This window comes from Tenacibaculum piscium (assembly GCF_021390755.1).
Lineage (GTDB): Bacteria > Bacteroidota > Bacteroidia > Flavobacteriales > Flavobacteriaceae > Polaribacter > Polaribacter piscius.
Map to the genome: position 1 here is coordinate 1 of NZ_JAJGWR010000005.1, position 57,671 is coordinate 57,671.

Annotated in this window: 48 protein-coding genes (1 of these 48 running past the window's edge); 17 read left to right on the forward strand and 31 right to left on the reverse strand. The window is 30.7% G+C overall.

Translation table 11 applies throughout. From position 1 onward, the window contains the following. The 6 genes from L0U72_RS09430 to L0U72_RS09455 all read left to right on the forward strand — a co-directional run. Positions 1-361: RNA polymerase sigma factor (locus tag L0U72_RS09430; protein ID WP_233898975.1), on the forward strand; the 361-nt coding region annotated here is incomplete at its 5' end. A gap of 3 nt (positions 362-364) precedes the next feature. Continuing rightward, the gene (locus L0U72_RS09435) at positions 365-1,006 is read left to right on the forward strand and encodes a hypothetical protein (RefSeq protein WP_233861840.1); all 642 of its coding nucleotides are present in this window, start codon (positions 365-367) and stop codon (positions 1,004-1,006) included. A 39-nt stretch (positions 1,007-1,045) separates the two neighbouring features. Further along, positions 1,046-1,546: a hypothetical protein gene (locus L0U72_RS09440; protein WP_233861842.1), complete on the forward strand. Its 501-nt coding sequence runs from the start codon at positions 1,046-1,048 to the stop codon at positions 1,544-1,546. A 274-nt stretch (positions 1,547-1,820) separates the two neighbouring features. After that, the gene (gene prfB, locus L0U72_RS09445) at positions 1,821-2,912 is read left to right on the forward strand and encodes a peptide chain release factor 2 (RefSeq protein ID WP_233898976.1); all 1,092 of its coding nucleotides are present in this window, start codon (positions 1,821-1,823) and stop codon (positions 2,910-2,912) included. 40 nt (positions 2,913-2,952) lie between these two features. Further along, positions 2,953-3,312, forward strand: a complete 360-nt coding sequence (gene arsC, locus L0U72_RS09450; RefSeq protein WP_233861844.1) for an arsenate reductase (glutaredoxin) — start codon at positions 2,953-2,955, stop codon at positions 3,310-3,312. Positions 3,313-3,352: 40 nt separating this feature from the next. Next, positions 3,353-3,688: a hypothetical protein gene (locus L0U72_RS09455; RefSeq protein ID WP_101917093.1), complete on the forward strand. Its 336-nt coding sequence runs from the start codon at positions 3,353-3,355 to the stop codon at positions 3,686-3,688. A 63-nt stretch (positions 3,689-3,751) separates the two neighbouring features. On the opposite strand, the gene L0U72_RS09460 is transcribed toward L0U72_RS09455, so the two are convergent. The 16 genes from L0U72_RS09460 to pepE form a co-directional block, all read right to left on the reverse strand. Next, positions 3,752-4,753, reverse strand: coding sequence for a glycosyltransferase (locus L0U72_RS09460; protein ID WP_233897196.1), 1,002 nt, complete (start codon positions 4,751-4,753; stop codon positions 3,752-3,754). A gap of 44 nt (positions 4,754-4,797) precedes the next feature. Further along, a complete protein-coding gene (locus L0U72_RS09465; RefSeq protein WP_233898977.1) occupies positions 4,798-5,595 on the reverse strand; it encodes a DUF3050 domain-containing protein in 798 nt (265 codons plus the stop codon). A 74-nt stretch (positions 5,596-5,669) separates the two neighbouring features. Then, complete coding sequence (locus L0U72_RS09470; protein WP_101917095.1) at positions 5,670-6,482, reverse strand: enoyl-ACP reductase FabI; 813 nt, start codon at positions 6,480-6,482, stop codon at positions 5,670-5,672. 66 nt (positions 6,483-6,548) lie between these two features. Then, positions 6,549-8,201, reverse strand: a complete 1,653-nt coding sequence (gene recN / locus L0U72_RS09475; protein ID WP_233898978.1) for a DNA repair protein RecN — start codon at positions 8,199-8,201, stop codon at positions 6,549-6,551. 488 nt (positions 8,202-8,689) lie between these two features. Further along, positions 8,690-8,986: a Bor family protein gene (locus L0U72_RS09480; RefSeq protein ID WP_233861854.1), complete on the reverse strand. Its 297-nt coding sequence runs from the start codon at positions 8,984-8,986 to the stop codon at positions 8,690-8,692. Between the two features lie 180 nt (positions 8,987-9,166). Then, complete coding sequence (locus tag L0U72_RS09485; protein WP_193706499.1) at positions 9,167-9,916, reverse strand: VIT1/CCC1 transporter family protein; 750 nt, start codon at positions 9,914-9,916, stop codon at positions 9,167-9,169. 123 nt (positions 9,917-10,039) lie between these two features. After that, a complete protein-coding gene (porD, locus tag L0U72_RS09490) occupies positions 10,040-10,927 on the reverse strand; it encodes a type IX secretion system protein PorD (protein ID WP_233898979.1) in 888 nt (295 codons plus the stop codon). A 61-nt stretch (positions 10,928-10,988) separates the two neighbouring features. Next, the gene (coaBC, locus tag L0U72_RS09495) at positions 10,989-12,197 is read right to left on the reverse strand and encodes a bifunctional phosphopantothenoylcysteine decarboxylase/phosphopantothenate--cysteine ligase CoaBC (protein ID WP_233898980.1); all 1,209 of its coding nucleotides are present in this window, start codon (positions 12,195-12,197) and stop codon (positions 10,989-10,991) included. 1 nt (position 12,198) lies between these two features. Continuing rightward, positions 12,199-12,519: a DNA-directed RNA polymerase subunit omega gene (locus tag L0U72_RS09500; RefSeq protein WP_101917101.1), complete on the reverse strand. Its 321-nt coding sequence runs from the start codon at positions 12,517-12,519 to the stop codon at positions 12,199-12,201. A gap of 3 nt (positions 12,520-12,522) precedes the next feature. Then, positions 12,523-13,344, reverse strand: coding sequence for an outer membrane protein assembly factor BamD (locus L0U72_RS09505; protein WP_101917102.1), 822 nt, complete (start codon positions 13,342-13,344; stop codon positions 12,523-12,525). Positions 13,345-13,480: 136 nt separating this feature from the next. Next, entirely contained in the window at positions 13,481-13,996 is a 516-nt protein-coding gene (locus tag L0U72_RS09510) for a ferritin (RefSeq protein WP_101917103.1), read from the reverse strand. 183 nt (positions 13,997-14,179) lie between these two features. Next, complete coding sequence (dapA, locus tag L0U72_RS09515; protein WP_233861860.1) at positions 14,180-15,055, reverse strand: 4-hydroxy-tetrahydrodipicolinate synthase; 876 nt, start codon at positions 15,053-15,055, stop codon at positions 14,180-14,182. After that, positions 15,055-15,588: a DUF6913 domain-containing protein gene (locus L0U72_RS09520; RefSeq protein ID WP_233898981.1), complete on the reverse strand. Its 534-nt coding sequence runs from the start codon at positions 15,586-15,588 to the stop codon at positions 15,055-15,057. The genes dapA and L0U72_RS09520 overlap by 1 nt, the downstream gene beginning before the upstream one ends. Positions 15,589-15,595: 7 nt before the next feature. After that, on the reverse strand, positions 15,596-16,711 hold the full coding sequence (locus L0U72_RS09525) for an esterase-like activity of phytase family protein (protein ID WP_233898982.1): 1,116 nt from the start codon (positions 16,709-16,711) through the stop codon (positions 15,596-15,598). Positions 16,712-16,853: 142 nt separating this feature from the next. Then, positions 16,854-17,306, reverse strand: a complete 453-nt coding sequence (locus L0U72_RS09530) for a ferritin-like domain-containing protein (RefSeq protein WP_101917107.1) — start codon at positions 17,304-17,306, stop codon at positions 16,854-16,856. Between the two features lie 201 nt (positions 17,307-17,507). Further along, positions 17,508-18,218, reverse strand: coding sequence for a dipeptidase PepE (pepE, locus tag L0U72_RS09535; protein ID WP_233898983.1), 711 nt, complete (start codon positions 18,216-18,218; stop codon positions 17,508-17,510). Between the two features lie 129 nt (positions 18,219-18,347). Between pepE and L0U72_RS09540 the strand changes: the two genes are divergently transcribed. From L0U72_RS09540 to L0U72_RS09550, 3 genes are all read left to right on the forward strand, one after another. Beyond that, positions 18,348-19,154, forward strand: coding sequence for a carboxypeptidase-like regulatory domain-containing protein (locus L0U72_RS09540; RefSeq protein ID WP_233898984.1), 807 nt, complete (start codon positions 18,348-18,350; stop codon positions 19,152-19,154). A gap of 30 nt (positions 19,155-19,184) precedes the next feature. Beyond that, entirely contained in the window at positions 19,185-19,676 is a 492-nt protein-coding gene (locus L0U72_RS09545; RefSeq protein WP_233884958.1) for a DUF6702 family protein, read from the forward strand. Positions 19,677-19,884: 208 nt separating this feature from the next. Further along, on the forward strand, positions 19,885-22,098 hold the full coding sequence (locus L0U72_RS09550; protein ID WP_233898985.1) for a M1 family metallopeptidase: 2,214 nt from the start codon (positions 19,885-19,887) through the stop codon (positions 22,096-22,098). A 92-nt stretch (positions 22,099-22,190) separates the two neighbouring features. Here L0U72_RS09550 and L0U72_RS09555 read toward each other — a convergent pair whose 3' ends face one another. The 5 genes from L0U72_RS09555 to L0U72_RS09575 all read right to left on the reverse strand — a co-directional run bounded on the left by L0U72_RS09555 (position 22,191) and on the right by L0U72_RS09575 (position 26,367). After that, positions 22,191-22,652 (reverse strand): nuclear transport factor 2 family protein, encoded by a 462-nt coding sequence (locus L0U72_RS09555; protein ID WP_233898986.1) that lies wholly within the window; start codon positions 22,650-22,652, stop codon positions 22,191-22,193. A 30-nt stretch (positions 22,653-22,682) separates the two neighbouring features. Beyond that, positions 22,683-23,636 (reverse strand): AAA family ATPase, encoded by a 954-nt coding sequence (locus tag L0U72_RS09560; RefSeq protein ID WP_233861871.1) that lies wholly within the window; start codon positions 23,634-23,636, stop codon positions 22,683-22,685. 165 nt (positions 23,637-23,801) lie between these two features. Beyond that, positions 23,802-25,199, reverse strand: coding sequence for a peptidylprolyl isomerase (locus L0U72_RS09565; protein WP_233861873.1), 1,398 nt, complete (start codon positions 25,197-25,199; stop codon positions 23,802-23,804). Continuing rightward, complete coding sequence (locus tag L0U72_RS09570) at positions 25,162-26,037, reverse strand: hypothetical protein (RefSeq protein ID WP_233898987.1); 876 nt, start codon at positions 26,035-26,037, stop codon at positions 25,162-25,164. The genes L0U72_RS09565 and L0U72_RS09570 overlap by 38 nt, the downstream gene beginning before the upstream one ends. A gap of 48 nt (positions 26,038-26,085) precedes the next feature. After that, positions 26,086-26,367: a DUF493 family protein gene (locus L0U72_RS09575; RefSeq protein ID WP_233898988.1), complete on the reverse strand. Its 282-nt coding sequence runs from the start codon at positions 26,365-26,367 to the stop codon at positions 26,086-26,088. A 193-nt stretch (positions 26,368-26,560) separates the two neighbouring features. Between L0U72_RS09575 and L0U72_RS09580 the strand changes: the two genes are divergently transcribed. The 5 genes from L0U72_RS09580 (at position 26,561) to yiaA (ending at position 30,977) form a co-directional block, all read left to right on the forward strand. After that, complete coding sequence (locus L0U72_RS09580) at positions 26,561-27,091, forward strand: AAA family ATPase (protein ID WP_233884950.1); 531 nt, start codon at positions 26,561-26,563, stop codon at positions 27,089-27,091. 43 nt (positions 27,092-27,134) lie between these two features. Then, a complete protein-coding gene (locus L0U72_RS09585) occupies positions 27,135-29,027 on the forward strand; it encodes a RecQ family ATP-dependent DNA helicase (RefSeq protein ID WP_233898989.1) in 1,893 nt (630 codons plus the stop codon). A 68-nt stretch (positions 29,028-29,095) separates the two neighbouring features. Then, complete coding sequence (gene fmt, locus L0U72_RS09590; RefSeq protein ID WP_233861877.1) at positions 29,096-30,040, forward strand: methionyl-tRNA formyltransferase; 945 nt, start codon at positions 29,096-29,098, stop codon at positions 30,038-30,040. A gap of 183 nt (positions 30,041-30,223) precedes the next feature. Beyond that, the gene (locus tag L0U72_RS09595) at positions 30,224-30,499 is read left to right on the forward strand and encodes an HU family DNA-binding protein (RefSeq protein ID WP_101917119.1); all 276 of its coding nucleotides are present in this window, start codon (positions 30,224-30,226) and stop codon (positions 30,497-30,499) included. Positions 30,500-30,578: 79 nt separating this feature from the next. Next, positions 30,579-30,977 (forward strand): inner membrane protein YiaA, encoded by a 399-nt coding sequence (gene yiaA, locus L0U72_RS09600; RefSeq protein WP_233898990.1) that lies wholly within the window; start codon positions 30,579-30,581, stop codon positions 30,975-30,977. Between the two features lie 102 nt (positions 30,978-31,079). Here yiaA and L0U72_RS09605 read toward each other — a convergent pair whose 3' ends face one another. Next, positions 31,080-32,273 carry a THUMP domain-containing class I SAM-dependent RNA methyltransferase gene (locus tag L0U72_RS09605; RefSeq protein ID WP_233898991.1) on the reverse strand — a complete coding sequence of 398 codons (1,194 nt, stop codon included), beginning with the start codon at positions 32,271-32,273 and terminating at the stop codon, positions 31,080-31,082. Between the two features lie 112 nt (positions 32,274-32,385). Between L0U72_RS09605 and L0U72_RS09610 the strand changes: the two genes are divergently transcribed. Continuing rightward, positions 32,386-33,111 (forward strand): class I SAM-dependent methyltransferase, encoded by a 726-nt coding sequence (locus tag L0U72_RS09610; protein WP_101917121.1) that lies wholly within the window; start codon positions 32,386-32,388, stop codon positions 33,109-33,111. Between the two features lie 18 nt (positions 33,112-33,129). Continuing rightward, complete coding sequence (locus L0U72_RS09615) at positions 33,130-33,807, forward strand: ZIP family metal transporter (RefSeq protein WP_233898992.1); 678 nt, start codon at positions 33,130-33,132, stop codon at positions 33,805-33,807. A gap of 82 nt (positions 33,808-33,889) precedes the next feature. Here the strand turns inward: L0U72_RS09615 and L0U72_RS09620 are convergent, their stop codons facing one another. Together L0U72_RS09620 and L0U72_RS09625 are read right to left on the reverse strand one after the other, a co-directional pair. Then, positions 33,890-34,450 (reverse strand): hypothetical protein, encoded by a 561-nt coding sequence (locus tag L0U72_RS09620; RefSeq protein ID WP_233898993.1) that lies wholly within the window; start codon positions 34,448-34,450, stop codon positions 33,890-33,892. Positions 34,451-34,547: 97 nt separating this feature from the next. Beyond that, positions 34,548-36,065 carry a helicase HerA-like domain-containing protein gene (locus L0U72_RS09625; protein ID WP_101917124.1) on the reverse strand — a complete coding sequence of 506 codons (1,518 nt, stop codon included), beginning with the start codon at positions 36,063-36,065 and terminating at the stop codon, positions 34,548-34,550. 102 nt (positions 36,066-36,167) lie between these two features. Between L0U72_RS09625 and L0U72_RS09630 the strand changes: the two genes are divergently transcribed. Beyond that, a complete protein-coding gene (locus L0U72_RS09630; RefSeq protein WP_193700022.1) occupies positions 36,168-36,800 on the forward strand; it encodes a 7-carboxy-7-deazaguanine synthase QueE in 633 nt (210 codons plus the stop codon). 79 nt (positions 36,801-36,879) lie between these two features. Here the strand turns inward: L0U72_RS09630 and L0U72_RS09635 are convergent, their stop codons facing one another. The 7 genes from L0U72_RS09635 to L0U72_RS09665 all read right to left on the reverse strand — a co-directional run. After that, a complete protein-coding gene (locus L0U72_RS09635; protein WP_233897187.1) occupies positions 36,880-37,833 on the reverse strand; it encodes an acetyl-CoA carboxylase carboxyltransferase subunit alpha in 954 nt (317 codons plus the stop codon). 91 nt (positions 37,834-37,924) lie between these two features. Continuing rightward, positions 37,925-38,824: a DMT family transporter gene (locus tag L0U72_RS09640; RefSeq protein ID WP_233898994.1), complete on the reverse strand. Its 900-nt coding sequence runs from the start codon at positions 38,822-38,824 to the stop codon at positions 37,925-37,927. Further along, positions 38,811-39,896, reverse strand: a complete 1,086-nt coding sequence (locus L0U72_RS09645; protein WP_193706492.1) for an LptF/LptG family permease — start codon at positions 39,894-39,896, stop codon at positions 38,811-38,813. The genes L0U72_RS09640 and L0U72_RS09645 overlap by 14 nt, the downstream gene beginning before the upstream one ends. A gap of 20 nt (positions 39,897-39,916) precedes the next feature. Further along, the gene (gene tgt, locus L0U72_RS09650; RefSeq protein WP_101917127.1) at positions 39,917-41,047 is read right to left on the reverse strand and encodes a tRNA guanosine(34) transglycosylase Tgt; all 1,131 of its coding nucleotides are present in this window, start codon (positions 41,045-41,047) and stop codon (positions 39,917-39,919) included. 117 nt (positions 41,048-41,164) lie between these two features. Then, positions 41,165-42,154: a 23S rRNA pseudouridine(2604) synthase RluF gene (gene rluF / locus L0U72_RS09655; RefSeq protein WP_233898995.1), complete on the reverse strand. Its 990-nt coding sequence runs from the start codon at positions 42,152-42,154 to the stop codon at positions 41,165-41,167. 167 nt (positions 42,155-42,321) lie between these two features. Continuing rightward, entirely contained in the window at positions 42,322-43,272 is a 951-nt protein-coding gene (locus L0U72_RS09660; protein ID WP_233861885.1) for a PorP/SprF family type IX secretion system membrane protein, read from the reverse strand. An 89-nt stretch (positions 43,273-43,361) separates the two neighbouring features. Further along, positions 43,362-57,671 carry the 3' portion of a T9SS type B sorting domain-containing protein gene (locus tag L0U72_RS09665; protein ID WP_233898996.1) on the reverse strand. The gene runs 8,343 nt beyond the window's last position, so the window shows 14,310 of its 22,653 coding nt (coding positions 8,344-22,653); its start codon lies off the right edge, out of view; its stop codon occupies positions 43,362-43,364.

Consider the following 57,671-nt stretch of genomic DNA (forward strand, 5'->3'; position numbering starts at 1 on the left):
ATGGAAAAACTACAATACTTTTAGAGGAGATGCTAAATTTAGTACTTGGATGTATCGAGTTGCTTTAAATACTGCTATTTCTTTATATCGAAAATCTACAAGAACGGTTAAAACACAAAATATTGCCGACTATAATTTTAAAATCAAAGCGATAGATTATGACGATACCCAAGAATTACAATTAGAAAAATTATATAAAGCAATTCATCAATTAAATGATATTGATAAAGCGCTTATACTCTTGTATTTAGAAAACAAACCCTACAAAGAAATATCGATAACATTAGGAATTAGTGAGGTAAACGCGCGTGTAAAAATGAACAGAGCGAAAGATAAATTAAAAAAAGTATTAAACCCATAACAAATGGAGTTAGATAAATATAAAAAAGCGTGGAGGAATCAGTCGAAAGAAACAAATAACGTTTCTAAAACGGCTATTTATAAAATGGCACATGCTAGGTCGTCTTCTATTGTAAAATGGATTTTTATTATTGGAATTTTAGAGTTTTTATTTTGGCTGATTTTAAACCTTTTTACTGCCAATAGTAAATACCTGAAAATTTATCAAGAACTAGGTTTAACCACGATAATTGATATTACATATTATATTCATTACACCGTTATCGCTATTTTTTTATACGCTTTTTATAAAAATTATGCCTCTATTTCAATATCTGATACTACAAAAATTCTTATCAAGAAAATTTTAAACACCAGAAAAACAGTAAAATACTATGTATATTTTAATTTAATCTATATGATTTTAGTTTATATTGTACTCTTGTATTGTATTATTACAGATTTAGATGTCTTAATCGCTTACTATAAAAATCAAGGAATAACACCTCCGACCAATAAAAATCAGCTATCAATGACTTTAATACTAGGAGCAGTAACTTTATTAAGTGTTATGTTTGGGTTTTTATGGATTTTTTATCGAATAATTTACGGAACATTAATCCGAAAATTAAATAAAAATTATAAAGAATTAACTAAGTTTGAATAACTAAAATTGAAAATTTGAAAAATTAAAAAATTAAGTTTTATGAAAAAAATAATAACAATTGCTCTTTTTTTATTCGCAATGACTAGCTTTTCTCAAGAAGATAGCTTCTGGGATACGGTACGATTTGGAGGAAGCTTCGATTTAAGTTTAGGAGGTAATAATACTTCTGTTGGTGTTTCACCAAGTGCTGTGTACGATTTTAATGAAGAGTTTTCAATCGGTGGTAGCCTTGGATATTTACACAATAAAAGCAATAATTATACTGCAAATATGTATTCGGTAAGTATTATCGGTTTATACAGACCTATCAATTATATCGAATTTTCTTCGGAATTATCACAATCTTATATCAATAAAAATTTTAATAATAATACCATCAAAAATAATAATGATGAAAAATATAGCTATCCTGCTTTAAATTTAGGCGTTGCCTATATTCAAGGAAAAATTACCTTTGGCGTTCAATATAATGTGTTACACAAAGAAAATAAAAGTATTTACGCAAATGCATTTTCGCCATTTGTAAGAGTATTTTTCTAAATTTTCCTGAATTTTAAATATTTAATGAAAATCAAATACATTCAATTGTATTTGATTTTTTTTGTCATAAATATTCTTGATTAAAAATAATTTTATAGCTAAAAAAAAATACCGTAAAGAAGCTTAGCCCCGATTGAAGCAACTGTTTGAGCTCTTTTTTTTGATTTTTCTTCAAAAAAAAAGCGAGTGCGGAAAGCGGGAAATAGCTCCAAATCAAATTATTTATTACCTAATTACTGTTTTTAACTATCATTTTAAAATGTATTTTTGCCGTATGATTACACAAGAACAGCTTAAAAATATAACAACACGCATCAGCAAACTAAAAAAATATTTAGATATTGATAAAAAATTGATTGAAATTAATAACGAAGAAGAAAAAACAGCCAATCCTAATTTCTGGAGTAATCCAAAAGAAGCTGAAGAGGTAATGAAATCACTCCGTTTTAAAAAAAAATGGGTAAGTGATTATCAATCAGTTATTTCAATGAATGAAGACCTCGCTGTATTATACGATTTCTACAAAGAAGATGCCGTAGATGCCTCAGAAGTTATCGAACAATTTGATAAAACAAGTGCTTTCTTAGAAGATATCGAGTTTAAAAATATGCTATCTGATGAAGGTGATAATTTAAGTGCAACTATTCAAATTACCGCAGGTGCTGGCGGTACGGAAAGTTGCGATTGGGTAGCAATGCTGATGAGAATGTACTCGATGTGGGCTGAAAAACAAGGATTTACCTTAAAAACATTAAACTATCAGGCAGGCGATGTTGCTGGCATAAAAACAGTTACTTTTGAAGTTATTGGCGATTATGCCTTCGGATGGTTGAAAGGAGAAAATGGCGTACATCGTTTGGTACGAATTTCACCCTTCGATAGCAATGGAAAACGACATACCACTTTTGGCTCGGTGTACGTGTATCCTGTGGCTGATGACACTATTGAAATTGATATTAATCCTGCGGATATCGAAATTGTTACCGCACGTTCTAGCGGAGCTGGTGGACAAAATGTGAATAAAGTAGAAACAAAAGTACAATTGACTCACAAACCTAGCGGTATTCAAATTCAATGTTCCAATTCTCGCTCGCAACACGATAATAGAGCAACCGCTTTAAAAATGCTGAAATCACAATTATACGAAATCGAACTGCAAAAAAGATTAGCAACTAGAGAAAATATCGAAGCAGGAAAACTAAAAACCGAATGGGGAAGCCAAATTAGAAACTATGTAATGCATCCGTATAAATTAGTCAAAGACGTACGAACAGCACACGAAACAGGAAATGTTGATGCCGTTATGGATGGAAATATTAATCCGTTTTTAAAATCATATTTAATGCTAAACGGACAAAAAAAATAAATATAACTACACGAAACCTCTCAAAATCACTTTAAATAAAATGATTAAAATATACCACAATCCACGTTGTTCAAAATCGCGCCAAGGTGTTGAAATACTAGAAAATTCAAAAAAAGAATTCGAAATTATTAAATATTTGGAAAATATTCCTTCTGAAAAAGAATTATCAGAAATTATAGGACTTTTAAATATAAATCCGATTGAATTGGTTCGTAAAAATGAAAAAATCTGGAAAGAGAACTTCAAAAAACAATTTGAAAACAACGAATTATCAGACACACAACTTATCAAAATAATGGTAGAAAATCCAAAACTAATTGAACGTCCAATTGTTATCAATAAAGAAGAAAACAAGGCTGTAATCGGACGTCCAACAGAAAATATTTTGACAATAATTTAAATAAAAAAACAATACATTAACACGAGTAAAAATAAGTAAAATGATTAAAATATACCTACTTGCTCTTTTTTTCTTAGCTACAACCTTTAAATTAAGTGCTCAAAATAATGACAATAATGATTCGTATCTTGAATTTTCTGCCTCACAAATAACAACTGCTCTGAAAATCAGCAAAGAAAAAATTTCTAACGAAGAAATATCTAATTTTTCTTTTAATAAAGGCGTTGAATATCAAGGTCAAAATTTTTGGTCTGTGGCTACAAAAAATCAAGAAACTTATTATTTTAATAGTTCTAAAAACTTTGAAAAAGTAACCCACACAAAAGAAAATTATAATTCTCTAATGGAATATATTATTGAACAAAGTGATTTTTAAACTCAACATAAAAGCACTCAAAAGAAAATTTAACAAAGAATATTTCAAACTAAATTGAGTGCTTTATTTTTTTATAAATATTGACCTAAATGACCTAAATTCAGATTGTAAAAACCCCAATCCATAGCCTAGAAATTGTACAAATGTTGTTAATTTACTTAAACTAGCAATATATAAATTTTTATTTTTCAGATAAGCATCTATAAAAATAGCCGTAAAATAGCCTACATAAAAAACACAAAATTGCCAAAATCCGAAGAAAAGAAACAAAATACTCATCAGAAAACCGACCATAAACAAACTCGGAAACCAATACGTTATTTTGGCTGTTTCGGGATATTTTGCATTTAAAATAGGACGAGCTGTTCCAAAAGCAAAGGTTTGTTTAAAAAATTGACGAATCGTACTTCGGCGTTTATGATACACAAAAGCGTTTTCTAGAAACTGTGTTTCAAAACCATTTTCCCACAAACGAAAGGTCAAATCAATATCTTCACCTGCTTTCATTTTTGAAAATCCAGCAGTTTTTAGAAAGGCTTTTTTTGATATTCCAAAATTAAAACTCCGTGGCTGAAACTTTCCAATCCCTTTTTTTTTACCTCTAATTCCGCCTGTTGTCAGCACCGATGTCATCGAATAATTAATCGCTTTTTGCAAAGCTGTAAAATTTTCATGTGCGGTATCGGCACCTCCAAAAGCATCGGTATATTTTTTTGTTAAGCCTTTTTTTACTTCGGATAAATATTGTACGGGAAGAATTACATCGCTATCTAAAATGATAAAATAATTTCCTGAAGCCCGTTGCATTCCGTAATTTCGGCTTGCTCCTGCCCCACTATTTTCTTTGTAAAAATAGGCAATATTTAATATTGATTTATATTTCGCTACAATTTTTTCAGATGATTTTTCAGAGCCATCTTCAACAATAATAATTTCAAAATTTTCTTTTAGAGTCTCTTTTAAAGTATCCTCTAAAAACGTTTGTTTTGTCAGACTTTCTAATAATTCTTTAATTTCTTTTGGGCGATTATAAACAGGAACTATTATGGAAAATTTCAACGTCATTTGATATTTTAAACTTAATTTACATCTTAAATGTACTTAAAAAATTAATGCAACGAATTTTGATTGATTTGATTGATTTGTCTTGTAATTCCGTCCCAAAGATTTACACGTTTTTGTAATGATTCTTTAGCATAAAATAAAACATCTTGCCATTTTTGGGCATCATTTCCGCATAATTCTTCAATCATTTTTAAGGACAAAGGACCGTGTTCATCGCCATCTAATTCGATGTGTCTGTTTAAATAATAGCTTAATTTTGTATAATTTGAATTTTCATTTTCTTGAGTATTTTTAACAATTTCAAGAAACATATCAGGAATTACATCTTCTCGTCCGAAGGTAAAACTCGAGGCAATAATATGCGGTGCATTGGTTTGAATAACTTCAAAAGAAAATAAGACAAAATCTTTTACTTCTTGTAATATTGATGTTTTATCTAATGCTTTTTCTATGGATTTTCCTTCGATAATTTGGTCGATAAAAACAGCTATTTCTTGCGTACTTGCGCCTGCTTGATTCATGGCATCAATATACATTTCAAAATGACTTTTAGGTTCGCCGAGTTCATTTACATCGGTTTCTTCACCTAAAACTATTTCATTAATAAACCGTGCTGTTTTAGGATTTTCAACAGGAAGCCACGGCAAAGTTGTACACGTTAAGTTGCGTTGTAACGCTTTTAATAGCGACATAAAATCCCAAACTGCAAAAACGTGTGATTCCATAAATGTTTTTACATCATTGATATTTTTTAAGCAATGATATAAAGAATGTTCTTTTAATTGGGTTCTTAGAGTTGTTAATTCCTGTTCTATTTGTGCTATGTCTAAAATATGCTTCATATTAAAATATTAAAATGCAAATTTAACGATTTGCCTTTTAATCTTATTTTTAAGGATTGTTAAAGTTATTAGAATTATTCTTCTGTAAATTTTTCCATAACGGCAGTACTTACGCCCATGTTTGAGAATCCGCCATCATGAAATAGATTCTGTAACGTTACTTTTTTTGTTAGATCAGAAAATAATGATATGGTATAATCGGCACATTCTAAAGCGGTTGCATTTCCTAGTGGCGACATTTTGTCGGAATAGGCAATAAATCCATCGAAACCTTTTACACCTTGTCCTGCTCTAGTTGGCGTTGGCGATTGCGAAATCGTATTGACACGTACTTTATAATCTCGTCCAAAAAAGTAGCCAAAACTACGAGCAATCGATTCTAAATACGCTTTATTATCCGCCATATCGTTATAATCTGGAAACACACGTTGTGCCGCCATATAGCTTAACGCAACGATACTTCCCCACTGATTCATGGCTTTTTTATGATATAAAACATTCATTAATTTATGAAATGAAACCGCAGAAACATCAGCACCTTTTGCGGTAAAATCATAATTTGGATCGGTATAAGGACGCTTTTTACGCACGTTTACCGACATTCCTATGGAATGCAAAACGAAATCTATTTTTCCGCCTAAAATTTGGGTTGCTTTTTCAATTAAATGGGTTAAATCATCGATTGAAGTTGCATCAGCTGGAATAAGTGATGCACCTGTTTTTTCGGCTAATGCTTCAATATTTCCTAAACGTATTGCTGATGGAGAATTAGTTAATACAAATTCTGCTCCTTCTTCACAAGCACGTTCGGCAACTTTCCAAGCGATAGAATTTTCATCTAAAGCCCCAAAAATAATACCTTTTTTACCTTTTAATAAATTGTACATATTTATTTTATACTTTTATATGCTATTATTTTATGCTTTTATAATATTTTTCTTAAAATTGTTTTTCTAATTCAACAATTCTTTTGCGTGAATTAACGCACTTTCAGACACCTCTTTTCCACTTAACATTTCTGCAATTTCGATAATCCGTTCTTTATCAGAAAGTAATTTTAAATTAGAAGTTGTTACGCCATTTTCTTCACCTTTATACACTTTATAATGTTGCAATCCTTTACTGGCAATTTGCGGTAAATGCGTAATGGTTATTACTTGCATTTCTCGGCTCATATCTTGCATTATTTTGGCGATTTTATTGGAAACTTCACCAGAAACTCCTGTATCAATTTCATCAAAAATAATGGTTGGAAGTTGTATATTTTCTGATAAAATTTTCTTTACAGATAGCATAATTCTCGATAATTCTCCACCAGAAGCGACTTTTTTAAGTTCGCCAAAATTCCCACCTTTATTTGCTGAAAACAGAAAATCTAGGCTATCTTTTCCATTTGAAAAATACTGATTCGACTGATTTAATGTTATTGAAAAACGAGCATTTGGCATTCCTAATTCTGAAAGCAAACCTTCTAATTCTTTTTGTAATTTTGGAATTGCTTTATTTCTAGCTTTTGTGATTACAAGTGCAATTTCGTCTAATTTTTGAGCGATTTTATGTATTTCGGCATTTTTAGCGGCAATTAAAGTACCAGAATCTTCCACTTGAGCTACCTTTTTCGCCAATGCTTCATAAATAACGAGTAATTCTTCGATAGATGCTACCGAATGTTTTTTCTGAAGATTATAAATTACTTGTAATCGGTCATTTAATTCTTCTATTTCATTGGGATTGAAACCGACATCTTCATTAGCGTTTTCTAATTCGGTAACAACATCGTCTAATTCTAGTTTGATGCTGGTAACTCTACTTGTTATTTCTTGATAACTTTTTGAATATTCGCTTATTTTTTGCAGATTATTTTCTAATAAATACAATAGATTTTGCAATCCAATTTCATCGTTTACAGCAATTTCTAGTGCTTCTGATAAGCTAACTTTTATTTCTTCAATATTATTTAGTTTCTCTAATTTTTCTTCGATGATTTGTTGTTCGCCAGCAACTAATGCTGTTTGTTCAAATTCATTGAAAAGATGTAAATTATAAGCGTATTGTTCTTTTGATTTTAAGGTTTCTTCCTCTAGAATTTTACGTTCTTTTTTTAATTGGGTATAAATTTTCAGATTTTTTTTATAGGCAATTATTGCTGATTTATTTTTAGCCAAGGCATCAATAACGGAAAACTGGAAACTTGTATCGGATAATTCAGCAGTTTGATGTTGCGAATGAATATCGATTAATCTTGTTTTTAAGGTTGTTAGAATTGATAATCGAACAGGCGTATCATTTACAAAAGCTCTTGATTTTCCAGAAGGAAGAATCTCCCGTCTTATGATTGTTTCTTGTTCATAATCAATATCAAATTCTTGAAATATATTTTTCAAATCATATTCTCCGACTTCAAACTTGGCTTCGATAATACATTTTTTTTCGGTATTTTTCAAGGATGATAAATCGGCACGATTTCCCATCACCAAGCCTAAAGCCCCCAATAATATTGATTTCCCAGCGCCTGTTTCTCCTGTTATTATTGATAACCCTTTGTTAAAATCAATCGATAACTGATTGATTAGTGCGTAATTATGTATAGATAAGTGTGTAAGCAAATTTCTTGATTTATAAGAACTAAAAGTACGGATTTTGTATGTAATTTTAATAAATTAAATTATTAAAAAGCATCAATTATTTATGCTAAATATTTTAGATATTCTGTAAATTACTATTTGAGTGTGTTATCTAATTTAAGCCTATTTATTTATTTTTTATGTTGATAAATAAGTGCAAAAATTAAAATTTGAGAAGAATTTAATGAGAGAAAAAACAACTATTTATGCTGTTCTTTTTTTAGTTATAGTTTTTTTAGTTAAAAAAATAAAAACGATAAATATGAAAAAAAGAATTATTTTGCCTATTAAATATCCGTATCCATATTCGGTTAACCTTTTAAAATCTGTTAGTAGTATTTGCACGATATTGACTAATAAGATTAAAGAAATTACAACCGAAACGTAAAAAATTATTTTTTTCATTTTTAAAATTTCTTAATGATATAAGAAAGGTAATTAAACAAATTACCTTTCTTATATATAATTAACTATTTCGTTACCGTCGTAGTTGTAGGAGTATAAATACCAAAAGTTAAAGCAGAAACTAATCCATTAACAAATGATTGTCTAGTATGCACTGTGTAATTTTTGGCACCGCTAGCCATTTGTTTTGAATTTGAAACTCCAACAGGAGCTAATCCATAAACTACATAATGATTCCATTCTGTAATTTGAGAATTACCTTTTGCACCTTCTCCTACAACACTTGTATAAGAATAACAAGATGTTAATAACATTGATGAAGCAAACATAATTGCCATCATTTTCATTGATTTTTTAATCATTTCTTAAAATTTATTTATATTATTGTTAAAATCTGTTCTTTTTAAAAAAATATCCTTATAAACTTCCATATTAAGACGACAATTTAACATATAATTTTGAAACAAAAAATTATATAATGCTTTTAATTAAAAAAAAGACATATTTAATTTTACTAGAAAGACTACGAAATAAGTAAAAAATTAATTAATATTTACATTAAAAAGGTATCCAACAAGGGCTGTTAATCCCATAGCGATTGTTCCCCAAAAGGTAATTCTTAAAACTGCTTTTACAATACTTGAACCTCCTGCTCTAGCGGCTAATGCTCCTAGAATTATCAGAAAAAACAATGCAAAACCATAGAGTGAATATTCCATACTTTTTAATGGAAGAAAAACTGTTACTAAAAAAGGGAGCAATCCTCCAATGGTAAATGCGGCTCCAGATGCTAATGCGGCTTGCATCGGCTTGGCTTGACTGATTTCGTTAATTCCTAATTCATCTCTAATATGTGCTCCTAATGCATCATGTTCGGTTAATTCTTTTGCTACGATCTGTGCCGTTTCTGCTTTGAGTCCTCTTTTTTGATATATTTCAGCAAGTCGTTGCAATTCAATTTCAGGCATTTCCTGTAATTCTAGTTTTTCACGTTCGATATCTGCATTTTCAACATCTGTTTGCGAACTTACCGAAACATATTCTCCAGCTGCCATCGACAAAGCTCCAGCAACTAATCCTGCTAATGTTGCCAATACAATTGGTTCTCTAAAATTACTTGCTGCGGCCACACCAATTGCAATACTTGCGGTTGATAAAATTCCATCATTTGCCCCTAAAACAGCGGCTCTCAACCAATTACTTCTATGTATATAATGATTGTCTAAATAATGTTCTAATCCTGTATTTTCTGTAGTTTCTTTTGATACTTCTTTTGATGTTTCTTTTTTCATTTTAGCGTTTTATTATAAATAATGCATAAAATTTTGAATTCTATTTTAACACTAATCCGTAGTAATTAATACGCAATTGTGATACTTAAAAAACTACCTACTCTTTTATTTATTGTAGCTAAATTAGTTGATATTTTTCCATTTATTTTTATAGGTAGGCGCAATTTTATTTAGAACAGCGAGCATTTTCTGGGTATTTTCTACTGATGTACCACCGGTAAAAACACTTGATATTTCATCACCTTTGGCATCTAAAAAGACACGAATCATATAATTTCCTATCGCGATATTATGTGTTTTTTGTAAATTGATGATATTTTCAGCGATTTTTTGTTTTGCTATTTGTTCTTTATCAGCAAAATTATCAAGTCCATTTCTATGATATCCGTAATAAATACTACGTAAAGCACTAAATTTTGAAGATAATAAATTATCAATCAACGCAAAACGATTTTGTTTTCCGACCTTATTTTGCCATCCTTTTTCTCCATTAGCTTGTGCTTGTAATAGGACATTTTCAGCTATTTTAAGCGATTCCGTACCACCTTTTAGAGCAAAAGTATCGGCATCAACACCTAAAATTGTGTACACATAAAAAGCGATTGTAGACACTAAATTACTATCATAGCTATTTGGATTAAAAATTAATGGAGCGTATTGGGTATATTTAAAATTAAAATTGGAATCATTAATATTTAAAATAGGCGTTGCATAGCTTGTATTATATACAGGTCGTGTGGATTGTACTTGTAAACTTGCACTAAAATTATTTCCCTTTTGTTCATTAATAATAATGGTAAAAGCACAATTAATACGTTCTTGTTGTTTAACGTTTTTATCTGTCCATTGTTTTTCGTTAATAAACTCGGTTAATGATTTTTGAAGTGTTTCATAGACTTGTTTATTACTGCTTTGAACTTTATCGGTATTTACGGTTACCAACGCATTTAATTCTTGCGATTGCCCAGAAATTGATGATAAAATCATCATTAAAAATAAAAAAATACGCATTTATTATAAGTTTAATTTGTTAGGTCAAGTGATTTAACTGAACGTCACTTGAGCTGACAATTTACAAAACTCTTTTAAGAATTTCGTTTATAATATCGACAGATACTTCTTTTTTAGATTTTAATTCAAATGGTTTTTGATTAAAATCAGCATCAATAATGGTAATTTTATTGGTATCGGTAGCAAAACCAGCGCCTTTATCTTGTAATGAATTGAGTATAATTAGGTCTAAATTCTTTTTGACGATTTTACTTTTTGCATTTTCGATTTCATTATTTGTTTCCAAGGCGAAACCGACTAATAATTGTGTTGTTTTTTCTTGTCCTAAAGATTTTAAGATATCTTTGGTAGGTTCTAATTCGATAACTAAAGCAGCATCTTTCTTTTTTATTTTTTGCGTAGCGATATTTTTTGGTCGATAATCGGCAACTGCAGCAGCTAGAATTGCGACATCAACATTTTTATAATACTGATGACAAGCATCATACATTTCTTGTGCTGATTTCACATTAATTCTATCAATAAAAGAATGTGTTACTTTTTGATGCGAAGGTCCTGCGATTAAAAAAACTTCAGCGCCTAAATCGGCGGCTGTTTTAGCGATTTCAAACCCCATTTTCCCAGAAGAATGGTTTCCGATAAAACGTACAGGATCGATAGCTTCATAGGTTGGTCCTGCGGTAATTAGTATTTTTTTTCCACGCAATGGCAATTTCGATAAAAAATCATTTTCGATAAAAGCAACAATATCTTTAGGTTCAGCCATGCGTCCTTCGCCTATTAATCCGCTAGCTAATTCACCAGAAGTTGCTGGAATTAAAATGTTTCCAAAGTCTTGTAGGGTTGCTAAACTTTTTTTGGTTGATGGATGTTGATACATATCTAAATCCATCGCGGGAGCAAAATACACAGGACATTTTGCAGATAAATAAGTTGCTAACAACAAGTTATCGCAAGTACCATTTGTCATTTTCGACAAGGTATTTGCGGTTGCTGGAGCAATGAGCATAATATCTGCCCAAAGTCCTAAATCAACATGATTATTCCACAATTCATTTTCCGCTTCTTTTTCATAAAAAGTAGAATGAACAGGATTTTTAGAAAGTGTAGAAAGTGTAAGTGGTGTTATAAAATCTTTAGACGCAGGAGTCATTATTACTTTAACTTCTGCGCCAGATTTTATAAATAAACGAACTAAGTTCGCTGTTTTATATGCCGCAATACCTGCGGTAATACCAAGTAAAACTTTTTTACCGCCTAGTACGTGCATATTATTCTGCTTCTGGAGTTCGGTAATAAATTTTTCCGTTCAACCATTCATCGACAGCAATAGCGTGAGGTTTTGGTAAACGCTCGTAAAACTTAGAAACTTCTATTTGTTCTTTGTTTTCAAAAACTTCTTCTAAGCTATCGTTATAAGTAGCAAATTCATCTAACTTATCAACTAATTCTCTTTTTAAATCTGCATTAATTTGATTCGCTCTTTTCGCTATAATTGAAATAGCTTCATAAATATTTTCTGTTGGAGCTTCGATAGCTTCTTTATTATAAGTAATAGTACTTAAGGGTGCTTTCGTTTCTTTATAATCCATTTTTTAACTTTTAACTAATTGTTCTTGTTCTTTATTTAAAGCGGCTAACATTTCATTCGAATCTTCCAAAAATTTTGATTTAGGAAAACTTCTTTTTAATTTGTCGTATGCTTTTATGGCTACTTTAATTCTTTCAGCTTTTCTACGTTGCGTGCTTTTCATCACAAAATCGTGCGCTGCCTTTAATCGAAAATATAGGGCTTCTTCTTTATATTTTGTTCCTAAATAATCAGATAATAAATTATCAAAAGCTACGATTGCTGCACGATAATTTCGAGAATCATACCCTGCGGTATTATAATATGTTTTAGCAATTTCAAATGCTTTTTTCTCTAATTTACCACGTAATTCTGTATAATATTTGTTTGCTTCTGGCAATTTATCAGAATCAGGATACGCATCAATAAATACTTGAAAAGATTCTAATGCCTTGTTTATTCCCGTAGGATCTAGGCTAAAACCTGGTGACGATTTATAATAACTTAATGCTGATAAAAAAGCAGCTTCTTCTTTTTTAGAACTTTTCGGATAATTTTTCGAGAATCTATCAAAATAATATCCTGCTAAACTATAATTTTTCTCATTAAAATTAGCTTGAGAAACCATATATTGAATACGTTCCATTTGCGGTTTTCCTCGATATGCAGGTGTTGCTTTTTCAAATAAACGGATAGCTTTGCTGTACTTTTGTGCTTCGTACATTTTCACGGCCATTTTATATTGATCTTGAACACTTCCTTTGTTTAATACATTATGATATTCTCCACATGAAGATAAGATCAATAGCATTAGAACTAAATACGCTAAGTTTTTAATTTTTTGCATCTTGCAAAATTAGTGATTAATTATGGATTATTAAAACGATTTTTTACGCTAAGTATAGCATACTGCAATAAAGCATAAAAAAGTTATACAATTTTGAAAAAACTACTAATTGTTTGTTAATGTTATTTGTTGATTATTACGCATTGTTAGCGGCTGCTCCTTGCGCTACGATTAACTTTACATCATTATCAAACAAATACAAACCACCTTTATCGTCGCCAATTAAATTAATTTTATCTAAAATATTTCTTGCCAATGCTTCTTCTTCTATTTGTTCTGATACGTACCATTGTAAAAAGTTATGCGTTGCATAATCTCTTTCTTGTAATGTAATATGTACCAAGTCATTAATTGATTCCGAAACCATTACTTCGTGGTCAAATAAAGTCTGAAACATATCTTTAAACGAGCCAAATTCACTTGGTGGCGCCACCAATTCAGAAACTTTTGCGTGTCCTCCTCTTTCGTTTACAAACTTCACTAATTTCAACATATGCATACGTTCTTCATCAGAATGAGCGTACATAAATTGCGCAACTCCTTCAAAACCTTGTGTTTCTGCCCAACAAGCCATTGATAAATATACTTGTGAAGATTGTGCTTCTATTTGAATTTGTTTGTTTAAGGCACTTTCTATTACTTTTGATAACATACTTTTTTATTTTGATTTTAATTATTTTATTGATTATTTTTATTGATTATAAATAACGTACTATTTATACAAAGATGCAAAAAAAAGACTACAATTAAAAAACTGTAGTCTATTATAAGTGTAATTTTTGTTTAGATTTTATGTAAATAAACAATTATTTATCATCTATTTATCTCTAAAATACTATAATGCGTCTATAAAATCTGATATTTTTGTTTGTAATTCTTCGGATGCTTTTACTAATGGTAAACGAACGGCATCATCGCAAATACCTTTTTTTAATAGTACGGCTTTAATTCCTGCGGGATTATTTTCTTCAAAAATATAACTAACAATATCCATTAATTGATAATGAATTTGATAGGCTTCTTTATTTTTTCCGTCCAATCCTAACTGAATCATTGTTGAAAATTCTTTTGGTAATGCCTGTCCTATTACGGATATTACACCAGCTCCACCTGCTAAAACAACACCTAATGCTAAATCATCATCACCAGATATTATTAAAAAATCGTTGGGTTTATTTTTTAGTAATTCTAAATATTGTTGCTGATTATTTCCTGCTTCTTTAACGCCTATTATGTTGTTAAAATCGTTTGCTAATCGTAAAATGGTTGCTGGTTCCATATTTTTAGCGGTTCGACCAGGCACGTTGTACAAAATAATTGGTTTTGTTGTGGCTAAAGCGATGGCTTTAAAATGCTGATAAAATCCTTCTTGCGTTGGTTTCGAGTAATACGGAGCGACGGATAATATTCCATCAATAGCTGATAAGTCTAATGATTTTAACTCCTCAATTACGGTTTGCGTATTATTTCCTCCAACGCCTAATACTAATGGCAAACGATTTTTATTTTCATTTACAATAGTATTAATAATTTCATTTTTTTCTTGTTTTGTTATCGTACCACTTTCGCCCGTAGTTCCGTTGATAACTAAATAAGTTGTTCCGTTATCGATATTATAATTTACTAATTTTTTAAGTGCGTCGAAATCGACACTTAAATCTTCGCTAAAAGGCGTTACCAAAGCCACTCCTGTACCAACAAATTTTTGCATTATATTTTATTTAATATGGTTAAATATTTTTTTAGTTCCTGATTTAAAATCGTTTCATCAAAGCCATCATCGGCAATTATGAGATTATATAATCGGTCATCAATATTTGCAAAACCAGTTTTTAAACGGGCTTGCGATAGCAAAGTTATTGTATTGGTATATAAGTTTGGTGTTTTTATGTAATTAATCAGTGCGTCATAGTCAATTTTAACGAAATTTTTTAAATTGTCTGATTTCAAACTTGCTTTAAAGCCAATATCTTTTTCTGTAAAAATTTTTATATTTTCTTCTTGACTTTCTTCTTGATTTTTGTCTTTTTTTTCAAAAGGTTTGTAAATAAGTACGGTTATATTTTCTTTTTGAAAGGGAAATTTAGTTGTTAAATCAGCAATAATTTTATTTTCTATGGATGGATTATCCAGCAAAACAGCGATTTTTTTAATTTTATATTGTTGTTGTTCTTTATTCTGTGCTGTTAGAATCGTTTTATTATAAAATTTTTGGATTGATTTTTCTTTAAGTTTGCTTATCATCTTGGTCTTATTTTTCTTGAATTTCGAGCAATAAAAACTGATTTAATTGCTTTCCATATACTTGAAAATTATCATCAGCAACTAAAATTAGCGAATTATTTCCATTCGACAATTTTTCCCCGAGGGTAATTCCTTCCATATTATCGATAATTTCATGGGTTAATTGATGTTGAATTGATTTAAAATCGAACACTAATTCTTTTTTAAGTGGGATATATTTTTCTTTTTTCAGCGATTGAATTTCTAAGGTATTTGTTGAATTTTCATTGATTGTTGCTTTAAAAATTCTGATGGTATTTCCGAGAGTTCCATAACCGCTTTGATAGCTTCTTTCCACAATAAGAAAGGTGTTTTTTTTGTATGCCAGAATTGCGGTAACGCCGTTTAAATTGACGTTTCCTTTTGCGGGTTTGTCAATTTTTTCTAGCTGATACGCAAATTGTTTGGTTGCTTTTTTGGTTTGATTATCGAAATACGTAATTCGTATTGGCGATTGTGTTTTATGAAATGTCGGTTCTTCGCCATCTGTTTCTAGTGGCGCCTCCATAGCGACCCAAAATCCTTTTTTATCGAAACTTTTTGACGAGCTTTCAAACGTGCCATTATGTTTTGGTTTTGCGTTTGAATTTGCGTTAAAATAATCGGGAATTGTTATTTTTTCTTGAAAATTCCCTACCGTATCCACGGTAAAAATTGTTGGGTTTTTGCCATTACGAATACTTCCTTCACTTACTAAATTGAGTTTATTTTGGGTTACAAAAACCGATTCTAAATCTAAAGTATTGTTTTTATAGAAGTGGCTATTTTTATTTATTTGAATACAATTTTTAAAGTTTACATTTTTGATACTGTCATTTTTGATGATAATATCACCAATTAAAACTCGTGGATTTTTGGCATCATCCACGACCATATAATATTGATTATTCGCAAAATCAATTCCTGAAATTCCTCCGATGATGGTATTTTTAAAATTCAAGGAATCTTTCACAATAAATTCATTTAAAAACTTCAGGCGTATTTCGGATGTTTTTGTTTCTTCTACTATTTTTTGTGATGTTTTACAACTTCCAAAAATGATAAAAATCAACAATAAACTGATATATAAAAATTTCTTATTCATCCAACAAAAATACTATGTTTGATAAATATTCTATTGTTTTTCATCTAAAAAATTAAACAGTCATGATATCAGTTTAAAAAAGTTCAAAAAAAACTCAAATCATCTGATTTGAGTTTTTTAAATTAAAAATTGATACGGAATTTTATTTTAGATCTTCTAATCTTTTGATATTTACGGCATCTTTTAAAATCATATTACGCTGATTTTCTAAAATAAGTGTTGTCGATTTAGGCAATACTTCTTTCGAATTAATTACTTGGTCATACTCTTCAAGTGCTGATTTTTCACCTCTTAATGCTTCTTCAAGCATTGCTTCATCTGTTTCAGGTGATAAAAAAGATTTTGTATTCATCCAAACTCTATGAACAGAACCTGTTAAGCTACCATTTTGCTCTGGAGTTTTGCCAAAGTTTTTAATTTCAGCTTTTAAATCTTGAGTAAAATTTTTACGTTCATTCGCTTTTTGTTCAAAATAAAGCGTCAGATTATTATTTTTAGCATTTTCTGAGGCAGTTCTATATCCTTTTTCTGCATCATAATTTTTTTCTAATAAACTGTTTAATTGATTTGCTACTTCTTCTGTGTAATTGTACATAATTTTTTAATTTAATAGTTAGTGGCAAATTATTTTTTAGATGCTTACCGTTTTAACATCTTTTAATTAATTAGTACACCACAAAAATACAAGGCTATTACGTTTCGTTTTTGCTCATATGATTTAGATTGTAACTCATTTGAATTTATCTTGTTAAAACTATCAAAAACCATCAAAAACCATTAAAAATTGACACCTATTTTAGTTTAGCAATACATTTAGTTCCGTTTTCATGGCTAATTCGACAGGTTCTTTATCTTTTTGAAATAACCGTGCTGGTAAATTTCCTTTTAAAATGATTTGATTTCCTGTTACAGCTAACCAACTTCCTTCTCGTAAGCCTAAAACGGGCGTTTCATTGAAAATATGATATTCTTTTATTCTGGTTTCACGAGTTTCGCCCATGTGTTTCGAATTTTTAATCGGATCTAAATAATGTGCATTGATATTAAAAGGAATAAATGCTAAGGTTTTAAAACTTGGCGGATATACAATTGGCATATCATTAGTATTCATCATGGTAACGCCACAAATATTACTTCCTGCGCTTGTTCCTAAATAGGGAGTTCCGTTTTCGACCACATTTTTCAGCGTGTCAATTACATCTTTTTTATACAGTTGATTGACTAATTCAAACGTATTTCCGCCTCCTGTAAAAATAGCATCGGCTTGTTGTAATGCTTGCTTCGGATTTTCAAATTCATGAATTCCTTTCACTTTTTTATCAATTTTAGCAAATGCTTTTTGGGCAATTTCGGTATATGTATCGTAACTAATTCCGCTAGGTCTTGCGTAGGGAATAAACAAAATAGTGTGTGCTTTTTCAAAGAAAACAGCTAATGTTGGCAATAAATATCCTAAATATTCACTCCCGTGAACTGTTGATGTACTTGCGATTATTAATTTTTTCATAGGTCAAATTAACAAAATTTATCATTACTTTAAATTATTTTTAAGATTTTTTAACGAAAATTAAAAGTTCTTTGTTTTACACTTATTTTATTTCTTGATGTATTAAAAATTACTAAAAAATAAAAAATCATGAAAAATAAACAATTACTAATTATAAGATTTTTTCTAGTATTTTTTTCTGGAGTTTTTTTTAAGATTCAAGCTCAAGAAAACAACACATATCGAAAATTTTTATATGCCGATGTTCGTAATAAAACAACTCTTTTAGAAAATGTAAACATCATTAATTTAAACACAAAACAAGGGACTTTCACCACTATAAATGGCAAATTTAAAATTTTAGCCAAACCAACAGATTCTTTAAAAATATCATGTATCGGTTATAAAACAATTATTTTTGAAGTGAAAAACATACATTTCGGAATGCAAAAAAACATATTTATCCTAAATAAAAAAAAATATAAATTAGATGAAGTACATCTAAAAAAACATTCTTTAACAGGTTCTTTAACTTCGGATATCAAAAAAATTAAGAACACGCAAATCATAAACGCAAAAACACTAAATTTACCCTACGCAGGTTCTAAAATTTTAACATCCACAGAAAGAAAATTATATACCGCTATGGGTGCAAAAAATATACTTTCTCTAGATTATTTACTTAATAGTGCTTCTGGAAGAATAAAAAAATTACAAAAATTACAAACTATTGAAAATTTAGAAAAAAAAGTCAAAAAAATAAAAAACACCTATACTTTATCGATTATAAAAGAATATAACATCAAAGAAACGCACGTTTATAAATTCATTTACTTTTGCACTACTGATGAAAAATTCAATCAAATTTATAATTCAACAGCAATAACAATGATTCGATTTTTAAAAAACAAAGCCGAATTATTTAAAAAACAATATCCAGCCGATTATCAATTATAACAGCTTCTAAAACGAAATAAAACAACAACCATGAAAAAATTTATAATTCTTCTATTGATACTTCCGCTACTCTCTTTTAGCGTTCATAAATATTATATTTCACTGACAGAAATCGACTATAAACCAGAAACGAAATCGGTACAAATAATTATGAATGTTTTTATTGATGATATCGAAAATGCCATCAATAAAGAATATAACGTAGATTTACAGCTCGTATCAAAAAATGAATTAAAAAACTCTGATACTTTGTTTTTCAAGTATTTAAAAAAACATTTTAAACTAAAAATCAATCAAAAAGAAGTACATTATAATTTTATCGGTAAAGAATATGATGGTGATATTGTCTTTTTTTACTTAGAAATAGAAAATATTGCTGATTTTAAAACCATCGAAATACAAAATAATGTATTAATGAGGCATTTTTCGGAACAACAAAATTTAATTAAAGCATCTGTAAATAAAGAACGTAAAAGTTTATTTTTAACTAAAAAAAAGGATACCGATATCTTAAATTTTTAATTAACATCTTTTAAATTTTATAAAGCTATGTTAATTATGGAACAAATTTATTTTGTAAAGCGCAAATTTAGTAACTTTCGGAATATTTTAAAAAACTCTTTAAAAACTCATTTAAAAAATCATAGAATTTATCATAAATTATAAAAAATCAAACTTAATATCAAACTAAAAGTCTAAAAATCAAACTTAATTAAACTCAAAATAAAAAATGAGAAAATATTATACCCTGTTGGTGGTGGCTATTTTTGCTTCATCGACAATATTTGCACAAAAAACACCTCAAAAAGGTCATACGGATCAAAATAAATTTCGTCAATTAAAAGACCTATTACCAACTCCAAATGACCAACGCACCGCATCTGGAGCTCCAGGGCATCAATACACGCAACAAAAAGTGGATTATGCAATGGTGTTGCATTTAGACGAAAAAAACGATAAATTATACGGTGATCAGACAATTACATATCATAATAATTCTAAAGATAAATTGGAATATTTATGGATACAATTGGATCAAAATATGCGTGCGCCCGATTCTCAAAGTCCTTTAATTGAATCGACAAGTGCAAGTGCTTTTCAAACTCCTGAAAAATTCGTTGCGACCAACATGAGCAAACCAAAAGATTTTGGTTTTAAAATAGAAGCCGTAAAAAATGGCGATGGTACCGAATTATCGTACACTATCAACAATACGATGATGCGTATCAATTTATCAAAAGCGATTGCTTCTGGTGAAATTTTTAAATTTAGAATCAAATGGAATTATTTAATTAATAATTCGGTAATTGATGGCGGACGTTCTGGTTTTGAATTATTTCCTGATGGCAATAAAAATTATACCATTGCACAATTTTTTCCTCGATTGGCAGTCTATGATAACGTAGAGGGTTGGCAAAATATGCAGTTTTACGGACGCAGTGAATGGGCGTTAGAATTTGGTGATTACGATGTTAAATTAACCGTACCTGCCGATCATATTGTAGCGGCAACTGGTGAATTACAAAACGCAAAAAATGTACTGACCAAACAACAACGAAACCGTTTAGAGAAAGCAAAAACATCTTATAAAGATCCTGTTTTTATTGTTACGCAAGAAGAAGCAGAAGAAAATGAAAAAGAACAAAGTACCAAAACAAAAACATGGCATTTTAAAGCAATTAATGTGCGTGATTATGCCTTTGCATCTTCAAGAAAATATATTTGGGACGAAATGGCAGTAAATATTAACGGTAAAAATGTGATGGCGGTGTCGTTGTATCCTAAGGAAGGAAATCCGTTATGGGAAGAGCATTCTACCCGAGTTGTTGCCAATACATTGGAAGAATATTCTAAAATGACTTTTGATTATCCGTACTCAAAAGCGATATCGATACACGCAAAAGACCAAGGAATGGAATATCCGATGATTTGCTTTAACTACGGACGACCAAACCCTGATGGAACATATTCTGATAGAGTTAAAAATGGAATGATTGGCGTAATTACACACGAAGTTGGGCATAATTTCTTTCCAATGATTGTAAATTCTGATGAGCGTCAATGGACTTGGATGGATGAAGGTTTAAATTCTTTTGTTGAAATATTAGCTGAATTAGACTATGATCCGAACTTCAATACTAAAAAATTACCCAAAGATATTGTGCGTTATATGAGTTTAGATCAGAATAAATTAACACCGATTATGTCGCAAGGCGATTACGTAAAAAACTTCGGACCTAACGCTTATACCAAACCAGCGGCGGGCTTGTATTTGTTACGTAAAACCATCATGGGACCAGAATTATTTGATTTTGCCTTTAGAACCTACGCTAAAAGATGGATGTTTAAACACCCTACTCCTGCTGATTTTTTCAGAACAATGGAAGATGCTTCAGGAATGGATTTAGACTGGTTTTGGAGAGGTTGGTTTTACGCAACTGATTATGTTGATATTGGTATCAAAGATGTTAAAAGTTTATATTTAAGCGATAAACCGAACGAACAAACAAAGAAATTACAAGAACAATATCCTTCTTATTTTGCAGGTTTAGGAAAGTTAGTTTTTTTAACGACCAATAAAAATGATGCGAATTCTTATTCTGTAAAAAGATATGTTAATTCATTATCTTCGGATAAAAAAGCAAGTTTAAAAACGATTCCTGACTATATATATCAGGTTGAATTTGAAAAACCAGGAGGTTTGCCAATGCCAATTATTGTAGAATTAACCTATGCTGATGGTAGCAAAAAACGAGAAAAATTTCCTGCAAAAATATGGATGAAAGATGATACTAAAGTGTTTCGTGTTTTCACTTCGGATAAAGAAATAAAGAGTTTTGTTGTAGATCCAGATTTAGAAACAGCCGATATTGATACTACTAACAATCATTGGCCAAAGCAGAAAACAAGTAAATTTGATACTTTCAAGAAAAGAAGAAAGTAAACAATAATCAATCTAATAATTTATTTTGATAATTTTTTCAGGTTTATCTGACGCTTACCAAAAACCCCCACTTTAAAAGTGGGGGTTTTTAATTAGCAAGAAGTATCGGCAATAATTTTCCATTCTTCGTTTATTTTCTTGAAAATAATCATAAAAACACCGTTTGCATTTCCTGTTTTTCTAGTCAAATAATATGCTCCCATTACAAAATATGAATTATCATTAATTTTAGAAACATCATTGATTTTAAATTTCAAAATTCCTGTATCTTCTTTTGTTGGATAGCCTTTTTTATAATTTTCCAATGTTTTATTCCAGCCGTAAGTAAGTCCGTTACTTCCGTAAAACTTTAGGGAATCATTTTTCCAATATCCTTGCATATAGCCTTCTAAATCATGTTTTGACCATGCTTTTTCTTGCATTTTCAAAACATTTAGAATGTCTTTTTTGTTATTTTTATCACTTTCTTCTTGTTTTTCTTCTTGTTTTTCTGATGCCACTTGACAAGAAATCATACTTACTAATAAGATGGTATATAGCAGTATTTTTTTCATAATTATATATTTTAGTTTTGATTTAAAGTATTAAAATAACGATTTAATAATTTCTTTACTATGAATTCCTTCGGCTTCGGCTTTATAATTTTTAACAATTCTGTGCGATAATATCGGGATTGCAACTGCTTGAACATCTTCAATATCTGGAGAAAATTTACCATTTATAGCGGCATATGCTTTTGCGGCTAAAATGAGGTTTTGCGACGCTCTTGGTCCTGCTCCCCAATCGATATATTTTTTAATAAGTGTGGTTGCTTTTGCTGATTTCGGACGTGTTTTAGCTACTAAACCTACCGCATATTCAATTACATTATCGGCAACAGGAATTTTTCGAATTAATTGTTGAATTTCTAAAATTTCTTGTGAAGAAAGAATTGTTTTTATTTTTTGATTTTTTGTTGATGTCGTATTTTTAACCACCTGAACTTCCTGTTCAAATGTTGGATATTCTAAATGAATCGAAAACATGAATCGGTCTAACTGCGCTTCTGGCAACGGATACGTTCCTTCTTGTTCTATCGGATTTTGAGTAGCTAATACAAAGAAAGGCGTATCTAATTTATACTGATTTCCTGAAATAGTTACTGATTTTTCTTGCATTGCTTCAAGTAATGCTGCCTGTGTTTTCGGAGGCGTTCGGTTAATTTCATCAGCTAAAATAATATTTGAAAAAATAGGGCCTTTTATAAATTTAAATTGACGATTTTCATCTAAAATTTCACTTCCTAAAATATCCGAAGGCATTAAATCGGGTGTAAATTGAATACGATTAAATTCCAAGCCAAGTACTTCTGAAATCGTATTTACTAATAATGTTTTTGCCAAACCAGGCACGCCAATTAAAAGCGAATGTCCGCCACAAAAAATGGAAACTAAGGTATAATTAACCGCTTCTTGCTGACCGATTATCACTTTACCTATTTCTTGTTGTAATTGGTTGAATTGTTTTACTAAATTATTTACAGCGATTACATCAGACATAGTATTTTTTAAGTTTTAGATAAATATGTTTAAATAATTTTGAATAATTTCAAAAATAGTGATTTACAAATTAATAAAATTTATTATAAAACTAAGATTCCCGCTAAAAAGCAGGAATCTTGAATAATCTTAAAAAAAAAGAATACTATTTCGTAAAAGAATTTATTATTTGGTATTTATTTCTTTTTTCCAATCTTTTTTGAAGGTACATTTTTTATAATCTTTGGCTAATTTAATGTACGTTTCTTTAATTTTTTCTTTTGACCATTTCGTAATTTGTTCTTCTTTCTTTTTTGCTAGCGCAAATTTTTGCATTCGTACGTAATCGTCAATAATGTTTGCTTTATGCGTTTTTGTTTTTGTTTTCAAATGAATTACTTTGTACATTTTTTCACCTTCACGAGTTTCATCGTAAAAAATATCAGATAAATCTCCTTGATTAAGTTCGCTAATTCTACCAAATAAATCGGGAGCCATTCTAGTTAATTCGAAGGTTGTTTCTTGGGTATATGGATTGATAATTAATCCGCCATTACTTTTAGTTTCTTCTTCTTCGGAATATTTTTTAACGGCTTGTTCAAAAGTTAGCGTACCATCTTTAATTTCTTTTACCACTTTTTGAATCGTTTCTTTTGTTTCTTTTAATTTTTCATCGGCAATTTCTGGTTGCAATAAAATATGAGAAACTTCACGTCCATTCCCTCTGATTTTGTTCAATAAAATAATATGGTATCCGAAAGGTGATTTAAAAGGTTCAGAAACTTGTCCTTCTTCTAAGGAGAAAGCGACTTCTTTAAACTCTTTTACAAAATTTGTTTCTTTGGTGATAATTCCCATATTTCCGCTATTTTGTGCGGCACTAGGATCATCAGAATTTATAATTGCTTTTAATTTAAAACTTGCACCTGCTTCGACTTGTTTTTTAATTTCGGTAAGTTTATCGATAACACGTGTTATTTCTTGTGCTGTAGGACTTGCTTTTAACACTAATTGTGCAATTTCTACTTCTGCAGGAATTTCTGGCAATTCATTTTTATCTTGTAATCCTTTAAAATAAACACGTATTTCTTCTGGAGTTACGGCTATTTTTTCGGTGATTTTCAACTGTTCTTTTTCAATAAGAAGATTTTCTTTTTGTACTCTTGATAATTCTTTTTTAAGATCTTCAATATCGTTAAAACCGTATGCTTTAATTACTTTTTCTTCACTTCCGTATTCATTGGTAAAGTAAGCGATACTTCGTTTTACTCTGCTATCAATATCTGCTTGAGCAACTACGACACTATCAATTACACCGTGATGTGCGAGTAATTTTTGTTGCATTAATTCCTCTAACATTTCACAGTCGGTAATTTTTATTTTCCCTTCGCTTCTAACCTCAACTTCTTGTTTAAATTTATCGATATCAGAATCTAAAACAATATTTTTACCGATTACTACTGCTACGCCGTCTATTTTGGTTTGTTGTGTATTTTCTTGGGCATTTATAGCAGTTAAAGTTGCTAAAAGAAAGGCACATAAAATACTAGTATTCTTTAAAATTTTTGTTTTGAATGGCATCATTTATCAGCGTTTTTTCTATGTCTCTTATTAATTCTAATTTTCTTTTGTGTAAGATTATTTGTTTAATCCGTGGGCTTACAAAAGTTAATGGTGCGGTTGCGTTTATTGGCAACCTATTTTTTACAGCCACCAAATATACTCCTAAACTATCTTCTTTTTGTACGAATTTAGAAATTTTTAACAAACCCTCTTTTGTTTTTGTTCTAAAAGGCGGAATCATTTTTTTCAAAGTAGAAAAAGGCACCCAAGTAGTATCTTGCAATCGGTACGATTTAAAGTTTAATAAATGGCGTTCTAATTCTTCTCGATCTTCTTCTTTGGTCGATTTAAAATTTTTGATAGTTTCTTTTTTATCTAAGAAATCTTTTCCAAAATACACATATTCGAATTGTAATAGTTCTTGATTTAGTTTAAAATTTTCTTTATTTTTTTGATAATATAATGTTATTGCTTCTTCAGATACGACCGTATCTAATTGTTGTTTAATCAATCGTTCTTTGTAGCCGTTTATGTATAGACTTTTTTTGTAACTATTTACTAAATTTTCTATTTTTTCGGTATTAACATCGGAGATATTTTCAACAGCTTTGGTGAGTAATAGTTCTTGTTTTGCCCATGAATAAATAAGTCCTTTTACGACGATTAAGCTATCTTTTTTACTGATATTTTTAGGGACTAATTCTTGAATATCTTTTTTATAAAGATTTTTATTATAAACGGTTGCAATCGGTGTATGTTGTGTTTGTTTTTGTGTTTTCAGGCTAATAAAATCGCAGGAAATGATAAAAACACTGATAAATAAAAGGATTATTTTCTCAATTTTTTGAATATTGTTCATTTTTTATTGATGATATAATTTTCTTTATGAATCTATTTTATTTGGTATTTACAAAGAGATTATTCCTTTAATAACGTCTGCTTTTTTGTAGTATTCAATTACTTCTTCGGAAGTTTTAACATTTAAGAAGATAGAAATACTATGATATTTTCCTGTTTTTGACATTTTTGTTTCAATAACAGCGCCTGCTGTATCGAAGATTTGTTTTACTTCTTCTTCCTGATTTTCATCGGTAGGTACAATAAATTTGAATAAGTATTTACTTGGAAATTTGGTCGTATCTTCTAATTGTCCTTTTAATTTGATGTAAAATGCGTCTCTATCTGACATAATATTGTTTGTTTTGTACTTGTTTATGCTTATTTCTACTTGTTTAATTCTAAAATTTAGAAATCAGAATAAAATCAATTAAAATAGCTGAAAAGTAGTTTTTAAAAATGATTTATCACAAAATTACATTATTAATTGCTTATTTATTGCAGTATTTGTTACATTTATAAATTGAAACGTATATTTTTGCATCATGCAACAAAAAATAGTTTTAATAGGAGGTCCTGGTACCGGTAAGTCTTCAATTTTAAACGAGTTTATAAACCTCGGCTATAATTGTATGCCTGAAATTTCAAGAGAAGTAATACAAAAAGCACAAAAAGAAGGCATTGACCAATTGTTTTTAGAGCAACCCTTACTTTTTAGTGAAATGTTATTACAAGGCAGAGAACAACAATATTTAGAGGCTGAAAAATACAATACTGATCTTGTTTTTTTTGATAGAGGAATCCCTGATATACATGCATATATGAATTATTTAGGTAGTGAATATCCGCCTATTTATAAGCAGAAAAGTCAACAATATGTGTATAACAAAGTTTTTATGTGTTCGCCTTGGAAAAGTATTTATACTTCGGATAATGAACGTTATGAAACTTTTGATCAAGCCGTTAAAATCGATAACTTTTTAAAAGAAACGTATCTAGAGGTTGGCTACGATATTATTCAAGTACCTTTTGCACCTGTAAAAGAGCGATGTGATTTTATTTTACAATCGTTATAATTGTTCTAATGTCTTTAAATCTTATAAGTTATAACTTAGATTGATGTCTGAAAAATCAACAGCGATACTACAACAGTATTGGAAACACGACTCTTTTAGAACGCCACAACAAGAAATTATCAAGGCTGTTTTAGCGGGCGAAGATACGGTTGCTTTATTGCCTACTGGCGGTGGAAAATCGATTTGTTTTCAAGTTCCTGCTTTAATGAGTGATGGTGTTTGTATTGTTATTTCGCCCTTAATTGCTTTGATGCAAGACCAAGTAAAAAGTCTTGTTGCTAAAGGTATTAAAGCAACTTCAATTACTTCTGGAAGTTCTCAAGATGCTATTATTACCCTTTTTGATAATATCCGATTTGGGCATATAAAATTCTTATATATTTCTCCCGAACGCTTACAATCTCGATTTATTCAGGATAAAATAAAACAGTTACACGTCAATTTAATTGCTATTGATGAAGCGCATTGTATTTCAGAATGGGGGCATGATTTTCGTCCTTCCTATCAAAAAATAGCACTTTTAAAAGAACTACAACCAAATGTTCCTTTTATCGCATTAACAGCTACGGCAACTCAAAAAGTACTTGAAGATATTGTTATTTCTTTAACGTTAGACAAGCCCAAAATTTTTAAAAAATCTTTTTATCGAAAAAATTTAGCGTATCAAATTTTTGATACCCAAGATACGCTTCATCAATTAAAACAGATTTTCATCAAAACAAAAGCTCCTGCGATTGTATATGCCAATTCGAGAGCTCGAACCAAAAATATTTCGGCATATTTAAATGCCAATGGTTTTAAAAGTAGTTTTTATCATGCAGGATTATCTGTTTTAGATAAACAACGGGCTTTTGATAATTGGATGACCGAAAAAACACCTATTATCGTTGCGACCAATGCCTTTGGAATGGGAATCGATAAACCGAATGTAAAAGTCGTGGTTCATGTAAATCTTCCCGCATCGATAGAAAATTATATTCAAGAAGCAGGACGTGGCGGACGTGATGGAAATAAAGCATTTTCAGTGGTTTTAACCAATAAAAATGAACTTACAGACAGTCAAATTTTATTAGAGAAATCATTACCAACAATCAAGGAAATAAAGACTATTCATCGACAATTATACCAACATTTTCAAATTACCAATGGCGAACTTATTGAAACACCTTTCGGTTTTAACCTACTCGAATTTTGTGATAAATATCAAATAGCACCCAAAAAAACCTACAACGCCCTACAAATTTTAAATAGCCACGGAATTATTGAATTAAATACTAATTTTAATCAGAAATCAAGTATTTTGTTTACCGTGACTAGCCAACAAATTTTACACGTACAGAAAACACACAAAAATCTGGCAAGTAAAAAATTTATACAAACACTTTTACGTTTATACACAGGTGTTTTTGAAAATCCAATAAAAATTGATGAGTTTTTTATCGCCAAAAAAGCAGGAATTACCTCGGATAAAGTAAGCGAAGAACTCGAACGAATGGTTGCTGATAATTTATTAGAATATCATAAAACAACCGATACGACTGAATTATATTTTCTGCATCCACGGGAAGATGACACTACAATTAATCGCGTTTCTAAAAATATAAAGGCATATTTGAATCAAAAAAAACGGAAAAATAAAAAATTAATTCGTTTTATTAAAAACAATACACGTTGTCGAAGTATTCAATTATTAGCCTATTTTGATGAAAATAGCACTGAAAAATGTGGTATTTGTGATGTTTGCCTACAAGAAAAACGTACTTTTACAGTAAATTCTACGGATATTATCAAACTTTTATCGCAACAAAATACCTTAACAGTTTCTGAAATCGCCCTGCATCTCGCTCAAAAAGAAGCGCACATTTTAATACTTTTACAAGTATTGATATCCGAAGAAAAAATAGCGATTTCAAATAATCATTATTCTTTATGTTAATTTATTTTTTTCAAAAAAATCAGCATAAATTACTAAAAAATTAACTAAAACTTACTAAAATTTAAGAAATGAGAGATTTACGCATCGTTTTTATGGGAACGCCCGATTTTGCAGTAACCATTTTAAAACATCTTATTGAACATAATTATACCGTTGTAGGCGTTATTACCGCTCCTGATAAACCTGCTGGAAGAGGTCGTAAATTAAATGAATCGGCGGTAAAAAAATATGCACTTTCTCAAGATTTACCCATTTTACAGCCTACAAATTTAAAAAATGAGGCATTTCAAACTGCGTTAAAAAATTGGAATGCCAATTTACAAATTGTGGTCGCTTTTAGAATGTTGCCAAAATCGGTTTGGGCAATGCCTGAATTTGGAACTTTTAACCTACACGCTTCTTTATTACCTGATTATCGTGGTGCGGCACCGATTAATTGGGCAATTATCAACGGCGAAACAAAAACAGGCGTTAGTACTTTTTTTATTGATGATAAAATTGATACTGGTGAAATTATTTTACAAGAATCCGTGGAAATTAAAGAAAATGAAATTGTAGGCGAATTACATGATAAATTAATGTATCTCGGTGCAAATTTAGTTGCTAAAACCTTAGATTTAATTGCTAAAGGAACTGTAAAAACGACCAAACAACCCGAATTAGAAGAAAAAACAGCTTATAAATTATTTACTGATACTTGTAAAATAGATTGGTCAAAATCATTAACTGATATTTACAATCATATCCGTGGATTGAATCCGTATCCTGCTGCTTGGACCACTATTCAAAATGGAGAAACTGAAATTTCTGCTAAAATATATGGCGTTACGAAAGAATTTACGTCACATAATTTAGCAAACGGAAAAATTGTAGCCTCCAAAAAAGAACTTAAAATTGCCGTGAAAGATGGATACCTTATTATTGAACAACTTAAAATTTCAGGGAAAAAATTAATGGACGCTAAAAGTTTATTAAATGGCTTTCATTTTAATGAAGATGCAAAAGCCCTGTAACCCTTTATTCATAAGGTTTTATAGATTATCAGAAAAAAGAACCAAGGTTATTAACATTTTATGATATTTTATTAACAATCTGATGTTTTTTTAAGCTAAAAACTTGTACAATACCGCATTCCTACTATATTTGTTGAGCTATAAAGCAAAAAACAAAAGTTAATTTTAAAACGTATTCAAATTATGAACAAATCAGATTTAATCGATGCAATGGCTGCTGATGCAGGAATTTCTAAAGCTTCTGCGAAACTTGCATTAGACTCTTTAACGTCTAACGTTACTAATTCTTTAAAAAGTGGAGATAAAGTAGCATTAGTTGGATGGGGAACTTGGTCTGTTTCTGAAAGAGCTGCTAGAACAGGTAGAAACCCTCAAACAGGAAAAGAAATTCAAATTGCTGCTAAAAATGTAGTAAAGTTTAAAGCAGGTGCTGGTTTAAGCGATTCTGTAAACAACTAATATTTTTTATTAAATATATTTAAAACAGCATTTAGGAAACTAAATGCTGTTTTTTTTTAAAATAAATTAAACTAAAAAAATGGAAAAAACATCAAAAGCATTTGTCATAGCTTCTTGGGTTGCATTAAGTACAGGTATCATTGGTTATTTAATTGGATTATCTAGGGCTGAAATGCCATTAAATGAAAAAGGATATTATTTTACAGTATTAATGTTTGGTCTTTTTGCCGTTGTTTCTCTTCAAAAAAGTGTTCGAGATAAAATTGAAGGATACCCTGTTACTGACATTTACTATGGAATTTGTTGGTTTGGAACTATTTTATCAATCACACTATTAATCGTTGGACTCTATAATGCCACTTTATTACCTAGTGAAAAAGGTTTTTATGCATTTGCATTTTTATTGGGTATTTTCGGAGCAATTACCGTTCAAAAAAACACCCGAGATAATTTACTTTTTAACAAAGAACAAAAATAATAAAAACTCATAATTTACATTTAATCAAGTTTTTACTTTTTAAAGTAAATAACAAAAAAATCCGCTGAAAATTTCAGCGGATTTTTTTATATAATTTTAAGATTATTCATCATCTCTTTCTTTTGTTGTTTCATCAACAAAATCATTTTTGACTCTTTTACTTCCTTCGTAAAGTTCATATTTTACAAAACGACAATCTAAATCGGCATTTTTAAGCGGTATTCTTTTTGAAGTTCGTAATCTAACGTGTTTTAACGCTAACATATCCGAAGTAATTAACCAAGCTGTTGAATTCGGATAATTATGTTTTAAGGTATCTCCGATTTTGGTATAAAATTCTTCAACATCAATATTTAAACGCTCACCATAAGGCGGATTAAATAAAATAGTTGTGTTACCAAATACCTCTTTTTTAGAGTTGAAAAAGTTTACATGATGTATTCCTATAAATTCTTCTAAATTCGCATTAATAACATTCTGTTTCGCCTTGGTAACAGCTGAAGGTGCTTTATCAAATCCCATTATTTTAAAATGTGAACTGGTAATTTTTTTCAACAAAGCATCTTGAATTACGAAATATAATTCTTCATCATAATCTTTCCAATTTTCAAACGCAAAATGTTTTCGATTGATATTTGCAGGAATATTATTAGCAATCATAGCGGCTTCAATTAAAATTGTACCTGAACCACACATTGGATCGATAAAATTTTCTTCGCCTTTATATCCTGATAATAACACCAATCCTGCGGCTAAAACCTCATTAATTGGGGCAATATTCGTAGCACTTCTGTAGCCTCTTTTATGTAGAGAATCTCCTGAAGAATCTAGGGAAATTGTTAGCCATTCATTATGAATATGAATATGAACTTTAACATCTGGATATTTTAAATCAACATTCGGACGTTTTTTATATTTATTGACAAAATAATCAGCAATGGCATCTTTCGATTTTAAACTAATATAATGTGAATTGGTCGTAAAATTTTTAGAATTTACCACTGCACCGATAGCAAAAGTTCCATCAACATCAATATATTTATCCCATTTTACACGCTGAATTGCTTCGTATAAATCTTCTTCATCAAAAATTTTACTTTTTTTAATTGGTTTTAAAATACGAATTGCCGTACGCAACGCAATATTCGCTTTGTACATAAATCCTGTATCTCCTTTAAAAGAAACATTACGTATTCCTTCTTTAACGTCTTGAGCCCCTAGTTTTCTTAGTTCATCTGCTAATACGCCTTCTAAACCTGCCATGGTAATGGCGGTCATTTTAAAATCTTTCTCCATATAATTGTAAAATTTCATTGCAAAAGTACAGCTTATTTTGGGTTGATAGGAATCTTTTCTTGTTTCAATCTAAAAAACGTAAGATTTATGTATTTTTGCAGACCTTATACTTATGAAAACAACAAACTGGTTTACCGCTTGGTTCGACACAACTTATTATCACACCTTATACAAACATAGAAATGATGCTGATGCGCAATTTTTCATGCGAAATATCACCTCATTTTTAAAACTACCAAAACACAGTCATATTGCTGATTTGCCTTGTGGAAAAGGACGACATTCGGTCTATTTAAATTCGCTAGGATACAAGGTTACTGGAGGAGATTTAAGTAAAAATAGCATCGAATATGCCCAAAAATTTGAAAATGAAACCCTTCATTTTGAAGTTTGGGATATGCGAACGCCTTTATCTAAAAAATACGACGCTATTTTTAATTTATTTACGAGTTTTGGTTATTTTGATGATGATTCAGAAGATATTGCTATTTTAAAAAACATCAAAAATGGCTTACAAGAAAAAGGCGTTTGTGTTCTCGATTTTTTAAATGTTGAAAAAGTTAAAAATTCATTAGTTACTGATGAAATAAAAACGATCGATGGCATTGAATTTCATATAAAAAGAGAACTTAAAGACGGTTTTATTTTAAAGCATATTTCTTTTTTTGCAGATGAAAAACAACATAATTATACCGAACAAGTAAAATTTTTAACGCTTGATAAAATGGAAGTTTATTTTGAAAAAGCTGGTTTAGAAATCAAGCATGTTTTTGGTGATTATGCTTTAAATGACTTTGATAAAAACACTTCGGATAGATTAATTTTAATTGCAGAATAATTATAGAATAATTATAAAATGAGTTATATATTATTAATTATTGCGGTTTTAGTTGGCGCTTTACTCGTTTTACTGTTAAAACCGAACAATAAACACGTACGTTTATTACTTGCTTTTAGTGGTGCTTATTTATTATCAGTAACAATTTTACATTTGCTTCCTGAGGTTTATATGCACACGCAAAATGCCAAAAAAATAGGGATTTTAATTTTAGTTGGAATTATTATTCAATCGATATTAGAGTCTTTTTCGAAAGGAGCGGAACACGGACATATTCATCTACATTCAGATGAATCACAATTTCCGTGGTTGTTATTTATAAGTTTATGTATTCACGCATTTTCGGAAGGTTTGCCGATACATCATGCTGGCGACAATTTACTTGGTGCAATTATTGTCCATAAAATTCCGATTGCAATTGTGCTAACTACTTTTTTATTACAAACGAATTATAGTAACCTTAAAATAATTTTATTTTTAAGTATTTTTGCGATAATGAGTCCGTTAGGCGTTTTAGTTTCTGATAAAGTTCCTTTTTTTAGTGAATATCATACAGAAATTACCGCTTTAATTATCGGAGTATTTCTTCATATTTCAACGATTATACTTTTTGAAAGTTCTGAAAATCATAAATTTAATGTAAAGAAATTTACCGCAATTCTTTTAGGTGTTTTGCTCACCATTTTTACGGTTTAATTTTGATGTAAAGATTATATAAAATAAAAAACAAGGAGTTTAAACGTTTAAACTCCTTGTTTTTTTTGCTTGATATCAAGATTTAATTAAACCAAATTGTGAATGATTTAATTTTTGCTAAATCAGGAATTTGCTCGATAGTTACTTTTTGAGTACTGAAATCTTTTAACCCTAAATCTTCTTTATCTAAAGAGATTGTTGCGTTTAAATCATCAATAAATAAGGTTACGGATAAAAATGACGATTCAATTTTACTAATCGTATTATTCGAGTTAATTTCTTGAAATGAAGAATTAATATTCAACCCTGTATTGGTTTTAAAACGGGCGTCAAAAACCTCAACACTTTTAATAGTTGATATCGAATCTAATTGTTCTTTTGGAACAATCGTTATTAAATGCTTTCCTCCTTTTTCAAAAACTAAGTATTTATCATCTTCTTGAAAAAAGTTATTTCCCTTTGCTCCTTCGCTTAAAACTTTTACAATTGAATCATTTTTAAAAATTACCTCTACTTGTTGCATGGTTGTTTTGGTGGTTAATTCACCTATTTTTCCTTTCGAAATATCATATTTACTATTTTCACATTGTATAAATACTACGGAGATTAAAGCGATTATTAATGGTTTAATTATGTTTTTCATTTACTTTTTAATTTACTTTTTAATTTGGATTAGTTGTTTATTCTGATTTTAGTTAGTTATTTTTTACAAAACGTTTTAAGAGGGTATTTGTTTTATTTTATTTCAATACTTTTTTTAAAATACCAAATACGCTACGGATAAAAGTAGCACTTGTTAGTACTTTAATTAGTGGATTTTGACGTGTACTGGTTCTTGTTGTTGCTTTTTGGCTTATTTTTTTAGTTTCTTGCTGATGAGCTTCCGTATTTTTTTGGGTATTAATTACGTCAATTTTTTGATTTAATAACTCATAAGCACTTTCTCTATCAACAGTATTGTTATACTTTTTTATTAAAGCTGATTTATTTAAAACTGCTTTAATTTCTGCATCGGTAAGCACGCCCATTCTACTCATGGGAGCACGCAACATTGTTCTAGCTAAGGGCGTTGGAATTCCTTTTTCATTTAATACCGATACCAATGCTTCACCAATTCCTAATTGTGTTAATACCTCTTTAGTATCGTAATATTCCGAATCGGGATAATTCTCAGAGGCTAATTTAATTGCCTTTCTATCTTTTGCTGTAAATGCTCGTAAAGCATGCTGAATTTTCATTCCTAATTGTGCTAAAATATCTTCTGGAACATCTTTCGGATTTTGGGTTACAAAATACAATCCAACTCCTTTTGAACGGATTAATTTTACAATACTTTCAATCTGATTTAATAAGGCTTTTGATGCTTGTTCAAAAACCAAATGTGCTTCATCAATAAAGATAATTAGTTCAGGTTTATCGCTATCGCCTTGCTCTGGAAAAGTTTCATAAACTTCGGCTAGCAATTGCATCATAAAAGTAGAAAATAATTGAGGTTTATCTTGAATATCGGTTAAACGTAATATTGATATTACGCCACGTCCATTTTTATCAACACGAGTTAAATCATCTACTTCAAAAGATTTTTCACCAAAAAACAAATCACCTCCTTGTTGTTCTATGGCTACTATTTTTCTTAAAATAGCGCCTGTACTTGCGCTCGAAATACGTCCGTATTCTGCTTGAAGTTCTTCTTTTCCTTCGTTGGTTATAAACTGAAGTAATTTTTTAAAATCTTTTAAATCTAATAATGGTAATTTATGATCATCGCAATATTTAAAAATAATAGCTACAATTCCCGATTGTGTTTCAGTTAGATCTAAAATACGAGATAGTAAAATAGGGCCAAACTCCGATACTGTTGCACGTAAACGGACTCCTTCTTGTTCCGAAATAGATAAAATTTCAACAGGAAACTTCGTTGGATTAAAAGGAATTCCTATTTTTTGATGACGTTCCTCAATTTTTGGATGTCCAAGACTTGGTTCTGCTAATCCGCTCAAATCACCTTTAATATCCATTAATAGTACGGGAATTCCTTTTTCAGACATATTTTCTGCCAGTATTTGTAAGGTTTTTGTTTTTCCTGTACCAGTAGCTCCTGCGATTAATCCGTGGCGATTTAACGTTTTTAAAGGAATTTTCACCAAAGCATCTGTAATGGTTTGTTCCCCTAACATTCCTGCTCCTAAGGTGATAAAATCTCCGTTACTTTTATATCCTTGGTTAATGTAACTGAAAAAATCGTTCGCTTTATTCATTATTATCGCTTTTTTTTTCTTTTTTATTTTTTTCTTGATAAATAACGTAAAAGTAACAAAAATGATTCATAAAATTTTAATGTTGACTATCTTTGCAATCTTATGTTGAAAAAAGAAGTACAAGAATTAATTGATAAAGGTGAAATGCTTCCATTAATGGAGGAGTTTTATACTATTCAGGGAGAAGGATCGCACACAGGTACTGCGGCTTATTTTATTAGAATTGGAGGTTGCGATGTGGGTTGTCATTGGTGCGATGTGAAAGAAAGCTGGAATGCTAGTTTACATCCGCCAACTAAAACCGACATTATTGTTTCTAATGCTAAAGAACAAGCTAAAACTGTAGTAATTACGGGTGGAGAGCCTTTAATGTGGTCTTTAGATTATATTACGAAAGAACTGCAAGATAACGGTATGAAAACGCATATTGAAACTTCAGGAGCGTATGCTTTTTCTGGTGTTTGGGATTGGTTTTGCTTATCTCCTAAAAAAACAAAATTACCTACAAAGGAATGTTATAAAGAAGCAGATGAGTTGAAAATGATTGTTCATAATAAACATGATTTTCAATTTGCAGAAGAACAAGCGGAAAAAGTAGGAAAAAAATGTCAACTATTTTTACAACCTGAATGGAGTAAAAAAGAAGAAATGACGCCTTTAATTATTGATTATGTAATGAAAAATCCAAAATGGCGAATTTCATTGCAAACGCATAAATTTTTAAATATTCCTTAGTATTCACATAGTAAAACAAAAAAAGCAATCAAATTTGATTGCTTTTTTTGTTCTCTAAATCTAGAAAATAACGACTTTATTATTCTTTATAAATCCCCATATTTTCATATTTCTCCATACGCTGGGTGATTAATGCTGCTTCAGTTAAATCTTTTAAAGCATCAAAAGTATTTATGATATGAGTTTCTACTGCTTTAAAAGCTCCTGCTCTATCAGCATGAGCACCACCGATTGGTTCTTTAATTATTCCGTCAATTAATTTTAAACGGTTCATGTCTTCTGCAGTTAATTTCAAAGCTTCAGCAGCTTGTTCTTTATATTCCCAACTACGCCATAAAATAGAAGAACATGATTCTGGTGAAATTACCGTATACCAAGTATTTTCCATCATATACACGCTGTTTCCAACACCAATACCAACAGCTCCTCCTGATGCTCCTTCACCAATAATAATAGTAATAACAGGTACTTTTAAACGAGTCATTTCCAAGATATTACGTGCAATTGCTTCTCCTTGCCCACGCTCTTCAGCTTCTAAACCTGGATATGCACCTGGCGTATCAACTAAAGTTACTACAGGAATACCAAATTTTTCCGCCATTTTCATCAATCGTAATGCCTTGCGATATCCTTCTGGATTCGCCATTCCGAAATTACGATATTGACGTGTTTTAGTATTATATCCTTTTTGCTGACCGATAAACATAAACGATTGATCGCCTATTTTACCTAATCCACCAATCATTGCTTTATCATCTTTTACACTACGATCTCCGTGCAACTCCATAAAGGTATCTCCACAAATAGCGTTAATATAATCTAACGTATATGGGCGATTCGGATGACGCGATAATTGTACACGTTGCCAAGGAGTTAAATTTTTGTATATTTCTTTTTTAGCTTTTTCTAATTTTTTTTCTAGTTTACTACAGGTTTCTGTTACATCAACTTCACTTTCTTCTCCTATAGCAACACATTTTACCAACTGATCTTCTAATTCTTTTATTGGCAATTCAAAATCTAAATATTCCATTATATATAGTTTGATTATATCATTTAGTTCTTTGTAGAGGCAAACATACTAAAAAAATGTATTCTTTAGTGTGCTACTTTTTCTTAAAATACTATTTTTTACTGATTTTGTTTTTTATGATGGTCTTATTTTTCAAAATTCCGTTTAACAAAACGATTATTAAAATAATAAAAGCACCGTAATAAAACTCGGGACTCATTTGTTCTTTTTCTCCAAATATAAATAAGGCTAAAATAATTGCGTAAACAGGTTCTAAGTTGATCGTTAGCATTACGGTATAAGGCGTTATATATTTCATCACTTTTACAGATGCAATAAAGGCGTACGCCGTACAGATACTACTCAATAGTATTAAATAGCCCCAATCGTTTGTTGTTATTTGAAAAAACTGAACGGTAAATTTTTGTGCAAAAATCAAGTATAGCGTAATGCCTAAAGCTCCGAATAATAATTGATAAAATGAAATAATATTAGCATCATATTTTTTGATAAAAAGTCCATTTAAAACCGCAAATAATGCTGATAAAAAAGACGATATCAAGGCATAGATAATTCCTAATGTATATTGACTTTCGAAATTAAAAATCAAATACAAACCACCTATAATTAACAATCCTAAGATGATTTCTGTGAATGCAATTTTTCTTTTAAAAAATAGCGGTTCAATAAGTGCGGCAAAAAAAGCACCGGTACTCATCGTTACTAAGGCTACCGAAACATTTGATATTTTTATGGCTTCAAAAAAAGTAACCCAATGCACTGCTATAATGACTCCTGAAATAGCAAATTTCAGAAGTCCTTTTTTATCAACTTTAAACGATATTTTTCGAAATAAAAAATAAATAACTATAAAAACCACCGCCAAACACATTCGATACCAAACTAATGGTACGGAATCTATCGAAATTAACGCACCCAATATGGCAGTAAATCCCCAAATAAATACAATAAGATGTAAATGAAGATAGTTTTTTAATTTATTTTCTTGCATTAAAATATAAATAAAATGAAAATAATCCAAAGACAATATTCGGAACCCATACATTTAATAACGCATTTGCACCAGCAACTGCTCCTAAAACTTCTGCTACTTTTAAAAAGAAAACATATAAAAACATTAAGAAAATACCTAAAGTTAAGTTTATTCCTACACCTCCACGTTTTTTCTTATACGCCAATGCGACGGCAATTAAGGTTAAAAAATAACAAGCAATTGGCAAACTCGTACGTTTATACAATTCTACCAAGTAAATATTTAAGTTTTTAATTCCTCGTGTTTTAGAAATCTCTATGAATTTTATTAATTCAGGTGTTTTCATTTCTTGTGCCATTACATTTTTGTAATTAAAATCTTTAGGCGTAAAAGCAAAAGTGGTATCGATATTATTCCCTGAAAAAATACTATCTCGATTTTTAAAAATTTTTCTAATTTTCCAATTATAGAGTTTAAAAGTACTATCTTTTTCACTCCAATTGATATTATCTGCGGTTAATTGTTGTTTCAATTGGATTCCGTCATAAATTTCTGTGGTGAAATTGTAGCCTGTATTTCTTTTCAAATCAAAACTTTGAACATAAATATACGTACTATCATTTAGTTGTAAACTAAATTCTCTAATGGTTGTATCTGAATATTTTCGTTTTTTCAGATAGGTTCTTTCAAAAGTTTTACGTGTTTTACTGCTTGATGGAACAAAAAAATGATTCATCAATAAAGCAACCGAACAAACAATCGTCGCTCCTATAAAATACGGATATAAAAAACGTGTAAACGATATTTGCGCACCGTTAATAGCGATAATTTCGGTATTTCCTGCTAATTTTGAGGTAAATAATATCACCGCTATAAACAATGCCAACGGCATAAAAGTATTGGCATAATAGATAATAAAATTTACATAATAATCATTAACAATTTCAAAAAAAGTTAAGGTTTCTTCACGTAAAAATTTATCTATTTTTTCGGCAATATCGATTGCTACCGCAATGGGTATCAATATTAATAAGGTAAACAAAAATGTTACCAAAAAACGTTTTAGTATGTACCAATCAAGTATTTTCAAAAAATATGTTTTATAAAATTTTATAAACGATTGTCCATTTGTTTGACCATTTTATCTTTCCATTGCGTAAAATCTCCAGCAATAATATGCTTTCGGGCTTCTCTTGTCAGCCACAGGTAAAATCCTAGATTATGAATCGACGCAATTTGTTTTCCTAACATTTCTTTAGCGGCAAATAAATGACGTAAATATGCTTTAGAATACATCGTATCGACATAGGTAATTCCCATTTCATCGATAGGCGAAAAATCTTGTTCCCACTTTTTATTTTTAATATTGATAGAACCGTGTGCTGTAAATAGCATTCCGTTACGAGCATTTCGAGTTGGCATTACACAATCGAACATATCAATACCTAATGCGATATTTTCTAAGATATTAATTGGCGTACCAACGCCCATTAAATAACGAGGTTTATCTTCAGGCAAAATAGCGGTTACAATTTCGGTCATTGCGTATAATTCTTCAGCGGGTTCTCCTACGGATAATCCACCGATAGCATTTCCTTGCGCTCCTACAGATGCTATATATTCTGCAGATTGCTGTCTTAAATCTTTATACGTACTTCCTTGTACAATCGGGAAAAAAGTTTGTTCGTGTCCGTATTTAAAAGGCAACTTTTCCAGATGATTTATACAACGTGTTAGCCAGCGATGCGTCATGTGCATCGAGCGTTTTGCGTAGTTATAATCACATGGATAAGGCGTACATTCATCAAAAGCCATGATAATATCAGCTCCAATGGTACGTTGTGTTTCCATAACATTTTCGGGCGTAAAAAAGTGCATTGAGCCATCAATATGACTTTTAAACTTTACGCCTTGTTCGTTAATTTTTCTTCTTCCAGATAATGAATATACTTGATATCCGCCACTATCGGTTAAAATATTACGATCCCAGTTCATAAATTTATGCAAACCTCCGGCAGCCTCTAGGGTTTCTAATTTCGGACGCAAGTATAAATGATAGGTATTTCCTAAAATGATATCAGGATTTATTTCGTCTTTTAGTTCAGATTGATGCACCCCTTTTACAGTACCCACAGTACCTACGGGCATAAAAATGGGTGTTTCAATAGTTCCGTGATCGGTAGTAATAACTCCTGCTCGAGCTTTACTTTTTGGGTCGGTTATTTTTAAGTCAAATTCCATAATCGGCAAAGATACATTTATTTACTACTTTTTCTTTACTATTTTTTCTACAGATACAATCAATTTAGGTATCGGCCATGCTGAGTTTATTTTAAACATCACATCAAAAATAAGTTTTTAGGTACGTTTTCTTCCAAATTTTGAAGAAGTTGCGTTTCGTTTTGTTTTGGGTGAATTTTTTCTAAAAGCAGCACTTTTTCTATTAAAGCTGTCTGGTTTTTCAGCTGTTTTTTTTCTTGAATTTGTTAACTTACTCGTTGACTTACTTGTTGATTTGTTGGTTGATTTAGTAGCGTTTACTGTTTTTTTAGAATTGTTTTTAAAAGCTGTTTCTGATGCTTCTTCGGTTTTAGAAGAACTTGAAATCATTTCATTAATTTCTTTCATTTCCTCTTCGGTTAATTCTCTCCAATCGCCCGATTTTAAATTTCCTAAAGAAACATTCATAATACGGTCACGTTTTAGCTTGGTAACTTCGTATTCTAAATATTCGCACATTCTACGGATTTGACGATTTAAACCTTGTGTTAAAATAATTTTAAAACTAAAATCAGTAATCTTTTCGACCTTACATTTTTGGGTTACCGTTCCTAAAATCGGGATTCCGTTACTCATTTTGGTTATAAATTCATCGGTAATTTTTTTATCAACAGTAACGCTGTATTCTTTTTGATGATTATTTCCTGCGCGTAAAATTTTATTAACAATATCGCCATCATTGGTTAAAAAAATTAAGCCTTCGGATGGTTTGTCTAAGCGTCCTATTGGAAATAATCTTTCAGGATGTCCGACAAACTTTACGATGTTATTTTTTTCTCTACTATCGGTTGTAGAAACGATTCCAACAGGTTTGTATAATGCGATGTAAAGTGTCGTTTCTTTGACTGTTAATAAGCGTCCATCAACTCGAACTTTATCACCTTTAAAAACTCTATTTCCTAATTGCGCGATATTTTTATTAATCGTTACTCTTCCTGAATTTATAAATTTTTCGGCATCTCTACGAGAACAAATCCCTGTACTACTGATAAATTTATTAAGATTTATCGATTTGCTATTCGTTTTACTTTGCGTATTTTGGGTATTTTTATTGCTTTTATTTTCCATTGCTGATGCTGTAAAGAAAAAAGAAAATCCTCAAGTTATAGCTTGAGGATACTTTTATTTTATGATTCTTGATTCTTCTTTTTTAATTATTTCGTTTAATTATACTTGTTTATTCTTAATTTAATTATTCAGGATTACTCTTAATTACTCTTGAGTATTTTTGATTTTTAAAAGATAATCATATCCTGTGTACAACGTGCTAAACTTGGTCTTCTGTCGTAATCTAAACCGAGTGTTATCATGTGAGTTCCGTAATTAAAATCTTGTAATTCGTTTAAATTTACGCTAAAACCATACGACATATAAATATTATCTTTTTTAATTCCGACCAATGGCGCAATCGCATTGGGCACAAAAAATTGGTCATTTAAAAAGGTATAACTCAATCCTGCCCACATATATCCGTTATCAATTCCTTTTCTAACTTTGATGTTTAAATCGGTTCTTGAACGCCCATCTTCGGCATAATATTCTACAAAAAGAGACGGTTCTACCTCTATCATATTACTAATTCTTGCTAAAACATAAGATGTATACAATGTAAAACGTCCTAAACCTTCTGGCTCATTGGTTGAAAAATTTTCTATTTTTTTATCTAAAATATTATTGGCATTTACACTAAAACTAAAGCGTTCGTAACGATACAGCAAACCTACATCAAAATTTGAACTTGTTAAAGATCTATTTTCAACAGTTTGTCCTGAATTATTTTCAGAAGTATCAATTCCGAATTGAACAAATTTAAAACTCATTCCTAAGGATAAAAAACTATCATGAAATTGGCTTAACGTTAAATGACTTGCTAACGAAAATTTTGCTCCTTTTTGACTGGTATAGCCATTTTTATCATTAAAAACGGTAATTCCTCCTCCAAATCTATCAGCAATACGTGCCTCTACTACTAAAGATTGTGTATCAGGTGTGTCTTTAACGCCAACCCATTGACTCACGCCATTTAATCGAACCTGAAAACCTGCTCCAATTCCCGCATAACTTGGCGATATTAAAAAAGGATTATCCGCCATATGAGTTATATACTGAGGTAAATTAATCTCTTGAGCCACTAATTTTACGCTACTAAGTATCAGTAAACATATTGTTATAATTATTTTTTTCATGCTGTTTCTCATTCTTTAATTACCTGTCATCTTACTTATCATTTTCCTATTATTTTACTTGTAAACTTATCTTACATTCTGTTTACAATTTACCTATATAATGTAAAATGACCCATTATTTTCTTCTGTTCTCCTGATAACTCACTGTAATAAATAGTATACCAATAATCTCCTGCTGGTAATGGTTTCCCATCATACGTTCCGTCCCAACCTTGGTTTTGTCCTTGGTAATTTGCTATTTTACGAGCATATCTATCATAAATATACACTTTTATTTTATGGTAACCTTCCACCTCTAATGGATACCAGAAATCATTAATTCCATCGCCATCTGGTGTAAATAAATTTAACACAGTTATCGTGATGTATTCACCTGTTACAGTTAAAGTTACTTCACAACCTCTTGCATCGGTTACTTTAATTTCATAATCTTTGGTTTGTAACAAGGTAAACTCATTATCTGTTCCATAATCTATGCCATCAAGCGTAAAATTATATGGAGGTAAACCGAAATCAACATTGGCGATTATTTTATTTTTCTCTGTATCATCAATGGTCATTTCTAAAGCTCGTATATCTTGAATATCAAATACATCCGTAGAACTTTCCGAACAACCAGAAGCCGTATTCGTTGCTGTTACGCTATATCCATCACCTGCTTCTACATCGATAAATTCTCCTGTTGTGTTGGTTGCTATGGCAATTCCCGATTCATTAAATAACGTAAAACTTACGGCATCTTTATATAAATCATCAACAATTGCTTTGATAATATTTCCTGATTCACAAGTATATTCAAAATCGACTGTTAATTGTAAATCAATCGGTTGTCCTGTTTTTATAACCGATGGCAACGCTACTGATGAACAACCTTTATCTTTTCCTCGAACACTTATTAAGTAAACTCCCCCAGCTTTAATTCCTTCGGATGCTCCTAATTTAATTTCATTTAAAGAATACGGATTCGGTAATTCCACATTGTTAATACTGATATAATATGGCTGTGTTCCTCCTTGAACATCAACTGTAATTGTTGGCGTATCATCATTGATACAGGTTTGTTCAACAACTTTTGTTAAGTTCATGGTTAATCCATTTGGTTCTTTAATAACAACTTTTATCGGTGCTTTATCGGTATCTGGTGAAATACAACCAACGACATCTTTTACCATAATATAATATGTTCCTGCAGGTAAGTTTGTAAACTCGCCATTTTGAATAAATTTATTCTCTGGATATTCAGGGTTTGATGGAATCGTGAAAATATTGTATTCATATTGTCCATTTCCACCTGTTGCCGATGCTTGAATAATTCCTGTATCACCTCCAGCACAGGTTACATGTTGAGTTACCTTTGCATCAGGAATTAAAACTGTTGGTTCTTTTATGGTATGTTTATTTGTGGTTATTGTTTCACAAACTTCACTAAATCTATTCGTACTTTTTACTTTTATTTTATAGGTTCCGATATTTAAACCTCCAAAAGTATTTGATGTTTGCCAATCTCCCGTAATTGGAGTTTCAGCTTCATTTAATAATTGATATTCATAAGTTCCAAAACCACCTGTTACATCCGCAGATAACACACCATTACTATCATCTTTACACGTAATAAATCCTGAAACTACATTTAAAGTTGCATCTAAAGCCACATAAGCTCCAATTGTAGCGGTTGTTGTTGTTACACATTGTTCAACATCTCTTACATAAAATGTTTGTAATCCTGCGGTAAGCCCTGTAAATTCATACATAGTACTTGTTGATGTATTAGATGGATTATAAGTAATTCCATCGATACTAAATTCGTATGGTGCTTTTCCGCCTTTTGCTGTAACCTCAACGCTTGCTGTTGTAATATCACACGTAATATCTGCTGTAATATTTGCAGATGCTTCTACTTTAATTGGATCTTCAATTGTAACTTTAACATTTTTAAAATTACCCGTGTTACAACCATATTTATTATCAATAACTCTTACTTGATAATTTCCTGCTAATAAGCCATCAAAAATATTTGACGATTGTTCTACTTCTAATCCACCTAATTCCGTCGGATATTTTAAAATATAACTATAGGTTACTCCAGCATCTTGTATTTGTCCGCCTGTTACGTTTATAATTTCAATACTCGCATTTTGTTCGCCTTCACAAACATTTTTATTTACTTTAGTTTCCGCAGTTAATTTTATTCCTTTCACTAACACAAAACTAAGCGTAGCTTCACAATTATTGATATCTCTTACCGTTGCAGTATAGCTTCCTTCTTCTAGTGTATCAAATTTAGAATTTTTACCAAAGGCTTGTTCTATTGTTGTTATATTATTTTTGGTTTTTTCTAATTGATATTCATAATTACCCCAACCGCCATCGGCTCTTAAATCAAGGAAACCTTTGTTAGAATTACAACTGATAAGCGTTACAATACTATTCTCTAAAGTTAATGCTGGTTGCGATTCTATCGTAAATTCTTCAGATAAAACCTCACATTCTGGAGAATCCGTCATCGTTACTTTCACTTTATAAGTTCCTGCAATTAAGCCTGAAATTATATTTTGAGTTCCGCCAATTCCTGTTCCTATTATTGGAGCTGTTAATGAAGTTCCTGTTTTATCTACAACTTCATAAGTATAATTTCCGATGTAATCAGCAGCTGCAATTATGGTTTCAATATCTAAAGTTACTGTTGCCGTTGCAATTCCTGTTGCGTCAAAACAAGTTCTTCTCGTTTCACCAATTTTGATATTAAATGTTGGCGCATCTTTTACAACATATCCTGTTGTGAATACACAACCTGTATCTGGATTTTTAATTGTTATGGTATAACTATCAGCTTCTAGATTTTCAAATTTCGCAAAATCTGTTGTAGAAACAATTGTTTTTGTATCAGTATAATTTGATGATTTAGCTGTTCCTGTTATCGTATAAGTTAAGTTTGCGATATCAAGATTTGCTTTTACCGTAATTGTTTCTTTATTGCTACAATCTAATTTTTGAGTTTGTGTAATTGTTGCATCTGTTATTTTCTCAAAACCTTTTATTGTTTTAATAATTGTTGTTTTTGCTGACGAACAATTTTGTGCATCATAAATGGTAATTGCAACTTTTCCGCCTGATGTATTGTTATTTTCATCATAAATAAAGAAATCAAAACTTTCTGAATCTTGTTTGATATCGTCTGCAGTATCTGTTGTTCCGTTATCGTACACAAAAACGACTCTATTAAAGTTAGGTTTTGTTGTTCCTGCAATTCCACCAAGAATTGCTTCTTTATCAATTTTTACAGAAGCCGTATTTGTTGTATTTCCTGTTGTACAAGTAAAATCAGTAACGGTTATTTTATCTTTAATATCATCAGGATTAATTTTAATTTCTGATTTTTCAACAATCGTTACATCTTTAGTTGTTGTACAGCCGTTTGTTCCTTTTCCTGTAATAGTATAAGTTCCTGCTGATAATCCTGTGAATTTAAACTCTCCAATTGGTAAAGTTATTGTCGGGTTTGTATTTATAGAATATTCTAAAGGATTAATTCCGTTTGATGTTTCTGTTACTAAAACTTCTCCATCAGAACTTCCGTTACAAATATTATCAACGAGTTTTACTGGTTCAAAAACTGGCACTAATTTATCATCAACTACAATCTCTGATGATTCAATTGAATTACAAGTTCCTCCGTTTTCGTCTGTAATTTTCAGAATATACGTTCCTGCATCTGCGATGCTAAAAGTTGGTGGCGTTGTTGTTGTAATAACTGCAACTGTTTCATTTTCATTTTCTTTATTATAAACTTCATAAGAAAGATTTCCACTTCCGCCTGTTACATTTATTTTATACACGGCATTTTCACTTCCAGAAATACACGTTAATTTCGCTGGAGTTAAATAAAACTGAAGTTCAGGATAAATTGTTACTTTATCATTTCCGATTATTTCAGGAGTTCCGATACATCCTTTTACATCGTTTACGCTTACCGTATAATCTTCGTTATTATTTACAGATAAATTTTCAAAAATATGTTCAGTATCCGTTTTTGTAATACTTTCTATTTCGTTTCCTAACTTATCTTTTAATGTATAAATATACGTTCCTGAACCTCCTTTTGCGGTTACTTTAATTGCTGGTTTTGTATCTGAACAAATATTGGCAATCATTTCCGTTTTAAAAGTAACAGGTTCTGGATTTACAACTTCTTTTACATCAGAAATTGCATCACTACAACCGTGGCTATCTTTTGCTTTTACGATATAGAACCCTTCTTTTAGGTTTGTAAATCTGTTATTGTTTTTATTAGTTGCAAAATCATAACTAGCTACAATCGTATAAGTTCCTGTTTTGGTAACAGCATATTCTAATTGATAGAAAGTATTTCCCCAACCGCCTGTTGCTGTTGCCTTAATTATTGCATTTTCATCATCAGTACAAGTTATTTCTGATAAAATTTCTGCTGATACTTCTAATTTTCCTGCTGGAGCATCTATAATTGTAAATTCTTTTGATGTAAAACTACACGTTGGAGCATTTACTACATCTGTAATTTTCACAACATAACTTCCTGCTTTTAAGCCTGAAATTGTAAGCGGGTTTGTTGTTCCTGTTTTTGCTGGTACATTTCCATCTTTTACTAATGAACTTCCTTCAAAAACTTCATATTTATACTTTCCTGTATAAAATGCTGATGTAAATGCGTTTCCTTTTTGAACATCTATAACCACGCTTCCTGTTGCCGAACCTACACAAGTTGTGTTTTTAACATCAGAAGAAAGAACATTATAAACTGGTTCTTCAACACTATACGATTGCGCTGTTGTAACACATCCTGTTACTGGGTTTTTGATTGAAATAGTATAAATACCTACAGGTAAATTGTTAAAAACTGTTCCTGTAGTATTAGCTAATGCTCTTGGAGTTTCTTTTGAAATTATAGTTCCATCAGGTTTTTTAATTTCAACTTTGATATTTGTTATTATTGAAGTATCTAAATTATTTAATTTAACGATAATTTGCTTATCAACTTCACAAGTTGGTTTATGTGATATTTGAATATCGCTTGGTAATATCGGTGCAAAAGCAGGGATAGTAACTATTTTTATATCTGAATCACAACCTTGGTCATCTGTAACTTTAATTTTAACTGTTCCTCCTAAAACATTATACGTAGTAAACGTAAAGGTTGATGAAGCGATTTGTGTTACATCATCTGTATTATCCGTTGGCGTTCCATTATCATATACAAACTCTACATTATAATTTTTATTTACATCTCCGTTTCCGCCTTTAATATCTGTTTTATCAACAGTTATCGTTGCCTTTGGATTTGCTACATCACAAGTATAAGTAACGTTCTGTATTGCATTTGCTCCAATTGTAACTTTATCTAATTGCTCAATTTTCACATCTTTAGATGTCGGGCATTTATTATCTCCTGTTCCTGTTATTGTATAAGTTCCTACTGGTAAACCTGAGAAAGTTTTTGTTGCTGCATCAAAAGTTTCTTGAGCTGGAGTTAAAGCTCCACCATTTAAACTTATTGTATATTTTACATTCTTAATTCCGTTAAAAACTTCATCCGTAATTGTAATTACACCTGTTTCAGTTCCGTTACAGATTTTATCTGAAGGAGTTGCCTTAAAAATTGGTTCTAATTTCGGTGCTATTGTTATTTCTTCTGAAATTCCACAAGTTGATGGTGTTGGAATCGCATCTTTATCAATAATTGTTATTTTATAGGTTTCTTTATTAACATTTCCTGCTGGAATTGAAATTGTAAATGTTTTACTCGTAACATTATTAGTAATACTTCCATTAATTGCTAATGCTGTATTACTTCCTCCTATTATTTTATTAACTTTTTCAACTTTATATGTATAATTTGATGTTGTACTCCAATTTTCTAACGTAACTGTAACTATTCCATTTGCTGATGTTGGAGATGTTGTTGAACAATCAACTTTCTTTGTTTCTACTAATGTAAATTCAATATCAGGATTAATTGTTATTGGATTTATGCTTGTTGGATTTTCTGTTCCTACACAATTATTTGTATCTGTTACGCTTACCGTATATACTGCTGTTGGTAAATTTGTAAATGTGTAATCTGCTGTAACTCCTATTTGTGTTCTTACTATTGCAGGATTTGAATCATCTGTTAAAACATAAGTATAAGTTCCTGTTCCGCCTGTTGCAATTACCGTAATTTGTCCACCGATTTTATTATCACAAGATGTACTATTTTCTATTAGACTAAATGTAACAGGTATTGGATTTTCTACTTTTACCTCATCAACAGATTTAACATCACAACCTAAAGCATCTTTTACGCTAACTTTATAAGTTCCCTCAGGTAAGTTTTCAAAGATCTTGTTGCTTCCGTTATTTGCAAAATCATAAATAACATCAGCTCCTAAAGCATCTTTTACTGTAATAGCAGTTCCCGAAGTATCTTCTAATTGATATTCATAAGAACTATTCCAACCGCCTGTTGCTGTTGCAGTAATTGTTCCATCTTCTTGCCCGATACAACTTACTTTTGTTGGTGTTCCTGTTACACTTAAAATAATTGCAGGTTCTTTAATTTCAAAGACTTTAGATATTGGCGAACAATTTGGAGAAGCCTTCATCGTAATTTTAACGGTGTATTTCCCTGCTTTTAAATTTGAAATTGTTTCTTGTCCTGAAACATTTATTTTTTCTTTCTTAGGACTAAATGAAACCCCTAATTCATCCAATACTTCATAATTATAAGCACCTGTATAAGGTAATGCTGTTCCTGTTTCTTGAATATTTAAAATTGCAGTTCCTGTACCTCCTTTACAAGATACATTTACAGGGTTTGTAATTACTGCATTATAAACTGGTGCAGCTTCTACCGTATGGAATGTTGTTGCATCACAACCTGTTACCGCATCGGTTACTGATATGGTATAATTTCCTGTTGGTAAATCTTTAAATTCTGTTCCTGATGTTAATGATGTTGCAGGACTTACTAGAGTTTTTGTTTGTGAATAAACTATTGCATCTGTATGTTCAACTTTAATTTCCTTTACATTTCCTGTAAAACTTACTTTAATACTTTCTAGCGTAGTACAAGTTATTTTAGTTATATCAATTATTTCTAAATCTAAAATCGGTGCAAAAGCTGGAATTGTTACTTCTTCTTCCGCAGATGAACAACCTTGGTCATCAGAAATGATAATTTTAACTTCTCCTCCTAAAACATTTGTTGTAGAAAATTCAAAAACATTTGGAACGTCTTGTCTTACATCATCTGTAGTATCCGCTGGCGTTCCATTATCATATACAAATGCTACATTATAATTTCCACTTCCTCCTGACAATTCATTTTTATCAACTTTTATCGTTGCCGTTGGATTTGTACAACTATACGCAACATCACTTATTGCATTTGCTTCAATTTTAACTTCATCTAATTGCTCAATTTCTATTTCATCAGGATAAGGAAATGTACAATCATTTGTTCCTTTTCCTGTAATTGTATAAAATCCTGCTGGTAAATTTTCAAAACTTTTTGTTGTAGTATTAAAAGTTCCAGTATAAGGAATTACATTATTAATATTCGGACTTATCGTATAAGTTAAATCATTAATTCCATTTTGTAATTCTGAAATTATAGTAATTACACCTGTTGAACTTCCGTTACAAATCTTCGTTGTTGTTGCTTCTGGTACAAATTCTGGCTTAACAGATTCTTTAACTGTAAAATCTCTTGTTATTGGACAATTTCCTACTTTATCTGTAATTGTTATGGTATATTCTCCTGCTACACTTGTTGTAAAAGTTGGTGGAGTTGTTAATGTTGCTGGTGTAACTGTAATAACCTTACTTGTATCATTTTTATCAATAACTGAATACGTAAAGTTTCCACTTCCGCCACTTACATTTATTTCGTAAGATGCTTCTGTATTTGTATTTGGAGAAACTCCTGTTCCTGTTTGACATTTTAATTCTGTAACAGGTGTTGGCTCATTAAATACAATATCATCAAAGATTTCTACGGTATCATTTCCTACTGTTTTTACAGTTCCATCACATAAATTCCCATCTTTTACGCTTACCGTATAATTTGCTTTTGATAAACCTGTAAATGTGTATTCTTTATCGGTTATAGTTACTGTTTCTATAACTGCTAAAGTTGTTTTATTTGTTAAAGTATAAGTATAAGGAGCTTTTCCACCTGTTGCTTCTACTTTAATTTCTGCAAGTTTTGAAGTATTACAAACCGTATCATCTTTGGTTACTGTAAACTTAACTTCTGTTGGGTTTGCAATTGTTATATCATATTCAGAAATACACCCTAAAGCATCTTTTACTTTTACTTTATAAGTTCCTGCAAGTAAACCTGTAAATATTTTATTCGTTGTATTTGTTGTAAAATCATAACCTGTAATTGCAACTCCTAAGTCATCTTCTAATTGATATTCATAACTACCCCAACCTTTTGTTGCAGCTACAGTAATTGTTGAAGTTCCACCGATACAACTAACTTCTGTTGCAGAAGCTGTTACTTCTAATTTTCCATTTAGAGCATCTTCAATTTTAAAATCTATTGGAGTAACGGTACAATTTTGAATTGGAGCAGTACCAATTGTTATATTAACAGTATAATCTCCTGCTTTTAAACCTGTAATTTCTTTTGGTGTTCCTGCTGTAATTCCTGTTCCTGTTTTTGCAGGTGTTAATCCAATTCCTGTTGATTTATCTACAATTGTATAATCATAATTTCCTGTATAATTATCAACATCAATTTTAATACTTCCTGAATCTGTACCAAAACAAGATGTATCTATTTTATCAGAAAGAAGAATAGTATAAGCAGGAATTTCTTTTACTGTATAAGAAGTTGTTAATTCACAACCTTTATCATTTTTAATAGTTATCGTGTATTTTCCTACTGGTAAATTTGTAAATACTGTTCCTGATGCTGATGCTGTTGCTGGCGTTGAATCATAATTAATTCCATTAGCATCTACGACTTTAATTTCCGTTGCAATTCCTGTAAATGTTACTTCAATACTTTCATTTGTTGAACAAGTGATTGCTGTTTTTGGTATTGCTAATAAATCTGCAATCGGTGTAAAAGCAGCTATTGTTGCTGATGTTGTTCCTTTACACCCTTGGTCATCATAAACAGTAATATCAACTGTTCCACCTAAAACATTATCCGTAGTAAATTCAAAGTTTGATGAAGCGGTTGGTGTTACTACTGCTCCTCCACCGTTTGGCGTAAATACAAATTCTGCTTTTGTATAAGTTCCACTTCCTTCTGTTATGGCTGTTTTATCAACTTTTACAATTGCACTGTTTCTTGTGTTTCCTGTTGTACACGCAAACTCTGTTATACCTCCATTTGCTACCGTTGGTGTAGGTACTGTTATTGCTTTAAATTCTGTTATTATTATATCTTTAATTTCAGTTGTACAACCGTTAGTTCCTGTTGCTGTTACAGCATAGGTATTTGGTGGTAAACCTGTAAATGTATTTGTTATATTATCAAAACTTCCTGCTACTGCTGGATTTATAGTATATGTTAAAGTTTCAGTACTTGTTAATGTTATTGTTCCTGAATTATCCGTAGCACATTTACTATCGGTAAACGTATGCGTAAAACTAGGTTTTATCGGTTCTGATACTGTAAATGTTTTCTCTAATGTACAAGTAAGATTCAGTTTGTCAATAATTTTAATAGTATGATTCCCTGGTGTTAAAGTTGTAGGAAAAGTAACCGTAGTTCCTATAATATCTACAGCTGGTAAAACACCATCTAAACTATATTGATAATTTCCTGAACCTGAACCTGTATTTACAGTTATAGTTGCTGTTGCATTATCCGCTGAATTATTGCTAGTATTACAATCTGGTACTGTTATGTTATCAATATCAAAAGTAATGTCAGGATAAACATTAAAATTAGCAGTAGCAATACAACCGTTTGCATCTTTTACTGTTAATATTTGATTTAAACCATCAGAAACATTCATTGTATGATTCGCTGTGCTTATTGGTGCTTGAAAATTAGTTCCATCTAATGAATATTGATACTTTCCAAAACCGCCTGTTGTATTAATATCAATAGAATTTACAGCTCTACAACTATTTACCGTTACAAGGTTAATTGTTGGGCTTTGGCTTACATCTAAAGTTTCTTTAGGTAAAGTTATTCCACAACCATTTTTATCAGTTATTGTTACTGTTACATCAACTGTTGCAGGTATTGGCGTTGTTGTTGGATACGAAACACTAACAACATCTCCATTAATAGTTGTTGTTGCTCCTTCTGTTGCCGTTGCTGTATAAGTATAATCTCCAAAACCTCCAGTTACTCCTTCAATTCTGATTTGACCAGGTAAAGCACAAGTAATGTCTTTTATATTTTTTAAGTTACCAGTAAAAGGAGTTCCTTTAAATATTTGGACATCTTTACTTCCCCACTTACAAACATTAGGAGCTGTACCGTTATTTGCATCTTCAATAACAATAAAATATAAACCAGATGACAACCCTTGTAATAAAGGCTCTGGTGCTATTACTGTATTTAGGGTAAAAGGATATGTTACTGCATTTGATATTGTACCATTTATTCCTGCTAAAGGAATATCATTAAGACCATCATATAATTGCCATTTTAATTCTTTACCATTTAAAACACCATCAGTATCTTCTATTTTAAATGATAATTCACCGTTATTAATTCCAGAACATGATTGTCTTGTAACTATTGGTGTTATAGCAACATCAAAATCTGATGCAGGAGTCATTGCCTGATCTTTTGCTTCAGCAATACAACTAGTACTTTTATCTCTTACATAAAAATCATACTCGACTTCTGGAATTATATTTGTAAATATTTTTCTTCTATAATTAGAACCAGGATCATTTGTATTAGTTGCTGATAAAGTAGGGTCTTCAGCATCATACCAAGTTAAAAAACCTGGAACTGTTGATGGATTAATAGGGTCTGGCGTTAAAGAGAACTCAAAAGGACCAACTCCTTGAATTGCCTCAACAGTAACTGTATATCCTGTTGTACAATCACCTGCAATTACTGTAATGGCTATTTTTACACCATTTACACTATAGGGCATCACAAAAAGACCGTTGTTTAATTGACAACCTCGTACAGTACCATCTGCATTTAAAATTCTAATTGCTGGTGTATGTTGTGAACCTGGGGCTAAATTTCTTATACTATATAAATTATCTCCAGGTGTTGGATGTGGCGCTACACTTAATGAAGACGTAAGCGTATTCATATTTGTCCAACCTGTACCGTTATCTCCATCTAAAGTGTATTGTAAAGTATAAGGAGCGTAATCAGCTAAAGTTAAACTTCCAAAATTAAAGTCAAAACCTGTATTTGCTATATCTGTAGTACAATTATCTGGTAAGACAGGTTCAATATTAAGAACTATTGATGGTAATTCTATTAAATCAAATGTTTTAATATCTGTACAAGTAAGATTATCTGTAATTTCTACTTTGTAACCTGTTCCCGCAGGAATATTATTAAAGCTAAATTCTGGTAACGTGTGATTGGTTAAAGTTTCTATTACAGTATTTAAATTATCTTTTAATGTAATTGTAAAAGGAGCTTGCCCAGTGTTTGCAGTAATTTTACCATCAATACTTCCTTTATTTCCATTACATTGTGGTTGATTTTCTGTTGTTGTAATTTTAACAGGCGTTATTTTATCTATTTTAATGTTTGATAAAACAACTGGACACGCATTTGCACCGCCATTTTTATCTTGAACGGTAACCGTATAAGTTTCTGGCTGTGTTATTGTTATTTCATCTCCTAAAATTGAAGTACCTGCCGATGGTGTTATTGTATATTTATAATCCGCATCACCGCCGTTTGGTATAATTACAATTTTACCATCTTTACAACTAATATTTGTAGCTGTATGCGTAGCCGATAATTCAGGGTAAATAGTTACTTTATCACTTACTTCACAATTCGATTTATCTCTTACTGTAATTGTATGTTCTTTTGGCGATAAACCTGTAAGTGTGTATGTTTCAGTTGTTGCCGTAGTTGATGTTGGCGTTAAATTTTGCCAAGTACCCGTATTTGTTTTAATTTGATAATTACCATTTCCAGCTGTTATTTCAACAACGATAGTTCCGTTAGTTCCGTCATAACAATATTCTGGCGTTAATTTAAATTCGATGTCTTCCTTCTGATTAACAACAACCGTAACAGGATCTGACTTACAACCTGTTCCGTTTTTATCCGTAGCAACAACTGTATAAGTTCCTACTGTAATTCCTGTTAATGTATTTCCTAAAGAAGTATTTGTATTATCAAATAATTCATAAGTATAAGGAGAAGTTCCTTTTGTTCCTATGGCTTTTATAGTTGCTCCAACTTCTGTTCCTGTTGCACTACACGTAATTTCTTGTTCTACTGTTGCGGTAACTTTTACTTTATCAGGATTATCTAATTTTTCTGTTGATACAATAACTTCACAAAGTGGTGCTGTATTATTTTGTCTTACTTTAACATCATACGTTCCGTCTGCTAAAGCTGATTCAGTAACAATATTTGTAGCTGCACTTTTCCAAGTTCCTCCATTATCCGTAGAATATTCATACGGCAATGTTGCATTTACAGCTTCAATAGTAATACTACCATCAGATGCTCCAAAACATGTCGGGTTTACCGTATTGGTTACTTTTGCATCGAATTTTTTATCATTTGCTACAATTACATCAATATCTGTAAAACAATCACTTCCATAACCTACAGATACCGTATAAGAACCTGCATCTAAATTAGTAAATACATTTGAATTAGCTCCTGTTTGTGGCGTTGCTCCGTCTAGGCTATATGTATAACTAGCATCAAAAGGCGTTACTGTAATCGTTCCTTTTCCACCACAATTATAAGCTACCGATTCTGTTAATGTTGGTGCTGCTGGTAAACCTTCTACCTCAACATCATCTACTAATATTTCACAATTATTCGCATCTTTTACTTTAATATTATAAGTTCCTGCATCTAAATTTGATACTGATGTTATTCCTGCTAATAACGATGTGTAATTTGCAGCAGTTGTAAGTTTATAAGAATAAGTATAAACACCTGTTCCTCCTTTAGGATTCACACTTACAAAATCAATTCCTCCTTTTGTTGTTGTACAAGTAAAATGTATCGGCGTTGCTTCTCCATCTTTTTCTAATTTACCTGGAGCTTTAATTGTTTGATCTGTAATTTCAGAAGTACAATTATTTGCATCTGTAACAGTAATTTTATAATTTCCATCAGATAAATCAGCAATTGTATGTGTATTTCCTACTACAGTAATCGATGATGCTGCTGGAGTTATATCATTTGTTCCATCATTTAAAACATAAGTGTAATTTGCTTTTCCACCTGATATTTCAAAAACAAGACTACCCGTTTCTCCAAAACAATTTGGTTGTATTGGCGTTTTTGCTACTACTGTTAAATCAGGGATTTTAGTTATTTCTTTTGTTTCTTTATATTCACAATAAACACCTGTTCCGTTATTATCTCTTACATAAACATCATAATTTCCTTTGGATAAACTAACTGTTGTTAGTGGATTTGTTATTGCTGTAAAAGTAGTAGGCACTGGATTTCCAGCAGTTACAACAGCATACACATAATTTGTTGTGCTTGCTCCTGCTACATTTGCTATTATCAAACTTCCATTATTACAGTTTGCTTGTGTTGTGTTTAGTGTTGCTGTAATTTTTGCATTAATTATAATATCTGTTGATTTTTTTGAACAACCAAAACCATCTGTTACAGTTACGGTGTAAGTTCCTGCGGATAAATTAGGAATTGTATGTGATGTTCCTGTTATATTTCCTGTTTTTGTTGCTGTTCCTGTTAAAGCAAAACTATAAGTTCCGTTTCCTTCGGTAACATCTAGTGTAATTGACGCATCATTTCCTGTATGACAAGCTGATGCTGTTGCTGTAAATTCAACATCTTTTTTATCGTCAATAGTTATAGGAAAAGCTATCGATTCACATCCTAATTTATCTTTTGCTACAACATTATATTTTCCTGCGGATAAACCTGTAAGAGTTGAGCTTATAACTTTAGGACTCAATGAATTTCCTGAATTATCTAAAGATTCAACAGTATAAGTATAAGCTCCACCATTTCCACCTTTTGCTGTTGGCGTAATCGTACTTGTTGTTGAAGTACACGTAATTTTTGTATGTGATTCTCCTGTAACTTTTACTTCCGTTGGGTTTATTAATTTAATATCATCTAATGTAACATCACAATCTGCTGTTGTTTCACCTAAAGGTCGAACTTTTATACTAGGAGTTCCCACACCAAATGTTTTAATTATAAACGGATTTGTAGTTGCATCTTTCCAGTTTGTTCCATCTGTAGAATA

Coding starts and splice junctions, on each gene's coding strand:
- L0U72_RS09435 (WP_233861840.1), top strand. CDS start 365: ATGGAGTTAGATAAATATAAAAAAGCGTGGAGGAATCAGTCGAAAGAA.
- L0U72_RS09440 (WP_233861842.1), top strand. CDS start 1,046: ATGAAAAAAATAATAACAATTGCTCTTTTTTTATTCGCAATGACTAGC.
- prfB (WP_233898976.1), top strand. CDS start 1,821: ATGATTACACAAGAACAGCTTAAAAATATAACAACACGCATCAGCAAA.
- arsC (WP_233861844.1), top strand. CDS start 2,953: ATGATTAAAATATACCACAATCCACGTTGTTCAAAATCGCGCCAAGGT.
- L0U72_RS09455 (WP_101917093.1), top strand. CDS start 3,353: ATGATTAAAATATACCTACTTGCTCTTTTTTTCTTAGCTACAACCTTT.
- L0U72_RS09460 (WP_233897196.1), bottom strand. CDS start 4,753: ATGACGTTGAAATTTTCCATAATAGTTCCTGTTTATAATCGCCCAAAA.
- L0U72_RS09465 (WP_233898977.1), bottom strand. CDS start 5,595: ATGAAGCATATTTTAGACATAGCACAAATAGAACAGGAATTAACAACT.
- L0U72_RS09470 (WP_101917095.1), bottom strand. CDS start 6,482: ATGTACAATTTATTAAAAGGTAAAAAAGGTATTATTTTTGGGGCTTTA.
- L0U72_RS09480 (WP_233861854.1), bottom strand. CDS start 8,986: ATGATTAAAAAATCAATGAAAATGATGGCAATTATGTTTGCTTCATCA.
- L0U72_RS09485 (WP_193706499.1), bottom strand. CDS start 9,916: ATGAAAAAAGAAACATCAAAAGAAGTATCAAAAGAAACTACAGAAAAT.
- porD (WP_233898979.1), bottom strand. CDS start 10,927: ATGCGTATTTTTTTATTTTTAATGATGATTTTATCATCAATTTCTGGG.
- coaBC (WP_233898980.1), bottom strand. CDS start 12,197: ATGCACGTACTAGGCGGTAAAAAAGTTTTACTTGGTATTACCGCAGGT.
- L0U72_RS09500 (WP_101917101.1), bottom strand. CDS start 12,519: ATGGATTATAAAGAAACGAAAGCACCCTTAAGTACTATTACTTATAAT.
- L0U72_RS09505 (WP_101917102.1), bottom strand. CDS start 13,344: ATGCAAAAAATTAAAAACTTAGCGTATTTAGTTCTAATGCTATTGATC.
- L0U72_RS09510 (WP_101917103.1), bottom strand. CDS start 13,996: ATGTTATCAAAAGTAATAGAAAGTGCCTTAAACAAACAAATTCAAATA.
- dapA (WP_233861860.1), bottom strand. CDS start 15,055: ATGCAAAAATTTGTTGGTACAGGAGTGGCTTTGGTAACGCCTTTTAGC.
- L0U72_RS09520 (WP_233898981.1), bottom strand. CDS start 15,588: ATGATAAGCAAACTTAAAGAAAAATCAATCCAAAAATTTTATAATAAA.
- L0U72_RS09525 (WP_233898982.1), bottom strand. CDS start 16,711: ATGAATAAGAAATTTTTATATATCAGTTTATTGTTGATTTTTATCATT.
- L0U72_RS09530 (WP_101917107.1), bottom strand. CDS start 17,306: ATGTACAATTACACAGAAGAAGTAGCAAATCAATTAAACAGTTTATTA.
- pepE (WP_233898983.1), bottom strand. CDS start 18,218: ATGAAAAAATTAATAATCGCAAGTACATCAACAGTTCACGGGAGTGAA.
- L0U72_RS09540 (WP_233898984.1), top strand. CDS start 18,348: ATGAAAAATAAACAATTACTAATTATAAGATTTTTTCTAGTATTTTTT.
- L0U72_RS09545 (WP_233884958.1), top strand. CDS start 19,185: ATGAAAAAATTTATAATTCTTCTATTGATACTTCCGCTACTCTCTTTT.
- L0U72_RS09550 (WP_233898985.1), top strand. CDS start 19,885: ATGAGAAAATATTATACCCTGTTGGTGGTGGCTATTTTTGCTTCATCG.
- L0U72_RS09555 (WP_233898986.1), bottom strand. CDS start 22,652: ATGAAAAAAATACTGCTATATACCATCTTATTAGTAAGTATGATTTCT.
- L0U72_RS09560 (WP_233861871.1), bottom strand. CDS start 23,636: ATGTCTGATGTAATCGCTGTAAATAATTTAGTAAAACAATTCAACCAA.
- L0U72_RS09565 (WP_233861873.1), bottom strand. CDS start 25,199: ATGATGCCATTCAAAACAAAAATTTTAAAGAATACTAGTATTTTATGT.
- L0U72_RS09570 (WP_233898987.1), bottom strand. CDS start 26,037: ATGAACAATATTCAAAAAATTGAGAAAATAATCCTTTTATTTATCAGT.
- L0U72_RS09575 (WP_233898988.1), bottom strand. CDS start 26,367: ATGTCAGATAGAGACGCATTTTACATCAAATTAAAAGGACAATTAGAA.
- L0U72_RS09580 (WP_233884950.1), top strand. CDS start 26,561: ATGCAACAAAAAATAGTTTTAATAGGAGGTCCTGGTACCGGTAAGTCT.
- L0U72_RS09585 (WP_233898989.1), top strand. CDS start 27,135: ATGTCTGAAAAATCAACAGCGATACTACAACAGTATTGGAAACACGAC.
- fmt (WP_233861877.1), top strand. CDS start 29,096: ATGAGAGATTTACGCATCGTTTTTATGGGAACGCCCGATTTTGCAGTA.
- L0U72_RS09595 (WP_101917119.1), top strand. CDS start 30,224: ATGAACAAATCAGATTTAATCGATGCAATGGCTGCTGATGCAGGAATT.
- yiaA (WP_233898990.1), top strand. CDS start 30,579: ATGGAAAAAACATCAAAAGCATTTGTCATAGCTTCTTGGGTTGCATTA.
- L0U72_RS09605 (WP_233898991.1), bottom strand. CDS start 32,273: ATGGAGAAAGATTTTAAAATGACCGCCATTACCATGGCAGGTTTAGAA.
- L0U72_RS09610 (WP_101917121.1), top strand. CDS start 32,386: ATGAAAACAACAAACTGGTTTACCGCTTGGTTCGACACAACTTATTAT.
- L0U72_RS09615 (WP_233898992.1), top strand. CDS start 33,130: ATGAGTTATATATTATTAATTATTGCGGTTTTAGTTGGCGCTTTACTC.
- L0U72_RS09620 (WP_233898993.1), bottom strand. CDS start 34,450: ATGAAAAACATAATTAAACCATTAATAATCGCTTTAATCTCCGTAGTA.
- L0U72_RS09625 (WP_101917124.1), bottom strand. CDS start 36,065: ATGAATAAAGCGAACGATTTTTTCAGTTACATTAACCAAGGATATAAA.
- L0U72_RS09630 (WP_193700022.1), top strand. CDS start 36,168: ATGTTGAAAAAAGAAGTACAAGAATTAATTGATAAAGGTGAAATGCTT.
- L0U72_RS09635 (WP_233897187.1), bottom strand. CDS start 37,833: ATGGAATATTTAGATTTTGAATTGCCAATAAAAGAATTAGAAGATCAG.
- L0U72_RS09640 (WP_233898994.1), bottom strand. CDS start 38,824: ATGCAAGAAAATAAATTAAAAAACTATCTTCATTTACATCTTATTGTA.
- tgt (WP_101917127.1), bottom strand. CDS start 41,047: ATGGAATTTGACTTAAAAATAACCGACCCAAAAAGTAAAGCTCGAGCA.
- rluF (WP_233898995.1), bottom strand. CDS start 42,154: ATGGAAAATAAAAGCAATAAAAATACCCAAAATACGCAAAGTAAAACG.
- L0U72_RS09660 (WP_233861885.1), bottom strand. CDS start 43,272: ATGAAAAAAATAATTATAACAATATGTTTACTGATACTTAGTAGCGTA.